General features: G+C 43.3%; 55 protein-coding genes, 3 tRNA genes and 1 pseudogene (1 of these 59 running past the window's edge). 23 read left to right on the top strand and 36 right to left on the bottom strand.

All coding sequences use genetic code 11. From position 1 onward, the window contains the following. From murG to mraZ, 9 genes are all read right to left on the bottom strand, one after another. A protein-coding gene (gene murG / locus FMM05_RS19095) for an undecaprenyldiphospho-muramoylpentapeptide beta-N-acetylglucosaminyltransferase (RefSeq protein WP_143375026.1) crosses the window boundary here: on the bottom strand, window positions 1-43 show its start. It extends 1,049 nt beyond the left edge of the window; only the first 43 of its 1,092 coding nucleotides appear in the window; its start codon is at window positions 41-43; its stop codon lies off the left edge, out of view. Window positions 44-250: 207 nt separating this feature from the next. After that, complete coding sequence (locus FMM05_RS19090) at window positions 251-1,564, bottom strand: FtsW/RodA/SpoVE family cell cycle protein (protein WP_143375025.1); 1,314 nt, start codon at window positions 1,562-1,564, stop codon at window positions 251-253. A 65-nt stretch (window positions 1,565-1,629) separates the two neighbouring features. Further along, window positions 1,630-2,961 carry a UDP-N-acetylmuramoyl-L-alanine--D-glutamate ligase gene (gene murD, locus FMM05_RS19085; RefSeq protein WP_143375024.1) on the bottom strand — a complete coding sequence of 444 codons (1,332 nt, stop codon included), beginning with the start codon at window positions 2,959-2,961 and terminating at the stop codon, window positions 1,630-1,632. Window position 2,962: 1 nt separating this feature from the next. Beyond that, entirely contained in the window at window positions 2,963-4,189 is a 1,227-nt protein-coding gene (gene mraY / locus FMM05_RS19080) for a phospho-N-acetylmuramoyl-pentapeptide-transferase (protein ID WP_143375023.1), read from the bottom strand. Between the two features lie 6 nt (window positions 4,190-4,195). Then, window positions 4,196-5,656: a UDP-N-acetylmuramoyl-L-alanyl-D-glutamate--2,6-diaminopimelate ligase gene (locus FMM05_RS19075; protein WP_143375022.1), complete on the bottom strand. Its 1,461-nt coding sequence runs from the start codon at window positions 5,654-5,656 to the stop codon at window positions 4,196-4,198. Then, window positions 5,656-7,653, bottom strand: coding sequence for a penicillin-binding protein (locus tag FMM05_RS19070; RefSeq protein WP_143375021.1), 1,998 nt, complete (start codon window positions 7,651-7,653; stop codon window positions 5,656-5,658). The genes FMM05_RS19075 and FMM05_RS19070 overlap by 1 nt, the downstream gene beginning before the upstream one ends. After that, window positions 7,644-7,991, bottom strand: a complete 348-nt coding sequence (locus FMM05_RS19065; RefSeq protein ID WP_185965632.1) for an FtsL-like putative cell division protein — start codon at window positions 7,989-7,991, stop codon at window positions 7,644-7,646. The genes FMM05_RS19070 and FMM05_RS19065 overlap by 10 nt, the downstream gene beginning before the upstream one ends. A gap of 5 nt (window positions 7,992-7,996) precedes the next feature. Next, window positions 7,997-8,893, bottom strand: coding sequence for a 16S rRNA (cytosine(1402)-N(4))-methyltransferase RsmH (gene rsmH, locus FMM05_RS19060; RefSeq protein ID WP_143375020.1), 897 nt, complete (start codon window positions 8,891-8,893; stop codon window positions 7,997-7,999). After that, window positions 8,880-9,350 (bottom strand): division/cell wall cluster transcriptional repressor MraZ, encoded by a 471-nt coding sequence (gene mraZ, locus FMM05_RS19055; protein ID WP_143375019.1) that lies wholly within the window; start codon window positions 9,348-9,350, stop codon window positions 8,880-8,882. Before mraZ ends, rsmH begins: the two co-directional genes overlap by 14 nt. Before the next feature lie 431 nt (window positions 9,351-9,781). Between mraZ and FMM05_RS19050 the strand changes: the two genes are divergently transcribed. The 3 genes from FMM05_RS19050 to FMM05_RS19040 all read left to right on the top strand — a co-directional run bounded on the left by FMM05_RS19050 (window position 9,782) and on the right by FMM05_RS19040 (window position 12,809). Beyond that, window positions 9,782-10,543, top strand: a complete 762-nt coding sequence (locus FMM05_RS19050) for an alpha/beta fold hydrolase (RefSeq protein ID WP_143375018.1) — start codon at window positions 9,782-9,784, stop codon at window positions 10,541-10,543. A 381-nt stretch (window positions 10,544-10,924) separates the two neighbouring features. Continuing rightward, window positions 10,925-11,545: a ribosome biogenesis GTP-binding protein YihA/YsxC gene (yihA, locus tag FMM05_RS19045; RefSeq protein WP_143375017.1), complete on the top strand. Its 621-nt coding sequence runs from the start codon at window positions 10,925-10,927 to the stop codon at window positions 11,543-11,545. Between the two features lie 421 nt (window positions 11,546-11,966). Further along, window positions 11,967-12,809, top strand: coding sequence for a helix-turn-helix domain-containing protein (locus tag FMM05_RS19040; RefSeq protein ID WP_143375016.1), 843 nt, complete (start codon window positions 11,967-11,969; stop codon window positions 12,807-12,809). A 19-nt stretch (window positions 12,810-12,828) separates the two neighbouring features. On the opposite strand, the gene gldC is transcribed toward FMM05_RS19040, so the two are convergent. Together gldC and gldB are read right to left on the bottom strand one after the other, a co-directional pair. Beyond that, the gene (gene gldC / locus FMM05_RS19035; protein ID WP_143375015.1) at window positions 12,829-13,173 is read right to left on the bottom strand and encodes a gliding motility protein GldC; all 345 of its coding nucleotides are present in this window, start codon (window positions 13,171-13,173) and stop codon (window positions 12,829-12,831) included. Beyond that, window positions 13,173-14,135: a gliding motility lipoprotein GldB gene (gldB, locus tag FMM05_RS19030; protein ID WP_143375014.1), complete on the bottom strand. Its 963-nt coding sequence runs from the start codon at window positions 14,133-14,135 to the stop codon at window positions 13,173-13,175. The genes gldC and gldB overlap by 1 nt, the downstream gene beginning before the upstream one ends. 81 nt (window positions 14,136-14,216) lie before the next feature. On the opposite strand from gldB, the gene nadE reads away from it, so the two are divergent. Both nadE and FMM05_RS19020 read left to right on the top strand, forming a co-directional pair. After that, the gene (gene nadE, locus FMM05_RS19025) at window positions 14,217-15,023 is read left to right on the top strand and encodes an NAD(+) synthase (protein WP_143375013.1); all 807 of its coding nucleotides are present in this window, start codon (window positions 14,217-14,219) and stop codon (window positions 15,021-15,023) included. A gap of 75 nt (window positions 15,024-15,098) precedes the next feature. Then, entirely contained in the window at window positions 15,099-15,728 is a 630-nt protein-coding gene (locus FMM05_RS19020; RefSeq protein ID WP_143375012.1) for a LuxR C-terminal-related transcriptional regulator, read from the top strand. Window positions 15,729-16,014: 286 nt separating this feature from the next. Here FMM05_RS19020 and dnaG read toward each other — a convergent pair whose 3' ends face one another. Beyond that, complete coding sequence (dnaG, locus tag FMM05_RS19015; protein WP_143375011.1) at window positions 16,015-18,024, bottom strand: DNA primase; 2,010 nt, start codon at window positions 18,022-18,024, stop codon at window positions 16,015-16,017. Window positions 18,025-18,096: 72 nt separating this feature from the next. Continuing rightward, window positions 18,097-18,804, bottom strand: coding sequence for a dipeptidase PepE (pepE, locus tag FMM05_RS19010; RefSeq protein ID WP_143375010.1), 708 nt, complete (start codon window positions 18,802-18,804; stop codon window positions 18,097-18,099). 112 nt (window positions 18,805-18,916) lie between these two features. Here pepE and FMM05_RS19005 point away from each other — a divergent pair, with 112 nt between their 5' ends. The 8 genes from FMM05_RS19005 to FMM05_RS18970 all read left to right on the top strand — a co-directional run bounded on the left by FMM05_RS19005 (window position 18,917) and on the right by FMM05_RS18970 (window position 25,745). Further along, on the top strand, window positions 18,917-19,645 hold the full coding sequence (locus tag FMM05_RS19005) for a hypothetical protein (RefSeq protein ID WP_143375009.1): 729 nt from the start codon (window positions 18,917-18,919) through the stop codon (window positions 19,643-19,645). Continuing rightward, window positions 19,638-20,339 carry a hypothetical protein gene (locus FMM05_RS19000; RefSeq protein WP_143375008.1) on the top strand — a complete coding sequence of 234 codons (702 nt, stop codon included), beginning with the start codon at window positions 19,638-19,640 and terminating at the stop codon, window positions 20,337-20,339. Before FMM05_RS19005 ends, FMM05_RS19000 begins: the two co-directional genes overlap by 8 nt. Before the next feature lie 134 nt (window positions 20,340-20,473). Continuing rightward, window positions 20,474-21,232, top strand: coding sequence for a hypothetical protein (locus tag FMM05_RS18995; protein WP_143375007.1), 759 nt, complete (start codon window positions 20,474-20,476; stop codon window positions 21,230-21,232). Continuing rightward, entirely contained in the window at window positions 21,225-21,971 is a 747-nt protein-coding gene (locus FMM05_RS18990) for a hypothetical protein (RefSeq protein ID WP_143375006.1), read from the top strand. Before FMM05_RS18995 ends, FMM05_RS18990 begins: the two co-directional genes overlap by 8 nt. Then, window positions 21,964-22,749: a carboxypeptidase-like regulatory domain-containing protein gene (locus FMM05_RS18985; RefSeq protein ID WP_143375005.1), complete on the top strand. Its 786-nt coding sequence runs from the start codon at window positions 21,964-21,966 to the stop codon at window positions 22,747-22,749. The genes FMM05_RS18990 and FMM05_RS18985 overlap by 8 nt, the downstream gene beginning before the upstream one ends. Beyond that, entirely contained in the window at window positions 22,739-23,479 is a 741-nt protein-coding gene (locus FMM05_RS18980) for a peptidase associated/transthyretin-like domain-containing protein (RefSeq protein WP_143375004.1), read from the top strand. The genes FMM05_RS18985 and FMM05_RS18980 overlap by 11 nt, the downstream gene beginning before the upstream one ends. A gap of 1 nt (window position 23,480) precedes the next feature. Continuing rightward, window positions 23,481-24,305 (top strand): carboxypeptidase-like regulatory domain-containing protein, encoded by an 825-nt coding sequence (locus FMM05_RS18975; RefSeq protein WP_143375003.1) that lies wholly within the window; start codon window positions 23,481-23,483, stop codon window positions 24,303-24,305. 117 nt (window positions 24,306-24,422) lie between these two features. Next, window positions 24,423-25,745 carry a serine hydrolase domain-containing protein gene (locus FMM05_RS18970; RefSeq protein WP_185965631.1) on the top strand — a complete coding sequence of 441 codons (1,323 nt, stop codon included), beginning with the start codon at window positions 24,423-24,425 and terminating at the stop codon, window positions 25,743-25,745. Window positions 25,746-25,796: 51 nt separating this feature from the next. Here the strand turns inward: FMM05_RS18970 and FMM05_RS18965 are convergent, their stop codons facing one another. After that, window positions 25,797-26,828, bottom strand: coding sequence for a LacI family DNA-binding transcriptional regulator (locus tag FMM05_RS18965; RefSeq protein ID WP_143375001.1), 1,032 nt, complete (start codon window positions 26,826-26,828; stop codon window positions 25,797-25,799). A gap of 439 nt (window positions 26,829-27,267) precedes the next feature. On the opposite strand from FMM05_RS18965, the gene FMM05_RS18960 reads away from it, so the two are divergent. Next, the gene (locus tag FMM05_RS18960; RefSeq protein ID WP_143375000.1) at window positions 27,268-28,026 is read left to right on the top strand and encodes a ferritin-like domain-containing protein; all 759 of its coding nucleotides are present in this window, start codon (window positions 27,268-27,270) and stop codon (window positions 28,024-28,026) included. A 26-nt stretch (window positions 28,027-28,052) separates the two neighbouring features. Further along, on the top strand, window positions 28,053-28,886 hold the full coding sequence (locus tag FMM05_RS18955) for a ferritin-like domain-containing protein (RefSeq protein ID WP_143374999.1): 834 nt from the start codon (window positions 28,053-28,055) through the stop codon (window positions 28,884-28,886). A 106-nt stretch (window positions 28,887-28,992) separates the two neighbouring features. On the opposite strand, the gene FMM05_RS18950 is transcribed toward FMM05_RS18955, so the two are convergent. Together FMM05_RS18950 and FMM05_RS18945 are read right to left on the bottom strand one after the other, a co-directional pair. Next, window positions 28,993-29,946 (bottom strand): polysaccharide deacetylase family protein, encoded by a 954-nt coding sequence (locus FMM05_RS18950; RefSeq protein ID WP_143374998.1) that lies wholly within the window; start codon window positions 29,944-29,946, stop codon window positions 28,993-28,995. A 60-nt stretch (window positions 29,947-30,006) separates the two neighbouring features. Further along, complete coding sequence (locus FMM05_RS18945; protein ID WP_143374997.1) at window positions 30,007-30,951, bottom strand: NADP-dependent oxidoreductase; 945 nt, start codon at window positions 30,949-30,951, stop codon at window positions 30,007-30,009. An 85-nt stretch (window positions 30,952-31,036) separates the two neighbouring features. On the opposite strand from FMM05_RS18945, the gene FMM05_RS18940 reads away from it, so the two are divergent. Continuing rightward, window positions 31,037-31,897 (top strand): AraC family transcriptional regulator, encoded by an 861-nt coding sequence (locus FMM05_RS18940; protein WP_143374996.1) that lies wholly within the window; start codon window positions 31,037-31,039, stop codon window positions 31,895-31,897. A 10-nt stretch (window positions 31,898-31,907) separates the two neighbouring features. On the opposite strand, the gene FMM05_RS18935 is transcribed toward FMM05_RS18940, so the two are convergent. Beyond that, window positions 31,908-33,014, bottom strand: a complete 1,107-nt coding sequence (locus FMM05_RS18935; RefSeq protein ID WP_143374995.1) for a metallophosphoesterase family protein — start codon at window positions 33,012-33,014, stop codon at window positions 31,908-31,910. Window positions 33,015-33,263: 249 nt separating this feature from the next. On the opposite strand from FMM05_RS18935, the gene FMM05_RS18930 reads away from it, so the two are divergent. After that, window positions 33,264-33,746 (top strand): DUF1772 domain-containing protein, encoded by a 483-nt coding sequence (locus FMM05_RS18930; protein WP_143374994.1) that lies wholly within the window; start codon window positions 33,264-33,266, stop codon window positions 33,744-33,746. Between the two features lie 56 nt (window positions 33,747-33,802). Here the strand turns inward: FMM05_RS18930 and FMM05_RS18925 are convergent. Continuing rightward, a tRNA-Leu gene (locus tag FMM05_RS18925) sits at window positions 33,803-33,884 on the bottom strand. A gap of 130 nt (window positions 33,885-34,014) precedes the next feature. Next, window positions 34,015-34,096 (bottom strand) — tRNA-Leu (locus FMM05_RS18920). A 143-nt stretch (window positions 34,097-34,239) separates the two neighbouring features. On the opposite strand from FMM05_RS18920, the gene FMM05_RS18915 reads away from it, so the two are divergent. The 6 genes from FMM05_RS18915 to FMM05_RS18890 all read left to right on the top strand — a co-directional run bounded on the left by FMM05_RS18915 (window position 34,240) and on the right by FMM05_RS18890 (window position 40,118). Next, window positions 34,240-35,628 (top strand): dipeptidase, encoded by a 1,389-nt coding sequence (locus tag FMM05_RS18915; RefSeq protein ID WP_143374993.1) that lies wholly within the window; start codon window positions 34,240-34,242, stop codon window positions 35,626-35,628. Between the two features lie 361 nt (window positions 35,629-35,989). After that, window positions 35,990-36,361: a BlaI/MecI/CopY family transcriptional regulator gene (locus FMM05_RS18910; protein WP_143374992.1), complete on the top strand. Its 372-nt coding sequence runs from the start codon at window positions 35,990-35,992 to the stop codon at window positions 36,359-36,361. Further along, entirely contained in the window at window positions 36,358-37,620 is a 1,263-nt protein-coding gene (locus tag FMM05_RS18905) for a M56 family metallopeptidase (protein ID WP_143374991.1), read from the top strand. Before FMM05_RS18910 ends, FMM05_RS18905 begins: the two co-directional genes overlap by 4 nt. 171 nt (window positions 37,621-37,791) lie before the next feature. Beyond that, complete coding sequence (locus FMM05_RS18900) at window positions 37,792-38,892, top strand: DUF4407 domain-containing protein (protein WP_143374990.1); 1,101 nt, start codon at window positions 37,792-37,794, stop codon at window positions 38,890-38,892. Window positions 38,893-39,031: 139 nt separating this feature from the next. After that, window positions 39,032-39,958: a DUF58 domain-containing protein gene (locus FMM05_RS18895; RefSeq protein WP_143374989.1), complete on the top strand. Its 927-nt coding sequence runs from the start codon at window positions 39,032-39,034 to the stop codon at window positions 39,956-39,958. An 86-nt stretch (window positions 39,959-40,044) separates the two neighbouring features. Next, window positions 40,045-40,118 (top strand) — tRNA-Asp (locus FMM05_RS18890). A gap of 725 nt (window positions 40,119-40,843) precedes the next feature. On the opposite strand, the pseudogene FMM05_RS21310 reads toward FMM05_RS18890, so the two are convergent. The 17 genes and pseudogenes from FMM05_RS21310 to FMM05_RS18805 all read right to left on the bottom strand — a co-directional run. Further along, a pseudogene (locus FMM05_RS21310) lies at window positions 40,844-41,632 on the bottom strand (recombinase family protein); the annotation flags it as partial. 220 nt (window positions 41,633-41,852) lie between these two features. Then, the gene (locus tag FMM05_RS18880; RefSeq protein WP_143374988.1) at window positions 41,853-42,137 is read right to left on the bottom strand and encodes a hypothetical protein; all 285 of its coding nucleotides are present in this window, start codon (window positions 42,135-42,137) and stop codon (window positions 41,853-41,855) included. A gap of 15 nt (window positions 42,138-42,152) precedes the next feature. Beyond that, window positions 42,153-43,205 carry a hypothetical protein gene (locus FMM05_RS18875; protein ID WP_143374987.1) on the bottom strand — a complete coding sequence of 351 codons (1,053 nt, stop codon included), beginning with the start codon at window positions 43,203-43,205 and terminating at the stop codon, window positions 42,153-42,155. Window positions 43,206-43,255: 50 nt separating this feature from the next. Continuing rightward, window positions 43,256-44,401 carry a hypothetical protein gene (locus tag FMM05_RS18870; RefSeq protein WP_143374986.1) on the bottom strand — a complete coding sequence of 382 codons (1,146 nt, stop codon included), beginning with the start codon at window positions 44,399-44,401 and terminating at the stop codon, window positions 43,256-43,258. 10 nt (window positions 44,402-44,411) lie between these two features. Next, window positions 44,412-45,245, bottom strand: coding sequence for a conjugative transposon protein TraN (gene traN / locus FMM05_RS18865; RefSeq protein WP_143374985.1), 834 nt, complete (start codon window positions 45,243-45,245; stop codon window positions 44,412-44,414). Between the two features lie 20 nt (window positions 45,246-45,265). Further along, entirely contained in the window at window positions 45,266-46,546 is a 1,281-nt protein-coding gene (traM, locus tag FMM05_RS18860; protein WP_143374984.1) for a conjugative transposon protein TraM, read from the bottom strand. Beyond that, complete coding sequence (locus FMM05_RS18855; RefSeq protein WP_143374983.1) at window positions 46,528-47,034, bottom strand: hypothetical protein; 507 nt, start codon at window positions 47,032-47,034, stop codon at window positions 46,528-46,530. The genes traM and FMM05_RS18855 overlap by 19 nt, the downstream gene beginning before the upstream one ends. Before the next feature lie 10 nt (window positions 47,035-47,044). Continuing rightward, window positions 47,045-47,653, bottom strand: coding sequence for a conjugative transposon protein TraK (gene traK, locus FMM05_RS18850; RefSeq protein WP_235894433.1), 609 nt, complete (start codon window positions 47,651-47,653; stop codon window positions 47,045-47,047). Window positions 47,654-47,679: 26 nt separating this feature from the next. Further along, entirely contained in the window at window positions 47,680-48,861 is a 1,182-nt protein-coding gene (gene traJ / locus FMM05_RS18845; protein WP_143374981.1) for a conjugative transposon protein TraJ, read from the bottom strand. An 11-nt stretch (window positions 48,862-48,872) separates the two neighbouring features. After that, window positions 48,873-49,511: a TerB family tellurite resistance protein gene (locus FMM05_RS18840; protein ID WP_143374980.1), complete on the bottom strand. Its 639-nt coding sequence runs from the start codon at window positions 49,509-49,511 to the stop codon at window positions 48,873-48,875. Then, on the bottom strand, window positions 49,508-50,161 hold the full coding sequence (locus tag FMM05_RS18835; RefSeq protein ID WP_235894432.1) for a hypothetical protein: 654 nt from the start codon (window positions 50,159-50,161) through the stop codon (window positions 49,508-49,510). The genes FMM05_RS18840 and FMM05_RS18835 overlap by 4 nt, the downstream gene beginning before the upstream one ends. Continuing rightward, the gene (locus FMM05_RS18830) at window positions 50,158-50,595 is read right to left on the bottom strand and encodes a hypothetical protein (protein ID WP_143374979.1); all 438 of its coding nucleotides are present in this window, start codon (window positions 50,593-50,595) and stop codon (window positions 50,158-50,160) included. The genes FMM05_RS18835 and FMM05_RS18830 overlap by 4 nt, the downstream gene beginning before the upstream one ends. Before the next feature lie 11 nt (window positions 50,596-50,606). Beyond that, on the bottom strand, window positions 50,607-51,287 hold the full coding sequence (locus FMM05_RS18825; protein ID WP_143374978.1) for a conjugal transfer protein TraI: 681 nt from the start codon (window positions 51,285-51,287) through the stop codon (window positions 50,607-50,609). Window position 51,288: 1 nt separating this feature from the next. Then, the gene (locus FMM05_RS18820) at window positions 51,289-52,074 is read right to left on the bottom strand and encodes a DNA-methyltransferase (RefSeq protein ID WP_221932288.1); all 786 of its coding nucleotides are present in this window, start codon (window positions 52,072-52,074) and stop codon (window positions 51,289-51,291) included. Between the two features lie 13 nt (window positions 52,075-52,087). Further along, a complete protein-coding gene (locus FMM05_RS18815) occupies window positions 52,088-54,553 on the bottom strand; it encodes a TraG family conjugative transposon ATPase (RefSeq protein ID WP_143374977.1) in 2,466 nt (821 codons plus the stop codon). A 22-nt stretch (window positions 54,554-54,575) separates the two neighbouring features. Beyond that, window positions 54,576-54,902 (bottom strand): DUF4133 domain-containing protein, encoded by a 327-nt coding sequence (locus tag FMM05_RS18810; RefSeq protein WP_143374976.1) that lies wholly within the window; start codon window positions 54,900-54,902, stop codon window positions 54,576-54,578. Between the two features lie 11 nt (window positions 54,903-54,913). Continuing rightward, on the bottom strand, window positions 54,914-57,671 hold a 2,758-nt coding region (locus tag FMM05_RS18805), incomplete at its 5' end, for a helicase-related protein (RefSeq protein WP_185965630.1).

The following is a 57,671-nucleotide window of genomic DNA, read 5'->3' as shown; positions in this document are numbered from 1 at the left end:
CGCCTGTACCACCACCGCTTAATATGAATTTTTTTTGAGCCATTTCTTATTTTGTCCTCACCCCCAGCCCCTCTCCGAAGGAGAGGGGAGCACTCATGCCCTGAGCTGTGGGGTAACGTTTACTATTTATTCTATTTTGACCTCACCCCCAGCCCCTCTCCAAAAGAGAGGGGAGCACTCATGCTCTAAACTGGGGTTCGTCTATTCTCTATTATCTATTATCTTAAATCTCAATTCTAAAATCTGAAATCTACTTCCCAAACACCGCACTCATTGGGTTGGCCGAGCGGTCTTCTATAGAGTAGGCTGCGGTTGGCTCCAGCCCCAGGGCTTCGGCTTCTTCGCGTTGCTTTTCCCTTAAAATATGCTCGTCTATCAATTGTTGCAGGGCGGCTTCGCGATCTTCTTTCTCGGCCAGTTCCTGCGCTATTTCTTCTTCTTTCTTAGTTACGCTTATAATGATGCCTATCGAGATACACGTCATCCATATCGAGCTACCACCACTACTTATCAGCGGAAGCGTTTGCCCCGTTACCGGAAGCAGCTCTACCGCTACGCCCATGTTAATAAGCGCCTGGAAGATGATGGGAAACCCGAGGCCAACAATAAGCAGCTTGCCAAAAATTGACTTTGCTTTGTGGGCGCATACCAGGAACCTGAAGAACAGTATAAGGTAAAGCCCCATTACAGCAAGCCCACCAACAATGCCATATTCTTCTACAATGATGGCAAAAATAAAGTCGGATGACGATTGCGGTAAAAAGTTCTTTTGAACGCTCTTACCCGGCCCTACACCATACACCATACCGGTTGCTATGGCTATCTTGGCTTTCTCTATCTGGTAATCGTCTTCGTTAGGCTCGTCTGACATGAATCGGTCAATACGGCTCATCCAGGTGTCTACCCTGTTGGGCATAGCATCTGGAAATGTTTTAGCGAACGCTACGAACAATACTAACATAGTAACACCAATGCCTATTACCATTCCCAAATACCGTAGCGGATACCTGCCCACAAATACCAGCATGCACACCATAGAAAATATAAGCGCCGCGGTACTAAAGTTGGCCGGTAATATAAGCGCCAGTATAATGAATACGGGAATCCATAATTCAAAAACTGATGCTTTAAAGGTTATCTCCTTATCCTGCATCTTGGCAAGGTAGCGTGCAACATATATCATAAGCACGATCATGGCCAATGACGATGTCTGGAAGGTTACACCCACAAACGGCACCTGTATCCATCGGCTGGCGTTGGCACCATCTATAACCGTACCCTGAAAGAACGTATACACAAGCAATACCGCCACTACCGGCAATGCCAGCTGCGATAACCCCCTGTAATAATGGTACGGCACTTTGTGCACCAGGTATATTAACCCAAAACCAATAAATATATGAACGAGGTGCTTAACCAAATACCCAATAGTAGAGCCCTTGCCTATTACATACACAAGGTTGGTACTTGCGCTAAAAACCGGCATGAACGAGATAAGGGCCAGTAGCATTACAAACGACCAGATTCCTTTATCTCCTTTTAGGTTATTGATTAATTCTTTCATTTTTTTTCTCTTTTATTCTCATTATGTGAGACGCATACAATGCGTCTCTACCGCCAAGCCAGCTATTATAAATTCTGAACGGCGGCTTTAAATTGCTTGCCGCGGTCTTCGTAGCTTTCAAACAAATCGAAACTTGCACACGCCGGCGAAAGCAATACGGTATCACCTTTTTCAGATAGCTTTTGTGCCATCTTAACCGCTTCAGCCATGCTGGTAGTCTCTGTAATAATATCAACCACGTTATTAAACGCGCTTATTATTTTAGCGTTGTCTACCCCAAGGCATACAATGGCTTTTACTTTTTCGCGAACCAACGGCATAAGCTCGTTGTAATCGTTACCCTTATCTACACCACCCACTATCCAAACCGTTGGGGCCGTCATGCTGTCTAAAGCATAGTAAGTAGAGTTGGTATTGGTAGCTTTACTGTCGTTTATGTACTCTACATTTTGTATTTTAAGTACCTTTTCAAGGCGGTGTTCTACGCCCTGAAAGTTGGAAAGACTCTCCATAATCGTCTTCTTCCTAATGTTCTTAAGCTGGGCAACACTAATCGCGGCCATAGCATTCTTAACATTGTGCTTTCCTTCTAATGACAGTTCGTTTATTGGCATGGTAAATTTTACTTTTTTTATATTGCTTACAATGGTATCGTCTTTTACATATACCCCTTTTTTGGTTTTACCCGATAGCGAAAAGGGTATCAGCTTCGCTTTTGTTTTATGCTCTTTAAGCCAGTTGCCTATGGCCTCGTCATCGGCATCATATATTAAATAATCGTCTTCGGTCTGGTTCATCGTGATCCTGAACTTGGCCGCTATGTAATTTTCATACTTATAGTCGTAACGGTCTAAATGATCCGGACTAATATTGGTTATCACGGCTATGTGCGGTGCATATTTTACAATGCCATCCAACTGAAAACTGCTCAGCTCTAACACATACCCTTCCACCTTATTCTCGGCAACCTGCCATGCAAAGCTTTTGCCTATGTTACCTGCAATCCCTGCATTAATACCGCCCTGTTTTAGCACGTGGTGCGTTAGCATGGTAGTGGTGGTCTTGCCGTTACTGCCGGTTATCCCTATTGTTTCTATCTCGTTGAACTGATTGGCAAATTCAATTTCAGATATTATCGGGATGCCCTTTTTCTTTATCTTTTTAACGATGTCTGATTTATCCGGTATGCCCGGGCTTTTCATTACCACATCGGCATTTAGTATCAGGTCTTCCGTATGCTGGGCTTCTTCCCAGGCCAGCCTGTTAAGGGCAAGAACTTCTTTGTAATTATTTTTGATCTTGCCGGCATCAGATATAAACACGTCATATCCTTTCTTCTTACCAAGAATAGCAGTACCTACACCGCTTTCTCCCCCACCTAATACCACTAACCTCATACTATCGTAATTTTAATGATACTAAAGAGAATATTGCCAATATAATAGCCACGATCCAGAAGCGGGCAACGATCTTACTTTCGTGGTACCCTTTTTTCTGGTAGTGGTGGTGCAGCGGCGACATAAGGAAGATCCTTCTGCCTTCGCCAAACTTTTTCTTGGTGTACTTAAAGTAACTTACCTGAAGTATTACCGAGAAATTCTCTGCCAAAAACACCCCACACAGTATGGGTACAAGCAGCTCCTTACGAACCGCTATTGCCAAAACCGCTATGATACCCCCTATGGTAAGGCTGCCCGTATCGCCCATAAAGACCGATGCCGGATAGGTATTGTACCACAGGAACCCCACCAGTGCACCCGCAAAGGCCGCTATATACACCGTCATTTCGCCGGAGTTGGGGATGTACATAATATTCAGGTAATTAGAGAATATAATGTTACCCGATACAAAGGCAAAAATACCCAGCGTTAATACGGCTATAGCCGATGTACCTGCCGCGAGCCCATCGATACCATCGGTAAGGTTGGCCCCGTTAGATACTGCCGTGATGATGAATATCACGATCGGGATAAATATCAGCCACGCGTAATCTTTATAGTTATCGCCTAAAAATGACAGTATCTCGGCGTAATCAAACTCATTATTTTTAAAGAACGGTATTGTTGTGGCCGTAGATTTTTCTTCTACAGGCATGGGTGTAATGGTACTTTCGGTTTGCGCATAGATGTTAACCCTTGAGGTATCTGTACGCACCGTAACCGACGGGTGAAAGTAAAGCACATAACCTACAAACACGCCCAACACCACCTGGCCCACTACTTTAAACTTGCCTTTTAGGCCTTCTTTATCTTTTTTAAATATCTTAATATAATCATCTAAAAAGCCTATAGTGCCCATCCATAAGGTGGTAACAATAAGCAGCATGATGTAAATATTATCAAGCTTGGCCAACAGGATAACCGGTATAAGCGTTGCCATGATAATAATAAGCCCACCCATTGTAGGCGTACCTGCTTTTTGAGACTGCCCCTCAAGGCCCAGTTCGCGAACGGTTTCCCCTATTTGCTGCTTGCGCAAAAAGTTAATGACCTTTTTACCAAACACTGTAGATATAAGCAACGACAATATAACCGCAAGCCCCGAACGGAAGGTTATATACTGAAACACCCCGGTTCCCGGAACATCCCATTGTTTATCTAAAAAATCAAATAAATAATACAGCATATACCCTTATTTGTTTAGTTGTGCTAAAATTTCCTTCACTGTTTGCATATCGTCAAAATCATACTTCACTCCTTTTATCTCCTGGTAGGTTTCATGGCCTTTACCGGCTATGAGTATAATATCGTTTGGCTTAGCCAGCTGGCAGGCAAGCTTTATGGCCTGTTTCCTGTCAACCATTGCCACGGTTTTTTTATAGTTTTGAGGCTCTACGCCTTTCTCCATATCTTCAATAATATCTTCAGGCAACTCACTGCGCGGGTTATCCGACGTAAAAATGGCCCTGTCGCTCATTCCGGAAGCTATCTTAGCCATGATGGGGCGTTTGGCCTTATCCCTGTCGCCGCCACAGCCCACTACTGTTATAAGCTGCTCGTTACGGGTGCGTATGGTTTCAATCGTGCTTAGTACATTCTCTAAAGCATCGGGCGTATGGGCGTAATCTACAATAGCGGTAATGTTACTATCCGATACAATAAACTGGAACCTACCGCTCACGCTTTCCAACAGGCTTAGCAGGCGCAGTACCTCCAGCTCTTCCAACCCAAGGTTTATTGCCACTGCGTATATTGCCAGCAGGTTGTAGGCATTAAAAGTGCCTATAAGCTTAACCCACACCTCTTCGCCGTTTATTTTTAGCAACAGGCCGCTTAATTGGTTTTCCAGTATTTGCGCCCTGTAATCGGCGTAGGTTTTAAGGGCGTAGGTAATTTTTTTAGCCGCAGTATTTTGCAGCATTACCAGTCCGTTCTTATCATCTACGTTCACTATGGCAAAAGCCTGTTTTGGCAAGTTGTCAAAGAACGATTTCTTTACATCCCTGTATTCAGCAAAACTGCTGTGGTAATCTAAATGGTCGTGCGAAAGGTTGGTAAACACACCGCCTTCAAACACTAAACCCTCTGTCCTGTGCTGGTGTATGCCGTGGGAGCTTACTTCCATAAAGCAGTAATCACAGCCTGCATCTACCATTTCGCGCAGGTATTTGTTTATGGTAAGCGAATCGGGTGTGGTATGCGTGGCCTTAAACTCCTCATTATCTACCATTACCTTTACCGTGCTTAGCAACCCTGCCTTAAAGCCTGCATTTTTAAACAACTGGTACAACAATGTTGCAATAGTTGTTTTACCGTTGGTACCCGTTATGCCCACCAGCTTTAAACTGGCCGACGGGTTACCGTAATAGTTGGCCGACATATACGCCAGTGCCGAACTTGCACTTTTTACCTCTACATAGCTAACGCCTTCTGTAATTTCTTCGGGCAGTGCCTCGCAAACAATGGCGGCAGCGCCAAGTTCTATAGCCTTGCCAATAAACTTATGGCCGTCGCTTAGTGTGCCTTTAATGGCTACAAATACATCGCCTTTTGTTACCAGGCGCGAGTCGAACTCAATTTTTGCAACAGCCACATCCGTAGGCCCTTTTACGGCCTGGATCGCTGTTTTATATAATATGTCTCTTAAGAGCATCACGACAGTTCGAGTATTATACTTTGGTTCTTACTAAAGGACTGGCCCGGTGCAAGCGATTGCTTTTTTACCTTGCCCATACCCACTACCTGCACTTTAAAGCCCATGTTACCTAAAAGGGCAACGGCATCCATACCGCTCATACCAATGGTATTAGGTATAATATCGGCTTTGCCTTTGTTAAGCTTATCGGTATATACAGCATACAGCTGGTCCTGCTTTTTAATGTCTTTATCTATAGCCCTTACCTTATCGCTGTTAGGCACATCGGTAAATATTTTTTGCGCTATTCTGCGGAATACCGGCCCCGAAACATCGGCCCCGTAATACCCTTTAGCCACGTGCGGCTTGTTCACAATTACGATACAGCTGTACTGCGGCTCCTCTGCAGGGAAGTACCCAACAAAAGTTGATGAATAGTACATCTCGCCATTGGTCTTGCCGCCTTTGCCATAGTTAACCTGCGCCGTACCGGTTTTACCCGCCATAGAAAAATTAGGCGAATACAGTTTTTTACCCGTACCCTTTTTAACCACGTTTGCCATTACTGCCTTAACCTTATCTATGGTTTCCTGGCTGCATATTTTTGGGTTAATAACTTCTTTATTGAATTTCTTAACCGTTTTATCCCACTCTTTAATTTCTTTTACAAACAGCGGCCTTACCATTTCGCCATTGTTAGCCACGGCGTTGTAAAACGTAAGGGTTTGCAGCGGTGTAAGGCTTACGCCGTAACCAAAGCCCATCCACGGTAAAGAAAGCCTGCTCCAGTTTTTATCCTGTGGCTGCGGTATGTGCGGCCTGCCCTCGCCTTTTATGGCAACGCCCAGTTTTTTATTTAAGCCGAATTTGTTTAGATGGTCTACAAACTCCTGCGGGTTGTCTTTGTAATTATCATAAACTGCCTGAACCAATACCGTGTTAGACGATACCTCAAAGCCCCGTGCCAATGATATCTTGCCGTAACCACCCTTGTGCGAATCGCGTACGTGGCGGCCGGAATACGTAATATCACCACCGTGACTATCGTACACCTGGCTGGTGTCTACTTTTTTATCTTCCAATAATGATATTAGCCCGGCAAGTTTAAAGCTCGATCCCGGTTCAGATGATTCGCCTACCGCATAGTTAATGGTTTCGTAGTACGAGCCATCGGTTGCACGGCCTAAGTTTGATATAGCCTTTACATAACCTGTTTTGGTTTCCATAACCACCACACAGCCATGATCGGCCTCATAATACTCCAGTTGCTTTAGCAGCGCATGGTGGGCAATATCCTGAATGTAAACGTCTATGGTAGATACAACATCATAACCATCAACCGGCTCTACCTCATTAAGATCGCTAATGGGTTTCCACTGGTTTTTGGCTATTTTCTGCATCATGCGGCGGCCGTTCTTGCCTTTAAGGTAATGGGCAAAAGCACCCTCTATACCCACATCGCGCTCTTCATCATAACCAATAGTACGTTTGGCAATTTTACCAATAGGGTGTTCCCTTATTATTTTTTGCTCGGTAATAATACCGCCTTTAAAAGCCCCTTTGTTAAACAGCGGGAAGCTTTTTATACGCAGCAGCTCGGTATACGATAAATCTTTAGCCACCAACATGTACCTGTTTTTGTTGGTACGCGCCTTGCGCAGGTCGTGGTAATATTTAGTGGCAGGCTGCTGGCCCAGCATAACCGCAAGCGAGTCGGACAGGTCCTGCAGGTTCTCATCAAAATCTTCCCTTTTAGGTGCCATAGCATCAAAACGTATGGTGTAATTAGGAATGGATGTTGCTAAAAGGCTGCCATCGGCACTGTATACATTACCCCTGTTAGCCGGGATATCAAAATTTTTAACCGTACGGTCTTTAGCAAGCTGGCGGTAATAATCGCCCTCTACCCATTGTATATTGGTAAGCTTTATGGCAATAAGGCAAGCCATCACAAAAATTGCGAAGGCTACAATGTATATCCTGAACGATATTTTTTTGTCCTCTACTACTCCCATAGCTTTTGCCAGAAATTTTTATCCTTTGCTTTTACTACCTCTATTTTCTTTGGCGGTACTGCCGATGGGAAAATTTCCCTCTCTTCCATCTTGGCCGATACCGTACTTTCCATCTTTAGTTCCATCAGTTCGCTGCGGCGGTCTACAAACTCTGCCCTAAGCTCTTTAACTTCGCTCTCCAGGGCGCTTATCCTGTAAATTTTTTGCTCGTAATTGTGCGAGTTGGCAATCATTAGTATGGCTACCAGTATAAGGAATACTATAAAGCGCCAGTTTCTCATAGACCCCTGGTCTACAAGATACTTTGCCTTTAATAATCCGTATACACTATCCTTCATTGCCTTTATTTCTTTTCTGCCACTCTTAGCCTTGCGCTGCGGGCCCTGTTGTTTATTTTTATTTCTTCCTCTGTTGGAACAATAAGCTTTTCGATGATCTTAAACGGAACCTCAAAATTGCCAAACATATCGCGCTCCGGCTCCCCCTCAAACATACCGTTACGCACGTAGCGCTTAACCAGCCTGTCTTCCAGCGAATGGTAGGCTATAACACTTAGCCTCCCGCCCGGTTTAAGCAACTCTAAAGACTGCTCTAAGAATTCTTTAAGCACATCCATTTCGTGGTTAACCTCTATACGGATGGCCTGGTATATCTGTGCCAGTATCTTGTTGCTTTTGTGTGCCGGTAAAAAACGCGCCAGCACCTGCTTAAGTTCTCCCGTATTGGTAATGGGCTTTTCTTTGCGCGACTCTGCAATTCTTGAAGCTAATGCTTTAGAGTTTCGCAAATCGCCATAATCAAAGAACATGCGGCTTAAATCAGCCTCCTCATAATCATTAACCACCTTAAAAGCATCCAGGTCGTTCTTTTTGCTCATCCTCATATCCAGCATTGCATCAAAACGGGTACTAAACCCGCGCTCTGCCACATCAAACTGGTGGGATGATACCCCAAGGTCGGCCAGTATGCCATCTACCTCCTTTATATTATAAAACCTCAGGTATCTTTTGATAAACCTGAAGTTCTCTGGTATTAGCGTAAATCTCGGATCGTCTATTACATTAGCCTGGGCATCCTCATCCTGGTCAAAAGCAAACAGCTTTCCGTTAGGGCCCAGCCTGCTCATTATCTCCCTGCTATGCCCCCCGCCGCCAAAGGTTACATCTACATACACACCATCGGGCTTTATATTAAGCCCGTCTACCGTTTCCTTTAACAATACCGGGTTATGATATTCCATCTTCGTCGTTTAAATTACCCATTACTTCTTCTGCCAGGTCTGCAAAATCATCCGCCGACTCATCAATAGACGTTTCGTACTTGTCTTTATCCCAAATCTCCACGATATTTACAGCCGAAGAAAGCACTATGTCATTTTTAATATCCGCAAACACCACCAGGTCTTTTGGTATCAGCAGCCTTCCGGCGCTATCCATCTCTACCACCTTAACACCGGCCGTAAACCTCCTTATAAAATCGTTGTTCTTTTTTACAAAGCGGTTTAGCTTGTTTATCTTTTGCATCATCTTGTTCCACTCTGCCATTGGGTACAGCTCTAAACATGGCTGAAAAACCGAACGCTTTAGTACAAATCCTTCTTCCAGGCCTTCATGCAATTGCTTCTTCAAAGGAGCAGGCAACATGAGCCTTCCCTTAGAATCTGCCTTACATTCGTATGTGCCTATGATGGTATTCAAGCAGTTAGGTTTAAGATGATTTTATAGCAAATATATATATATTTTACCATTTTTTACCACCACCTCCCACTTTGTTCATAAGTTTTGTTATTTTTTGATGCTTTAAAACCGCATTTGTGAATATACTGCGGCATAGCACTTTGAAAGATTTTTTGCGTTGGCTATGATTTAGTAAGGGTTTTATAAAAGTTTAAGAGAAGTTAACATCAAAAATGCAAAAGGACGAATATTTTACTGATGGATACTTTAACGAAATTTTGACACTCGCGGTGGTAAAATGTGGTGGGAGACAGCACCACAGCGGGCTGCCGTATTATGCTAATGTTATGCAGGCATATAAAAGTAAAATTTAAGCCAAATTATGTGGGGATATCCTTATTATTATTGATATTATTATATATTTGTGCTGATTTGAACGTTTACCAATCAAGATGCAAAGCACACAAATAGAGGGCAAATACAAGTATTACGAGGCCGGCGAAGGAACACCAATAATTATTTTACACGGCCTTATGGGCGGTTTGAGCAATTTTGATGGTGTTGCAAAATATTTTTCTGAGCATGGGTACAAAATAGTGATTCCGGAGCTGCCCATTTACACCCAAAGTATATTAAAAACGAATGTTAAGGCTTTTGCCCGCTGGGTAAAGGACTTTATTACCTATAAAGGTTTTGAAAGGGTTATACTGTTAGGCAACTCCCTTGGCGGCCATATAGGGTTATACCACACCAAAATGTACCCCGAAAAAATGCTGGGGCTGGTTATTACCGGCAGCAGCGGCCTGTATGAAAGCGCTATGGGCGACAGCTACCCGCGCCGAGGCGATAAGGACTACATTAAAAAAAAGGCCCAGGAGGTATTTTACGATCCTGCGGTTGCCACCGATGAGATTATTGAAGAGGTTTATGCCATGGCAAACGACCGTATTAAGCTTATAAAGACCCTAACCATTGCAAAAAGCGCCATAAGGCACAACATGGCGAAGGACTTACCTAAAATGCACGTACCCACCGGCATTATTTGGGGAAAGAACGATACCGTTACCCCACCTGATGTTGCCGAGGAGTTTGACAGGCTGCTACCCAACTCCAGCCTGTACTGGATAGACAAGTGTGGCCACGCTGCCATGATGGAACATCCTGACGAATTTAACCGACTGATGCACGAGTGGCTTAAAAAGGTTAACCTTTAGTCCTGACTTGCAATTTCAATTAGGTTTCACACCCCATACATAAAACCATTAGCTCCACAAAAATACACCTGTTTTAAACGGTGGTAAATTGTGGAAGTAATGGTTTCTTTTTTTGGCTTTCGCCGATGAAATTTTACGGTTTGGATTCTTTTGATTTTCTTTAAGCTCAACTCAAAGTCCAAAAGTGAAATATTAGCCTAAAAAGCGCAAAAATGGGGTGCAAAAAAACGTGATTTTAAGGCATCTCAAAATCCAAAAGTGAAATATCACTGTTAAAATTGGGCAAAAAAGGGCAATGTAGCGGGAATTGAAGTACCCTTTACGTCCAAATTTAAAATGCCTATCTTTGCACCTTAATAAGCGTTAGCAAAATACAACCCTATGAAAATCAACACTGCCGAATTTGTTATAAGTAACTCAGATGTAGCTAATTGCCCTAATGAGCCACTGCCGGAGTATGCTTTTATTGGCAGAAGTAACGTGGGCAAGTCATCGCTTATAAACATGATAACAAACCGTAAGAGCCTGGCTAAAACATCAGGTAAACCCGGTAAGACTCAGCTAATTAACCACTTTAAGATCAACGAAAACTGGTACCTTGTAGATTTACCCGGCTATGGTTATGCCCGTGTATCTAAGTCTACCAAGGAGACCTTCCAGAAATTCATTACCGATTATTTTGAGCGCCGCGAGCAGCTTGTTTGCGCTTTTGTACTGATAGACATACGTTTAGAAGCACAAAAGATAGACCTGGAGTTTATAAACTACCTTGGCGAGGCCGAAGTTCCGTTCTGTATCGTGTTCACTAAAGCCGATAAAATTAGCCGTGGCAAGGTAGACCAGCACATCGCTGCTTACCGTAAACAGCTGTTAGCCAACAACTGGGAAGAGATGCCGCAGCATTTTGTAACGTCATCTACAGAGGGTACCGGCCGCGACAACCTCCTTGAATATATTGATGAAGTAAACCAGGGAATCTTTAAAAATCAGGGGTTTGTATAAAATATACCTCCACAATATACACAAAAGGCGAAGCGGATGCTTCGCCTTTTTGTTTAATTAAAATTTTAATTATCAAATAGTTACAAAAAATAAATCGGATTTAGAGCGAGCTATGCGTATCAATTTAGTAACACATTCTAAACCTTAGGTTAACCAACCTCAAAGTATTTTTGATGCATTAATACCATAATGCCCCATGAAATACTTACTTACCGCCGAAATATTGCTGATAATCAGCTCATTAACACTCCTATTCTTCAGCAAACAAAAAAACAAGACCGATTACCTGCTAATCACATTACTGTGTTGCATAGGTGTACATTTAACTTCCTAAATATATTTTCTTACCACATTTAGTAATATTGTAACCAACTATAATACAGACACATATACACAACTAACTTATGGCCCGTTACTTTATATGTATGCGCGTAAAAAGAACGGCCTCAAGTTGTTACCCGCCCGCCCGTGGTACCTGTTTATTCCGCTTATTGTTGTAGCAACGCTTTATACCTGCACCACCATTGCTATTTATAGTTATACTGCTCATAGTGAAACTATTTTAAAACTGTATAACACTATTGTATTTTTACCTATAGTGCTGTCGCACATTATCTTTGCGTTTTTATCGCCATCAATGGCAAGTACGCCAAACGAGCAGAAACTTATCCGCTCACTAAAAATCATAGTGAGCTTCATCGGCCTTGCCGAAATAGCTTTATTACTTGCAGACAACAATACTTATAACTCATACGTTAACAACGCATTAAATCTATTATTAGGCGCTATACCAGTACTTATTGTACGCTATAAATGTGTAGGCATCGTATCGGCAAAAAGCAGCTACGAAGCACTATTTACTGCCGAGAAAGAAATTGCTACGCGCAAACTGCAACTGGACAACACTAGGCATATCGAGATCTTAAGCCTTTTAGAAACTACCCTAACTACAAAGAAACTGTATAAGGATGAAGACCTTACACTTGAAAGGCTTTCGGCTGCGGCAGGTATCAATAGGCACCATATCTCTAAAACGCTGAACGTTTTTGCCCAAAAAAGCTTTTACCAGTACATAAACGAATACAGAGTGCAGGAAGTAATAAAGCTACTGGATGCCCCTGCACCACGCGCCATAAGCCTGCTGGCCGTAGCTTTTGAGTGTGGTTTTAAAACCAAAGCATCTTTTAATCAGCACTTTAAAAAGGCAGTTGGCATAACACCATCAGCTTACCTAAAAAACAAAAAAGCGGCTAAAGCCGCTTAATTAAATCTGTATGTACTGATTATTTTCCTTTTTTGATCTCAAGCTTTTCGGCAAAATAATCGCAAAAATCTTTCATGCTTTCGCTCATCTTTTTGTCGCCGGTAGCACGCTCAAAGGTGTCTGACATAGACATCAATGTTTGATGAAAGAACACTTTCATCTCATCTACAGGCATATCCTTGGTCCACAGGTCTATACGCATGCTTTCCTGTGGCTTGCTGTCCCACACGCTAAGCATCATTGCTTTGCTTTCCTGGTTTACTACACCGCCATCCTGGGCTGTCCAGCTAAGTTTCTCAGGCACACGGTTTTCATCCAGCTCAACTACAATTTTAATTTCCGACTTTATTATTTTATCAGGCATTACTTCTTGGGTTTGTATTTAGAATTATCAAATATGGTTTTGGCATCGGCCGCCAAAAGTTCCTGCAAAGTTACGTTTTTATTGTTTTCCATATAAGCCCTAACAATTTGCCAGCCCAGCCATTGGCCCGTCCTACCCGGTGAATCGGCATCAAAACCAAGGTAAAATTTGCTGAAAGGTGCAGGATTTATAAACCTTCCCGGCAATCGGGCATCATTATCGTAAAACAATTTATTTTCTACAAAATAACGCCACATCTCACCTTCATTGGCAATAACCCAATCCAGCTGCTCTTTTGTATAGCCTATTTTAACCTCATCAGCCACATCGGGTATCAGCCTGTCTTTTAAGTATAAATCTTTACCATGCACTATCATTAGCGATAACAGGTTCCTGTCCTGTGGTGGCGCTATAACGCTGCTACCAAAAGAAGTAACAACATCCGGCAATATCTGGCTTTGCTCATATTCCTGTATCTGGTATTTGGGCAGGCCTTCATATACTTTATTATCCTTACCTAAATACAGGCTAAGCGGTATGAGCACAAGGTTGTTGGCATAGATGCTTTTTACCTCAAGATCGTCTGACACTAAGGCTACTACCTTGGGTGTGGTTTCTTGTGGGAAGTAATATTTAATATGCTGAAAAAGCGTTGACAACTCGCCTTCGAGCGTGCTTACAGTAGGGTATTTTTTTAGTACCTCATCATACAGCCTGCGTAAAAACGGGTCTTTCATGTTGTTAAGCCATACGGCATCTTCATTACCGGCCGGGAACAGGTACGGAAATTCCTGTTTTAAAGCAGGCAGGTCCTGCAGCTTGCCGCCAAAGAACTTTTTATCAAACCGCACAACCTCAACCTTTGGCACAGGTACGGTGGCAACTTTTTCTTCTAACTCATTTTCCTTTTTGCACGATACCGCTGCAACGGTAAGGGCAAGTAGCAGGATAATTTTTTTCATTTTATGCGTTTATTACTAATTTTTTAATTGCCGATTTTCTAAATTTATGGCAAATATACAATCTCTAAAAGTTATACAACCATGCATACCTACACCAATTTTCAGGCAGAAGCTATTAATGACCATATTGTAAACTGGCTTAGGGCCTATGCCGAGAACGCAAAAGTTAAAGGTTTTGTTGTGGGAATATCGGGCGGTATAGATTCGGCACTAACCTCAACCCTCTGTGCGCAAACAGGCTTGCCTACTATTTGTGTGGAAATGCCCATACACCAGGCCGAAAGCCACGTGAGTCGCGCCCGCCAGCACATTAAGAACCTTAAGGCTAAATTTGATAATGTAAGTAGTGTGGAGGCCGACCTTACCCCCGTTTTTGAAACTTTTAAACAACAGGTGCCCGAAACTGAAAATCCGCACCTGAGAGACCTCAGCCTGGCAAATACACGTGCCCGTCTGCGTATGACTACACTTTATTACATTGCGGGCATACACAGCTCGCTTGTGGCTGGTACAGGCAATAAAGTTGAAGATTTTGGCGTGGGATTTTATACTAAATATGGCGATGGCGGTGTGGATATTAGCCCTATTGCCGATCTTACCAAAACCGAAGTACGACTACTGGCGAAATATCTTACAGTACATGATGAGATATTGATTGCCAAACCTACCGATGGGCTTTTTGGCGATGACCGAAGCGACGAAGACCAACTGGGTGCCAGTTATGAAGAGCTGGAATGGGCTATGGCCGAGGTAGAAAAAGGACGCTCCCACAACGATTTTAGCGGTCGCGAAAAAGAAGTATTTGAGATTTATAAACGATTAAATACCATAAACCAGCATAAGATGCAACCCATACCGGTTTGCCAAATTCCCTTAAATTTGAAATAAAATTCTTTCATTCACAATACTTTAAGAAACTAATACTTAACTTTACTTAAATGTAAACCCTAAAAAAACGCAATTATGATCAAATTATGCCTTGCGGATAACCATCCTGTTGTGCATTATGGGATGAAGTCGTATTTTAGCGATAATCCGCAGATTAGTTTTGTAGGGGTGGTAAATAACCTGGATAATCTGTTAGATGTCCTGAGCAAAAAAACGGTAGATGTTGCCGTAGTAGACCTTGAGTTAGATGGCCTTACCAGTATTAGTTCTGTTAAATCACTAATTAAGGAATTTCCCGAAACCAAGGTTATTATATTTACCAACCTTGCCGAACAAATTTATGCCCCCAATGCATTAAAAGCCGGAGTATCGGCCTATGTGCACAAAAGCGCCAAAATGGAGGAGCTTGAAAGTGCTATTAAGAAAGTGAATGAAGGCGAAGTAGTATTTAGCGACACCGTTAAAAAGAACCTTGCCCTGCTTAACAAAGGTAAAAAATCTGAAAGATTGTACCGCAAACTTTCATCACGCGAGATCGAAGTACTGCGCTACCTTAGTGAAGGTAAAAAGAACAAAGAGATTGCCAGGCTACTGGAGCTTAATGAAAAAACAATTAGTACTTACAAACTGCGACTGCTAACAAAACTGCACGTTACAAACCTTGTAGACTTGGTGAACAAAGCAAAAACACTGGATATTGTTTAAATTAAAATTACCACTACCTGAACAAACAACTACCTAAAAAGATTAGAAAAGGACTAAAAAGCTACCAAAGGCTTCGGCCTTAGGTAACCTTACGAAAAAGACAAAACGCCCCGAATCACTACCGGGGCGTTTTTGTGTTTTATTATAAAAAGATAACACCTTTTCACAGCACTGTCACTGCGAGCGAAATGCAATGAAGCGCGGCAGTCTCATTATTTATTTACGTGTGGAGTTGCTCAGTCGTGCCACTAAGGACGGTCCTGAAGAAATTAGTAGCAAAATGGCTTTAAAAAAAGCTGCTCCTAAGCCTGTTTATTTTACGCGATAAATAGTTAACCAATGTATTGTAATCGTTTACGCTCATTAGTATTTCCATATTATCCGCATCAGGGCTTACCTGCATTTTAAGGTCTTGTATAAGCCTGCCAAGCAGCAACCAGCGTAAATCAACAATATGCTCATTGGTGTACTGGGCAACCGACATATTCTTGTCTTTAACAGGTATCTGTTTTTTCTCTTCCCAGTCGTGAAGGTTATATTTTTCATCCTGCATAAAGATATCTGTGGCTACATATTGCAGTTCCGGTTCAAGAGTATTCATAAACACATCTACATTCATTTCCTGGTGGGCATGATAATGATCTATAGCCGCCTTATAAATATCCCTAAATACCGGGTTGGTAAACTGTATCTCGTCTTCCTGAAGGTTTAGGTATATACGTTCGTATACTTTGTATTCTTTCTTCTCGCTATGCTCGTGTTCCTTACCAAATTCGTCAAACTTAATGTACACGTCTTCAAATTCCTGCACAGTACCACCATATAAGAGCAATATCTCAATCATGCGGCGTTCCAGCCCCTCCAGTATATTAATGCGTTCCTGTTGCTGGTCGGGTGGCATGGATGGGTCAAAATAATCCTCTTCATTAGGTACGGGGCGCATGGCGTTAGCTTTTTGCTCCTCTTTCATCTTCTTACCGGTATCAGCAATTTCTTTTGATACCAATTGCGCCAGTGTACTTGCCAGTACCTGTTCGGATATATCCATAATACGTGCACATTCCTGAATGTACACTTCACGCTGAATCCTGTCCGGTATCTTGGCTATAGAGCTTACCATATCGCGTATAAGCCCTGCTTTTTTAACCGGGTCGTTCTTGGCTTCATCCATTAAGAGCGATGCCTTAAACTGTATGAAATCCTTCGCGTTTTCGTCAAGGTATTTTATCAGTTCGTCATGCGGGGTTTTCTTTGCAAAGCTATCAGGGTCGTCACCGTCAGGAAACGTGCATACCTTTACGTTCATGCCCTCTTCCAATATCAGGTCGATACCCCGGATGGAAGCACGAAGCCCGGCAGCATCGCCATCAAACAATACGGTAATATTTTTGCTAAGCCGGTTGATTAACCTGATCTGGTCGGGCGTTAACGCCGTTCCGCTACTTGCAACAACGTTCTCTATACCCGCCTGGTGCATTTGTATTACGTCGGTATAGCCTTCAACAAGGTAGCAATTGTCTTTCTTAGCGATTTCCTGCTTGGCATGAAATATACCGTACAGCACCTTGCTCTTGTGGTAGATGTCGCTTTCAGGGGAATTTAGATACTTTGCTGCTTTTTTATCATTACCCAGTATACGCCCTCCAAAGCCCAGCACACGACCACTCATACTTTGTATAGGGAACATTACACGGCCACGAAATCGGTCTATATGCCTGCCGTCTTCCCTAACTATGGTAAAGCCGGTTTTCTCTAAATATTCTAATTTATAGGCTTTGCCAAGTGCTTCTTTGGTAAAAGCATCCCATTCTTCAGGCGAATAACCCAACCCGAATTTTTTAATGGTATCGGCAGTAAAGCCGCGCTCTTTAAAGTAGGAATAGCCTATGGCCTGTCCCTCATCGGTAGTAAGCATGGTAGTATTAAAGTACTTCTGTGCAAATTCAGATACCAGATACATGCTTTCTTTTTCGTTAGCCTGCTCCTTTTGCTGTTCGCTTTGCTCAGTTTCCTCTATTTCTATATTGTATTTTTTGGCAAGGTATCGAATGGCTTCAGGGTACGAAAAGTGTTCGTGTTCCATTAAAAAAGCCACACTATTACCGCCTTTCCCGCTACTGAAATCTTTCCATATCTGTTTTACCGGCGATACCATAAACGACGGTGACCGCTCATTACTAAACGGACTTAGGCCCTTGTAGTTAGTACCCGACTTTTTTAATACTACAAAATCGCCGATTACCTCCTCTACACGGGCAGTTTCAAATACAGTATCTATGGTGTTTTTAGAGATCAAATCTTAGTAGGAGTTGCAAAGTTACAAAGCCGCAAAGTTACACGTTTTTTAGGTACATGAAACGTATTAACATTACTTCAACCCACTCAAATCGCTCCCCGCTTCCAGTTCTTCCGGTTCGGCATTTTGACGGAACAGCCTTGCCGGCAGATCGCCTTTAAGTAAAATTGTATTGCCTTTAACATCCAGCCAGCTGCCTTCGCGTAAGCCTAAAACGGGCTGTGTGTTGAATTGATGGAATTCCTTAATGCGGGTCTCACGCGTCTCGCCCATGTGGGTAGAACCCGGCTGTGGGTCTAAATAATGCGGATTTAGGTTAAACGGCACCGCGCCTAATGTGGTAAAACTTGGCGGGTAAATAATAGGCATATCATTAGTGGTTTGCATAGTAAGGCCGCAAATATTGCTGCCTGCGCTGCTGCCTAAGTAAGGTATGCCATTTTGAATGGCTTTATCAAGGGCGGTCATTACACCGGTTTTGTAAAGCTGGGTAACCAGTAAAAAAGTATTGCCACCGCCGGTAAACACGGCCTCAGCGTCGGTTAACGCAGCTATGGGGTCGGCAAATTCGTGTGCGCCTTTTACAGTAATGTTTAATTTTGTAAAAAAGTCGGCTACGCGTTTTGTATAGTCGTCATAGCTAATTCCCCCCGGCCTGGCGTAGGGTATAAACACCAGCGATTTGCAGTTTTTAAAATGATCCTGCAGCGCCGGTAATAAATATTCTAAGTAATTGCCGCCGTGCAAAGTACTGGTACTTGCAATAATTAGTTTTTTCATTCGTTAAGTTAGTGTAAGAAAAGGTAAAGTTAAAAATTTTTATGCAGGGGGAGACAGATGTTTTTTAACCTGCCTTATTTTACAGATCATCAATCGCCAAATTATTAAATTCTTGAAAAATAGTCTCCTGCTACTGCTGTTAGTCCTAACCACCACACTTTTTGCACAAGGCCGCAAACCTCTTAACGGCAAAGTAATCTCAGATTTTGATGCGCTTGAAGGCATTTACATCATTAATAAATCAACTGAACATGCTGTAATCACTACCCAAGGCGGTTATTTTACCATCGAGGCACAGCCGTGCGATACGCTGGTAGTTTCTGCGGTGCAGTTTGCTCCTAAAAGTGTAGCGCTAACCGAAGAACATTTTGATGTAAGCCTGCTTATCGTACCGCTCGAAATTCAGAGCCGTGAACTTAGTGAACTTATAATTGTTGATTACAGCCATATTAATGCCGAATCGCTGGGGCTTGTTCCTGTGGGGCAAACGCAGTATACACCTGCCGAGAAAAAACTGGCAACGGCATCAAAATTCAGGATGAACCCAATGGGGCTGGACCCCATTATTAATATGTTCTCCGGGCGTACCGCGATGCTGCAAAAGGCTGCTGATATTGAGAAGAAGGAAGATTTGATGGAGAAAATTCACTACATTTATACTGAGGAAGATATTGTTGCCCAGTTTAAGATTCCTGCCGATTATGTGAGGGGTTTTGTGTACTACATTGTAGAAAACAAGTATTTTGCCAACGCCATAAATGCTAAAAACGAAAATATGGCCAAATTTTTAATGGCCGGCCTGGCAACTAAATACCTTGGCCTTATTAACGAAAATGAGTAAATTGCTGCACATATTATTATTGTTGGTAAGCCTGCCTGCCATCAGCCAGGAGCGCAAGGCGTTACAAGGACGTGTGGTTAGCGGCGATATGGCAGTACCCGATGTGTTTGTGATAAACAAGGCAACGGCTGCCGAAACAAAAACCGATGCTTTAGGTAACTTTAACATACAGGCCAAGGCTGGAGATGTTATTGTGGTTTACAGCGCCAAGACCGAAGTACGCCAGTTTGCAATTAGCGATGCCAGTTTTAAAGAGGTGCCATATGTGGTATCGATAAATTTAAATGCGTATGAACTGGAGGAGGTTGTTGTAGAGGGCAGTACCATAAACAGTGTGAGCTTGGGTATTGTACCTAAAGACCAAAAGCAATACACCCCTGCCGAAAAAAAGCTCTTTACTGCCGAAGACGGTACCGATGCCCTTTTTAACGCCATTAGCGGCCGCACCAAAATGCTGAAGAAAGCAGCAGAAACCGAGAAAAAAGTCAGCTTGATAGAATACCTTAACGGAATGTATACCGAAGAGGAGGTTACCACGGAATTTGGCATCCCTGCCGATAAAGTAAAGGCTTTTATGTTTTATGCTGCCGATAATAAAGACCTTGCCGAAACGGTTAAAGGCAATAACGAATCGTTAGTTAAACTAAAACTAATAGACCTTAGCAGGCAATATCTCTCCGTAATTAAAGAGTAATTTCAGCTAACTGCTATGCTTTTGCAGAATGTAAATTTCGCGTTCAAAGTAGTCAATTACTGACGTTAAAAAGCTATTGGTAAGGTTATTGATGATAGACATTGCAGCCCAATATGTAAAGCTGCACCAACCCAATGAATAAGATATTTTTTATACTATTGTTTATTACGCTGCCCCTAATGGCGCAGGATCGTAAAACCCTTACCGGCCGCGTAGTAGATGCCGAAAATACCCAAGCGCCTATAGCAGGCGTATTTGTTATTAACAAGCAAACCGGCGTAGAGACCAAGACGGATGGTGTGGGTAATTTTAGCACATCTGCCAAAACGGGCGATGTACTTGCCGTGTACAGCAACAAAAATGCAGTACACGATTTTATTGTAACCGATCAGTCTTTCAAAGATAAGCCCTACCTGCTTGCAGTTAAAGTAACCGCCTACGAGCTTGATGAGGTGGTGGTAGAAGGCGAAGCCGTAACTACCGAATCGTTAAATTTAGTGAATGCCAACCAAAAACAGCTTACCAGTGGTGAAAAGCGTTTAAGGACAGCGGCAAATGCCAGGCCTACCACCGGTTTAACGGGTACGGGTGGCGTGGGTGTGCCTACCGACGGACTTATGAATATGGTTTGTGGCCGCAAAAAAATGCTTAAAAGGGCACTTGCCACAGAGCAGAAAGAAGCGGCTATCGCAAAGCTGAACAGCCTGTATTCTACAAAAGATATTGTTGATTTTTACAAAATACCGGAGGATTACGTTCAGGGGTTTTTATATTATGCGGTAGAATATGCCGAACTTACCGATGCCCTGAAAGCAAACAATAAAGACAACATTAACGCTGCCATGAACGAGCTTGCGCTGGATTACCTCACGGTTATTAAAGAAGATGAATAAACTGCTGTACCTGCTTTTGTTTATAACACTGCCGGTTTTTGCCCAGGAACGCAAACCGTTGCAGGGCCGCATTATGGCAGGCGATGCCGTGGTTAACGATGTGTTTGTCATCAACAAAAAAACGGGTGCAGAGGTTAAGACCAAAGATAAAGGCGATTTTACTATAGATGTAAAGACGGGTGATGTGCTTGTGGTATACAGTAACAAAACAGAGGTTAGGGAGTTTGCCGTGAGCGAACTTTCTTTTGCCGATGTACCGTATATCATGTCGGTTAACCCTAAGTCGTACGAGCTTAATGAGGTGGTTATTAACCAAACGGTAACATCAGAATCGCTCGGATTGGTACCTAAGGGGCAAAAACGGTATACACCTGCCGAAAGGCGGCTTAAAACGGCAGCTGATTTTGAGCCGAGTTTGTTCCTTCCGCCATCGCCTGGTATCGGTATCCCTACCGATGCTATTATAAATGCGATAAGCGGACGTACGAAAATGCTTAAAAAAGCGTTAAAGACAGAAGGCAAAGTGCTTGCTATAGAAAAGATAAACGGCCTATATACTGAACAGGAGCTAAGGGACGAACTTAAAATACCGGCTGATTACCTACAGGGTTTTATATTTTATGCCGTTGAAGATGCTACCTGTGCTGCAGCACTTAAAGCCCGAAATGATGACCTTGCCAAGTTAACCATTGCCAACCTTGCACTTAAGTACAGGGCTATATTAGAGGAGCATGAATAAAATAATTACCTTATTATTACTACTTGCAACACAGCATGCCTTTTGCCAGGAGCGCAGGCCTCTGCAAGGCCATGTAATTGCAGGAAATGCAGTAGCTAATGGGGTGTATGTTATAAATAAAACTACGGGCGCCGAGGTTAAGACCGATGGCAAAGGTAATTTTACACTGCCCGTTAAAGTAGGCGACGCACTTGTGGTGTATAGCGACCGGACTGATATCCGGGAGTTTGCGGTTAACGATTTTACCTTTAAGGAAGTCCCATTTGTAATGGCTGTTAACCCTAAATCCTACGAGCTTAACGAGGTGGTTATAGAGCAAACCGTAACATCAGAGTCGCTTGGGCTTGTGCCTAAAAACCAATTGCGGCGCACCGTAGCAGAGCGCAGGCTGTATACCGCCGGTGCTATGGAAGTTGGTGTTGGTTTTGGATTCTCTATATCGCTCGATGCAATTATAAATGCAATTACCGGGCGTATTAAAATGCTCCGTAAGGCCTTGGATACTGAGCGTAAAGAATTTGCTATTGCCGAATTTAACGGCTTGTACACCGACTATGAAATTCGGGATGAACTGCATATTCCTGAGGAATATATAAAAGGATTCATTTATTATGTGGTAGAAGATCCGGATTGCCGGGAAGCACTCCGCTCTAAAAACGATGAGCTTAGCAAATTGCAAATACTGCGCCTTGCACCTATATATGTGGCGCTTTTAAAAGAAGGCGGCGTAGCTACTGATGCTTCAACCAACCCAACACCCTCTGCCAATGAAGACTAAACTACTGTACCTTTTGCTGCTTTTGCCTGTATTGCTACTTGCACAGCAACGGGAACTGCTTAGCGGCAGGGTAATATCTGATACCATTAAGGCAGAATATGTTAGTGTTGCCAACCTTTCGGCAAAAACATCGGTAGTGACGGATGATAGCGGGCGGTTTGCCATACATGTCCGCGTAGGCGATACCTTAGAAGTAACGGGCATCGCATTTAAAAAAGAAACCGTACAGGTAAAGCAGCACGATATTAAAGAAAAACTGGTAGTGATAAGGCTAATGGGTAACATTACAATGCTGGATGAGGTTATTATTTCCGGCCTGACCGGAAATTTAGAACGGGACAGTAAAAACGCCAAAATTGTAGAAACCGAGCAGGCTAAATTTGATGTTCATCAAATCAATAAGGACTTATACATAAACAGTATTGCCGGCAATGGCCGCGGTATGGATTTTCTTGCAATTGGCAGGATGGTAACCGGTCCGCCTAAACGTAAAACCCCGCCTGCGCAAACCTTTATAACCAACAAGGTATTTGCCGATGCTGTGCGCGAACTGTACAGCGATGCCTATTTTGTAGAGACCCTCAAAATAAAAAAAGAGAATATACCGGAGTTCTTAAACTATTGCGATCAAGGGGAGGCCGTAAGGGTATTGCTTAACCCGCGCAACGAGTTTAAATTGGTGGCCTATCTTAGCGATAAAAGTGTAGAATATCTTAAAAACGGGCAATGATATGAAATACTTTAAAGTACTCTGGGTTACATTCCTATTTTTAAATTCATTAATAGCTTTCGCCCAAAAGTCAGAACCCAGGCAAATATTGCATGGCAAAGTGGTAGCCGACTCCCTTGCCGTTGATAACATCACGGTAAATAATATAAGCTCACGCATTGCCGCTGTAACCGATGAGAAAGGTTTATTTACGTTATACGCACGCGCTACAGATACGCTCATATTCTCAAGCGTTTCATTCCACACGGCAAGGTTGGTGCTTAAAGAAAGCGATTTTAGCCAGGCTCAGCTTGCCATAAAACTCAATACCAATGTAATTGTGCTCGATGAGGTGGTAATATTACCCACCCGCATGATTGGCGACCTCAACACTGTAAGTAAGAACACAAAGACCAATGCCATAACATCGGGCGTGCAGGGGACAGACCTTAAAAGCACCTACACCGAGATGAAATTTAAACCTGTAGAATATAAGGTTGATGAAGTTGTAAACGGGGCGTTGCCGGGATCTATGCACCCTTTGCGCGGTTTAGACCTGGCCCGTATTTACAGGCTTTATATTAAAAAGGACAAAAAGACTAAAAAAGACCGTGGGGACGTATATTCTACAGAGGGACAGAAAACTTTTGCCGATGTAGCAAAAGAGCGGTTTACTTATAACTTTTTTACCGAAGCCCTTAAAATTCCCAAAGACGAGATTGCAGCCTTTCTTAATTTTGCAGATAGCGGCGATGAGGCAAAAACACTTCTCGATCCCAAAAAAGAATTTGAACTCACAGATTACCTTGTTACAAAATCTAAAGAGTATTTAAAAAATAAGCAGTAATTTTGAGAATCGTCCTCAACACGAGGATTTCAGGATATGTATTGAACGTTATTTTACGTAATAAATACAAATTAAAACACGTTACTACATAGTTAAACTTTAATGGGATTCCGTGAAATGAAAAAAGCTTTTTTATCCTTACTTACTTTTATCCTTACGCTGTCGGCTATGGCACAGCAGCCTGAAGGCGGTAAATTTGAAAAGACAGACAGCCTCTTAAACTATTTGTATGCTAACAACAAGTTTATGGGGTCGGTTAGCATACGCGATAAAGATAAGGTTGTTTTTGAAAAAGCTTACGGTTTTGCCGATCTTACCAACAAGGTCCCTGCAACACCTGATACCAAATACAAGGTTGGCTCAATAACCAAAATGTTTACGTCGGCTATTATTTTTCAATTGATCGAGGAAAAAAAGCTAAAGCTTGATACAAAGCTAAGTGAATACTTGCCAAAAATAAAAAATGCTGAAAATATCACGATAAGCGATATGCTGTACCACAAAAGTGGCATTTTTAATTATACAAAAGACAGCATTATTGTAAAAGACATTACTAAACTGCACAGCCGCAAAGATATTTTAGATGTAATATATAGCCACGATGCAGCTTTTGATCCCGGTACAAAGGCAGAATACAGCAATTCTAACTATTTGCTGCTGGGCTACATTATTCAGGATATTACAAAAAAAACGTACAAAGAAAACGTAGCCAGCCGCATTGTAAAAAAGGCCGGGCTTAAAGACACCTATTATTACGGCAAAATAAACCCTAAAAAGAATGAGGCGTTTTCCTATTCAATGAAAGACGGCCAATGGGTACAGCGGGAAGAATGGCACGAAAGCGTTGCAGGTGGCGCCGGCGCTTTACAGAGCACCCCTACCGACCTTACTAAATTTATAAAGGCATTATTTGATGGCAAAATAATAAAACCCGAATCGTTGGCAGAAATGACCAAAATGGATATGGGTTATGGCCGCGGTGTGTTTAATTTTCCGTTTGCCGAGCGTAAATTTATAGGCCATAATGGCGGTATAGAAGGCTTTACATCAACACTGGGGTACTACCCTAAAGATAATGTATCGTTCTCGCTTGTTGTAAATGCAGAGGATATGGACTTCGATGCTATTGTAGAGGGTATACTAAGCTGCTATTACAAGCTGCCTTACCGTTTCCCAAACTTTAATACTATGGAGGTTGATAACAGCATTCTTTTGGGTTACGAAGGTAAATACAGCACGCCATCGCTACCGTTTACAATAGATGTTAAAGCTATTGATGGAGAATTACGCATTCACGCCGATGAGCAGGGCACTTTTTATGTTAAGCCACTTAGCACAACTACTTTTAGCCATGATGCAGCCGGTGTGGTTATGGAGTTTAGCCCCACAGGCTTTGTATTAAAGCAAAACGGAACTGAAACGGCTTTTACAAAACAATAGAGAAGCTGAAAACATAAAAAAGCCGTTTACTGTGTAAACGGCTTTTGCTTTTTATAACTTTCTGGTCGATTCGCGCTGGCGCAATTCGGTCTTAATAATTCTTGTTTCGTAGTCAGGTCCATCTTCAGTTTTATCTTCAAGCCTGTTAATAAGCAACTCGGCAGCAGCCTCGCCTATCTCCGGGCCGTGCTGGCTTACGGTACTAAGGCTTGGTGTTAGCCTGCGCGACCATACACCGTCGGCAAAGCCTATTATCTGTACGTCTTCGGGTATCCTGAAGCCGCCTTTTAAAACTGCTTTATGTGCAGCTACAGAGGCATGTTCCTCTACCGCAAAGATACCGTCTATTTTTTTACCTTTAATATCAAAGAAAGAGGGGAACTGCTCATCAAATTCTTCATTGCTCTGCGTACGCATTATAAGCGACTCATTAATGGCAATTTTGTTATCCTTCAAAGCTTGCAAATAACCTTCGGCTCTTAGCTTACCCACACTTGTGTTATCAAGGTTAGAAAGCAGGGCTATATTTTTACAACCGGTTTTAATAAGGTGGTTTACGGCGTAAACGGCACTGTCAAAATCATCTACAATAACTTTATCACAGTTTACATCTTCGCTGGTCCTGTCAAACATTACAATAGGCAGGTCATCGGCAATAGCCTCTTTAAAGTGCTTAAACTCATGCTCTTTTTGTGTTTCGTCTGATATAGATAATATAAAACCATCTATCGTCCCATTACTTAAAATATCCATTGCATGGATTTCTTTGGTAAGCGATTCGTTACTTATACAGGTAATTACATTGTATCCTCTTTCATTAGCTGCCTTTTCGATACCGCTAAATACTTTTGCAAAAAACGGGTTAAGTATGTTGGGCAAAATAACCCCAATAGTTTTAGACCGTTTGCTTTTTAAATTAACTGCAATATTATTAGGCTTATAATTTTTAAGCTTGGCAAACTCCTGCACTTTAATTTTTGTAGGCTCACTGATTTCCGGGCTATTGCTCAATGCTTTGGATACCGTTGACACGGAAACATTAAGCTCTTTAGCGATTTGTTTTAAGGTAGCTTTTGGTCTCATATATCCTAATTAAGTTTTGTATGGTAAAGAAACGAAAATTTTACGAAATTCTTATAGTTGTTTTTACTGAAATGCGATTTTTTTAACTATTAATCATAATTCCACTTAATCACTAAAACGAAAACGTGTGAGTTAAATAATACAAATTTGCCAAAATAATGTATTTACCTGAATTTTAAAAAGTTAATTAAACAATAAAGTTCACATATAAACCTCTGTTAAACCAACGGCAATTATTTATCGTAAGTTGCTAACCATCAAACGTAATAGCTTTAATATAAAATAAAATATTTTACTAAATATTTGTTAAAGATGCAAAAATTACAGTGTTTGTTAAAAACCATTAACAATTAAGCTGCGTATGTAAAATTAACTTTGAAATCTAACAAAAGAATTCACGACCACACCACTTACAATTATTAACCTTAAATGTTACATTATGAAAAAGACTAAAGTAGAAGTCCGCCAAGTAGCCACAGGATTGGCCAGCAGACGAAGCTTTCTTAAAATCAGCGGCCTTACGCTTGCAGGAACAGGACTATTACTTGCGGGTTGTAGCGATGACGATGACAACACAGGCACAAACCCGGACCCTAACATGCTGCCAGGTATTGTAAACGGAACTTTTGACCTTGGCGGAGGCGATGCGGGTATACTTACCTACGCTTATGCCCTTGAGCAACTTGAGGCCGACTTTTACACAAGGGTTGTAAACAGCAATACCTTTGGATCTACCTTTAATGCAGAAGAACAATCTGTTCTTACAGATCTTTACAGGCACGAAGTAATTCACCGTGAGTTTTTTAAAGCTGCCTTAACAGGTGCTTTGGCTAATACTGAAGGTGTGGTATTACCTAATCTTGAATTTAGTTATGACAGCGTAAACTTTAGCAACAGGCTAAGTGTGCTTAATACTGCTAAAGCGCTTGAAGATACCGGAGTATCTGCATACAATGGTGCAGGAAGGTATATTACTACCCCTGAGTATTTGCTAATTGCAGGTAAAATCGTATCGGTAGAAGCAAGGCATGCATCTGCTATTAGGGATCTGATTAACCCGGGCTCTGTTGATTTTGCCGGAAATGATGTTGTAGACGCTAACGGCCTTGATAAAGCACAGAAACCATCGCAAATTATCCCGATAGTAAGCTCTCTTGATTTTATCCAGACTGCATTTACAGCTATGTATTTACCATAATAACTAACATTTAAAATCACGAAATTATGAATATCTTAAAATTTATAGAATCGTTTACTAATGAGGGTGTAATACAAAGCCTGCAAAGTAAAGGATCAAGAAGAGATAGCTTATCACAGTTCGGCAAAATTGGCGCTAACACCGCTTTAGCCGCTGTGCCACTTGTATCAATGTTTTTTACGCAAAAAGCTAATGCAGCATCATCTGCATTTTTAGCCTCTGCGGCAGATACCCCAATATCTGCACTGCAACTTGCGCTTACTCTTGAATATTTAGAGGATGAATTTTACCAGATAGCGTTGGACACTAACGGACTTATTCCTGACGCTGAAAAAGATATTATTGCACAGATAAGCCAGCACGAAGCTGCCCACGTTAGCTTTTTAATGGGTGCACTTGGTGGTGACGCTCCTGCAAAACCTGAATTTGATTTTACTGCCAATGGTACATTTGATACATTTGATAACTACCAGACTTTCTTAGCCTTATCTCAGGCATTTGAAGATACAGGCGTGAGAGCATACAAAGGACAGGCAGCTAACCTTATGTCTAACGGAGATTTGCTAACTGCTGCTTTACAGATACACTCTGTTGAGGCACGCCACGCATCAAGAATCCGTAGGCTAAGAGGCCAAAAAGGATGGATAGTAGGCAACAGCATTGGCAATATGCCTGATATCCCAACGGTACACCAAATTTATGATGGTGAAGAAAACACCATACAAGGCGGTTACAACACTACTACTGCACAGGCTACAAATGGCCCGGCATTAACAGGTACAGGCACAACCGAATCATTTGATGAGCCTATTAGCGGAACCCTTGCTACAGAAATTGCAAGCGTATTTTTCGCTGTATAATAATAAAATCAATGTTGATTATTGCTGCCCGTTGGAACTATTTCCTACGGGCAGTTTTTTTATTAATTGCCTAAAAATTAATCTGCAATAGCTATTAAAAACAAAACTACTCCCTTATGGTAGTCTTATCTTTTAATGCCATTTGGGCAATTTCGTCTTTACGCTTAAAGCTAACACCTTTTTGTTTTTGCATATAACTAATAACATCATGAGCGGCTTTAACCATTTGCGGCGACCCCCCTATGCGATCATGAAAACTGATTGACATTTGCCTGCGTTTAAACTCGGCTTCAGCATACAATTGGTCAAATTCCATTTTAACCTGGTTAACAAATTGGTCGGCACTAAAATTTTTGCCCTCAATAAGTACAATATCGTTACAGCGAAGAGTATAGGGTACTACGGCAAAATCTTTTTTGTTAACCTGGATTATAAATGGCTCATCGCGGCTCAAATCATCTATATGATAAGTAAAACCAAGTTCCTGTAATATTTTAAGGGTATTTTCTCCACGACGCAGCCAGTTGGCATTATAACCCACAGTTGTAAACCCGGTAGCATTTTTAACAGCATCAGCACCATCCTTAATAAACTTCTTTTCGGCATCGTAAGACAGGTTGTACTGAGACGACCAATTCATTCCATGGGCAGCAGCCTCATGGCCACGTTCTACAATTTCTTTAGCCAGTTGCGGGTTTTTAAGTACTGCCGCCCCTACCATATGTGATGTTACTTTAATACCAAGCTTATCCCAATTATCCAGCATACGTGGTATACCCTCTTTATAACCATAATTATACCACGTTGCGGCAGGCAGGTCTTTATAACCTTTATCCATATTTTGAGGAAAAGGGCTCTCCGGGTTATCAGGCTGGCCACCAGCCTCAAACTGCATAGAGACAGAGACCACAAGGCGTGAACCATCTGCCCATTTTATTTTTTCGGCTGTAGCCAAAGATGCTGTAACAGGGCTATCCTTTGCAAACGCAAGGTTTGGCGCCACCATACCCGCAAGCCCGGCAATACCGGCTTGCTTTATAAAATTCCTTCTGTTGGTCATGTTATTATGTTTTAACAGGTTATTTAAGACAAAATTCAATTCTAAATTATGAAATCTTATCTAAAGTGTTACAACAATTTTCCCAACTGTGCGTCCGCTTTCTATTTGCAGGTGGGCCGCTCTCATATCATTAAAATCAAAAGTTTTAGATACATGCGGTTTTATAATGCCCTGCTTTAACAAATTAGCAATAGCCTCCATATCATTTCCATCGGGCCATACCATAAATACATACCCGGTCTTGCCGGCATCGGCAGCTTTATCCCTGGTTACAGTACCGCCACCGCCCGGATAGCTTATAATATGCCCATCCTCTTTTAAAACAGTTAGCGACCGGTCTATCGTATCTCCACCCACGTTATCTAACACGATATCAACATTGCTTACCACATCCTCAAAACGATGTGCTTTATAATCAATGTGCTCATCGGCGCCAAGCCCCAAAACAAAATCTTTATTAGCGGCAGACGACGTACCTATTACATAAGCGCCCAGATGTTTAGCTATTTGTACGGCAAAATGCCCCACACCGCCCGATGCTGCATGAACAAGCACCCTTTGCCCCGGTTGTATACTGCCAAGAGTATGTTGAATGGACTGATATGCCGTAAGTGCGGCCAGCGTGGCCGCAGCAGCCTGATGATGATTTATGTTAGTGGGTTTAAGGGCAAGCTCGGCAACGGGTGCGGCTACATATTCGGCGTAAGCCCTGGCGTGTTTAGGGAAATTCACCATCCCAAAAACCTCATCACCCACTTTAAAACGGGTTGCACCTTCGCCTACTTTTATAACCGTACCCGATATATCCCAGCCCAGTACTAAAGGGAACTGGTCTTTTAACCTGCCCGCCATACCATAGCCTGCACGTGTCTTGGCATCTACAGGGTTAACACTAAGTGCGGCAATTTTTACCAGCACCTCGCCTGCGGCAGGTTGCGGTATTTCAACTTCCTGATATTGAAAATTTTCTACGCCTCCAAATTTATTTAAAACTATTGCTCTCATAATTATTTAATTTTATAGTACAAATTTATACCGTTAAATAAACTTAAAACGGTATAAATTTTCCTTTTATTTGTAATTTTGCGTTATGAATAAGGAAAACATTTACCAGCCGTTTGAAATTGTTTACAAAACAATGGACGAATGCCCAAAGGAAGGCCACAAGCACTTGTTTTTTGAACTTGTGTATATAATTTCGGGTACAGGCATACAATGCATTAACCAAAACAAGTTTGAATACCATGCCGGACATATGTTCCTGATTACCCCGGAAGACTGCCACTCTTTTGAAATTGAGACCACTACCGAGTTTTTCTTTTTGAAGTTTACCGATATTTACATTAAGTCGAAGGCATTTCAGTCGGAGGATATAGAACGTTTGGAATATATACTTAGCAATGCAAACCATCAGCCAGGGTGCATACTTAAAAATTTATCCGATAAAAGCCTTGTTAAGCCTATAACTGAAGCTATTATACGCGAGTATGTTAACCGCGATCTGTACAACAGGGAGTTAATTCAGCAGCTTGTAAACACGCTTATTGTGGTGGTGGCGCGCAATATAGCTAAGTATATGCCTGCCGATATCAGCGAAAAAACTGATGAAAAAGCGCTGGATATACTTAACTACATCCAAAAAAATATTTACAGCCCGGAGAACCTGCGGACTGATGTAATGAGTAATTATTTTGGGATCTCTGAAACGTACCTGGGCAAGTATTTCAAAAAGCACACTAACGAAACCATACAGCAATACACGGCCAACCACCGTATTACGCTGATAGAAGCCCGATTAAAATTCAGCGATAAGCGTATAAACGAAATTGCCGCCGAATTTGGCTTTACCGATGACAGCCACTTTAATAAATTCTTTAGGAAACAAAAAGGCATTAGCCCAAGCGGGTTTAGAAAGGCACTTATAAAGAAAGCGGTAGCAATTGAAGCTTAAAAGCTAAGTGTCAATAACTAAATGTATCGGCACACTCCCCTGTATTGCTTTCCTCTCCGTCGTTGTTAAGCGCAAAATATTCACCGCTTAGAGAGACACCTTTCGCTGTACGCTCTAAAGTAATTTTAAGGAAACCATATTTAGAGTCGCAGTAATTTTGAAGGTATACATTATCCAGCAGTTCACTATCAGTACTATATAGCGGGTCGCCTTCGCGCACCAGCGAATGCAGTTCATCAAACCCTCCTGCTCCGCAAACAATATACGGCACCACCTTGCCATTGGCATAGGTTTTATTAAAGCGTTGGTAATTGTGTACATGGCCGCTAAAAACAGCATCGGGCAGTACGCCGCTTTCTGCAAAGGCGGCTTCTAAAATGGTAATCATGGGCAGGCTGGAACCGTGGTTAAAATCGGCCGTGTAAGGCGCATGATGAATGCACACAATTATAAGCTTACCGGGCTGTTCTTTTGCCGCAGTTCTTAATTCTTCTACAAACCATTTTCGCTGATTTTCATCTACATAGCCAAACTTGGGCACATTACTGTGTAAGCCTATAATATTAGCCAAAGGCGTTTGCAGTGTCCAGTAAATATTGGGCTGTACCATGCTTTTACGCTTGCCAGCACTAAAAGGTATGTCGCGGCTTTTTGCATCGCAAAAAACGGCTGTAAAGGCATCAAGGCTGTTGTATGGCACAGGGTTGACCGGGTTAACATCGCTGTCATGGTTACCGGCTATGGCAAAAATTGGTTTTGTATACCTTTCATACGGTTTAAAAAACTGATTTTCATACTGCTCCGCTTCGCCAAAATGATACACTACATCACCCAGATGGTAGAGAAAAGCTGGCTGCTCTCCAGCGTCACCTTCCGAGACTTGCTTACACATTTGAGCGGCTATTTTTTGCTGCCCGTCCGGGTAGCGTACCCCACCGGTATCGCCCACCATATTAAAACTGAATTTATTATGTGCCAACATTGTAAATTTCTCTACGTCCAAATGATATGGATATGCGCCTGAGGGAGCAGGAAGCGGTTGTTTTTTATAGCTATCATCTGGCTGGTAAAGTTTAAGTATCGGGCGATCGTATTTTTTATTTTGTTGAGAAGCCATAAGTGAAATATGCAATGGGGATTTATCCGCCGCAAGATAAAGCCCACAGGCCAAATAGCCTTAGCTTTTTTGGCATTTATAACCTATTGATAACATTTAGGCCCGATGAAAACCTTGTATTATTGAGGATTATTATGCTAAAACAAAAAAATTAGATTGCATATATTTTGATTACAAGCGAGTTACGATTAAATGTTGTAAATTCAGAAACTTTTACGACCAACCTTGGGTAACTTAACGCAGTAGTCTATGAAAAAAATAATTGTTTTCGCATCGCTATCGTTTGCAAGCGGCATTCTGTTTGTAAATATTTACAACTCTTTAGTTAATGCTGTTGCAGTTGAGAGTGATATTCCTAATTCGGTACTAGCCACAAGGGAGTACTTTAAAACAGTAAATCCCGGAGATTTCTTTAAAATATTTTCTCCGCTCACTCAAGTACTTGCACTATTATCACTTATTCTGTTTTGGAAAAGGTCACCCCCGGTAAGGTTATTTCTGGGAATTGCACTGGCATTTTATTTCGCGGCAGATGTATTTACTTTTATCTATTTTCATCCACGAAACGATATCATGTTCATGTCGAAAAAACTTCCCGACACCCAGACACTTAAACGATTAGCCGCCGAATGGAGCTCAATGAACTGGTTAAGGTCGCTACTGGTGCTTATAGGCATTGTGTTTTCATCTATGGGAATTGATAAAATTTATACACTAAAGCAAAGTATCTGATTGATTTGGATGCCAAAAAATAAAAAAAGCCCCTGAAAATCAGAGGCTTTTTGTTGTGCGGGTGATAGGACTCGAACCTACACACCTTGCGGCACCAGATCCTAAGTCTGGCGTGTCTACCAATTTCACCACACCCGCGGGTATACTAAAATAGTATCTTGCGTCATTACAAGGGTGCAAATATACAATTTAGTTTTTATAATCAAAGAAAAGCTTTCAATAAAATTTAGGCATAAAAAAGCCCCTGAAAATCAGAGGCTTCTTACTGTGCGGGTGATAGGACTCGAACCTACACACCTTGCGGCACCAGATCCTAAGTCTGGCGTGTCTACCAATTTCACCACACCCGCGGGCAGATAATGTAACTGATATGTGTTTCATTATTACGGGTGCAAATATACAACTGTTTTGCAATTTTCAAATTAAAATTCTAACTTTTTTACGTTTTATTTTTTCGTATTTTTGATGCTCAATCGTATACCTCTAATTTATAATGGATAACATAAAAAACTATGTCGGACAAAACAAAGACCGATTCATAAATGAGCTTATAGAACTGCTTAAAATACCATCGGTTAGTGCAGACAGCGCTTATTCGCAAGATGTAATAAATACTGCCGATGCCGTTAAGGCCAGCCTTGAAAAAGCGGGCTGCGACCATGTTGAAATTTGCGAAACGCCCGGTTACCCTATTGTTTACGGCGAAAAGATCATCGATAAAAACCTGCCAACTATCTTAGTATACGGTCATTATGATGTTCAGCCGGCCGACCCGGTTGAGTTATGGACCTCCCCTCCTTTTGAGCCTGTTATTAAAAAGACCGACCTTCACCCGGAAGGCGCCATCTTTGCGCGTGGCGCCTGCGACGATAAAGGCCAGATGTACATGCACGTTAAAGCGCTGGAATACATGGTACAGAGCAACAGCCTGCCCTGCAACGTTAAGTTTATGATAGAGGGCGAAGAAGAGGTTGGTTCGCCAAGCCTTGCCTGGTTTGTAGAGCGCAACCAGGATAAACTGGCTAATGATGTTATCCTAATTTCAGATACCGGTATGATATCTAACACGCAACCCTCTATTACTACGGGGCTTAGAGGCCTTAGCTATGTAGAGGTTGAAGTTACCGGCCCTAACCGCGATTTACACTCTGGGCTATACGGTGGCGCAGTTGCTAACCCTATTAACGTGTTAGCCAAGATGATAGCCCAATTGCATGACGAGAATAACCACATTACCATTCCCGGTTTTTATGATAAGGTTGAAGAACTTACCCGCGATGAGCGCGACGAGATGGCTAAAGCGCCATTTTCGCTTGATGCTTACAAGCAAGCCCTTGATATTCAGGATGTTTATGGTGAGGCTACCTACACGACCAATGAGCGTAATTCCATCCGCCCAACGCTTGATGTTAACGGTATTTGGGGTGGCTACACCGGCGAAGGTGCTAAAACCGTGATTGCCAGCAAGGCATACGCCAAAATATCGATGCGACTGGTACCTGCGCAGGACTGGAATGAAATTACCGAGCTGTTTACCAGGCACTTTACAAGCCTTGCCCCAAAGGGTGTCCGTGTTAAGGTTACGCCGCACCACGGTGGCCAGGCCTACGTAACTCCCATAGATAGTGTGGGTTACAAAGCGGCCGCACTGGCTTATGAGGAAAGTTTTGGTATTAAGCCTATCCCTGTACGCAGTGGTGGTAGTATACCGATCGTGGCTTTATTTGAGAAAGAGCTTAAGAGTAAAACGATTATGATGGGCTTTGGCCTTGATAGCGACGCCATACATTCCCCTAACGAGCACTTTGGCATTTTTAATTACCTAAAAGGCATCGAAACGATTCCGCTTTTTTACAAACATTTTACAGAGCTTTCTAAATAAAATGGCTTAATATTTCACTTTTGGATATTGAAATAGCCTGTCGCAATACATAAAATCTGCCCCTCAAAAAGGCAGGTTTTTTTATGCTTTAACCTCAAAATATACCAATCGGTATAATATTTTCATCTCTAAAATCACTATAACTGCTTTTATACCGATTGGTATATTTTGTCTTGCAACTGCAACTTAATTTTTTTCAAAAAAGCTGTTCTAAAAAAATATTTCAAAAAAAAGAAAAAGATAAGTTTGGCAAACAACTTTACCTAACATTTTTTCCTTCCCGAAAATTTTATCTGAAAAAATTAGGCTGAATAGAAATTTATTCTACATTTGTAGAAACAATTCTCAATCTGTAGAACAAATGCAACTTACAAAAACCGAAGAACAGCTGATGCACTATTTATGGAAACTGGAAAAAGCCTTTATGAAAGACCTTTTAGACCTGTTCCCCGAGCCAAAGCCTGCGGCAACAACGGTTGCTACGTTGCTTAAGCGCATGACCGACAAGGGCTTTGTAGGCTACAAAGAGTATGGCAAAAGCCGCGAGTACTTTCCACAGGTTAAAAAATCAGAGTACTCGTCTAAACAGATGAACGGCATGATAAAGAACTTCTTTAACAACTCGGCATCGCAGTTTGCCTCCTTCTTTACGCAGGAAACCAATATGACCAGCGCCGAACTGGAGGAGCTGAAAAAAATAATCGATTCCGAAATTAAAAAGAAACAGCAATGATAGATTTCTTACTAAAGTCAACCATTAGCATGGCGTTACTGTTGGCAGTTTACCATTTGTTCTTAGCTAAAGAAAAAATGCACCGCTTTAACCGTTTTTACCTTCTGTTTAGCATTGCATTTTCTTTCCTACTGCCTTTTGTAAGCTTTACCATCAACAGTCCTGTTATGGCGCAGCCCTTAAACGAACTCACAACTATACTCCTTGCCCCGGCAATTATATCTGCCCCCAACAAAACCAATTACCTGCCTTACATCAGCTGGGGCATCTACGGATTTGTAACCCTATTGTTGCTACTACGCTTTGCCGTGAGCCTCCTGCATTTTAAAAGGCAGGTAAACTATAACGAACATAGTAACCACAAGGGTGCCGTGCTGGTACTGGTAAACGCAAATATCCTTCCGCATACCTTTCTTAACTACATATTTATAAATAAGGAGGAGCACGATAACCAGGTTATTGAGGATGAGCTGTACACCCATGAACTTGCACACGTGCACCAGCACCACACCGTAGATGTATTGTTTATAGAAGTGCTTAAAACCGTGTTTTGGTTTAACCCGCTGCTCTACTTTTACAAAAAAGCCATACAGTTAAACCACGAGTTCCTGGCCGATGAAACCGTGGTAAACGCTGCCCACAATGTAATTACCTACCAACAATTGCTGCTGCAAAAAGCCACTAAAGGCCACACCTTTGCGCTGGCGAGCAACCTCAACTTTGCCATAACTAAAAAACGATTACTTATGATGACAAAAACAACTCCCCGTTTATTAGCCACCATTAAGCAACTGGCTATAGTACCCCTGCTTGCAGGTTTAGTATTGGTATCGTGTGCCGATGAAGCTAATGATGTTAATGAAAGCGCGATTAAGGGCCGTCAGGCCGCAGTGCAGAATGCCATCGAAGATACCAATGAAAACTTCCGTAATGGCGAGATACATAACTCTGCCAGCTTAACAAAACAGCCTGAATATCCGGGTGGTATGGGCGCATTTTATTACAATACTATGGAAAACTTTAAAATTCCTGATGGTCTTAATGGTAATTTTAGAGTATACGTATCTTTTGTAATTGAGCCTGACGGTACTTTATCTAACGCTAAAGTTTTGAGGGATCCGTCTAAAGGCGGCATTTTAGGTACCGAAGCTTTAAGGGTATTAAAATCTACAGGAGAGAAATGGTTGCCGGGAGAAATTAATGGCACGCCGGTGCGCACATCCTACAACCTGCCTATTACGGTAAATATTGTTGATTGATTGTTTGAGTTGCATTAAATACAAATCTGCCCACCGTGGCAGATTTTTTTATGCCCTAAACTAAAACAAACCAGCCATTTACAACATTGCATTAAAAAACGCGTTATTTTTGTAGCGCCTGCCCTAATCAAGCAGTAGTTAAAACATCATCAATCATCAAAAACAATCATCATGTTAAAGCGTTTCTTTATTACCTGCTCCGGGGCAGATAAGGCTATTATCTACTCCTGTTCTAACGGAGAACAAAACAAATATGCCGGTATAGGCGCCACCGTTTTCTTTACCGCACTCCTTGCCTGGATAGCCGCCGGCTATGCCCTCTACACCGTTTTTGGTAACGTGTACACAGCAGCATTCTTTGGCCTGATCTGGGGTCTGCTTATCTTTAACTTAGACCGGTTTATTGTTTCTACCATCCGCAAGCGCGATAAATTTGGCAGTGAGCTATTGCAAGCCACCCCGCGTATTATCCTTGCCGTGATTATTGCCATTGTTATCTCTAAGCCTCTCGAAATTAAAATTTTTGAGAAAGAGATAAACACCGTCCTTCTTAAAGAAAAGAACGAAATGGCACTTGCCAATAAAAAACAGGTTGCCAACTATTTTAAAACCGACTTGGACAAAAACAAAGCCCAGACCGACAGCCTGAAATCAGAGATCCTTAAAAAGGAGAAGGAAGTCAACGCCCTGTACTCAACGTATATTACTGAGGCAGAAGGCACCAAAGGCACCTTAAAGCTTGGCAAAGGCCCTGTGTACAAAGAAAAGCGCGACAAGCACGATGCCGCACTTAAAGAACTGGAAACCCTCCGTAAAACCAATACTGATAAAATCACTGCCAACGATAGACAGGCTGCCACCCTGCAAGCCGACCTCGACAAAAAAGTTGCCGATACCCAACCGATTATAGAGGGGTTCGATGGGCTTATGGCGCGCATTAACGCGCTTAACAAGCTGCCGTTTTTGCCATCGTTATTTATCATGCTGTTGTTTTTAGCTATCGAGACTTCGCCTATTATTGCCAAGTTGCTTTCGCCAAAAGGCGAATACGACTTTAAGCTGGAAGATACCGAGGCCGCCGTTAAAACCAACCTGGCACAAAACAACCACCAGCGCGAGTTGCTTCGTACCACCGATGCCGGTATTTATGACGATGTGTATGCCGAAATTCGCAACGACCGCGAGCTGTACAACTACAAGAAGAAAAAAGCTATCGAGATGCTGGAAATGCAGGCCGATAAATTTGCCGATAAACAAAAAGGCGTTATGTAACCGTAGAGACGCAATGCTTTGCGTCTCCCATAATCTAAATAAATAAAACAGCCCTGCACAGCGGGGCTGTTTACTTTTATGCTTCTAACTAATCAGGTGGTTCGTTTTAAAATTCAAAACGTTTCAATATCTTTGAGAAATGAAGATTGAAAGCCAGTTAGAAAAAATATCAGGGTTTAAAAACCTGGAGCTTTTAGCCAACCAAATTGTGGAAGGCTTTATATCGGGTATGCACAAGAGTCCGTTTCATGGGTTTTCGGCAGAGTTTGCCGAGCACAAGGTGTACAATCAGGGCGAGAGCACAAAGAACATCGATTGGAAACTATACGCCCGTACCGACAGGCTGTACTCTAAGCGTTATGAGGAGGAAACCAACCTGCGCTGCCACCTTATTATAGACAACTCGTCGAGCATGCACTACCCTAAATTAAAGGATGGGCAGCACTTTTATGAAAATAAGATAGGCTTCTCGGTACTGGCATCGGCTGTTTTAATGGACCTCCTAAGGCGCCAGCGTGATGCCGTGGGGCTAAGTGTATATTCTGACAGTTATGAGTTCTACGCGCCCGAAAAAGGCAGCGGAAGGCATCATCGTATGCTTATAGACAAGCTGGAGGGTGTGCTGGCTACACCAAAAGAAGCTAAAAACACCGATACCACTACGTTTTTACACCAGATAGCGCAAAAAATGCACCGCCGCTCTATGATCATATTGTTTACCGATATGTTTCAGCCCGGTAATGATGAGGCGCTGTTTAATGCCCTACAACACTTAAAGCACGATAAGCATAAGGTGGTTTTGTTTCATGTAGTGGATAAAAAAACAGAGTACAGCTTTGATTTTGACAATACCCCGCGCAAATTTATAGATGTAGAAAGCGGCGAACAGGTAAACCTGTATGCCGAAAATGTAAAAGAAGAGTACGAAAAACTGGTTGCCGCCTACTTTAAAAAGGTTGCCGATACCTGTATACAGTACCGTATTAAGTACGTTCCTGTTTCGGTAGATGAAAAATTTGAAAAAATCCTGACCACTTACCTTGTTGAAAAACAAAAGTTTGGGTAACTTTATAAAAAAATGTTTCGCAATTGTTTAAAAAACGTTTGCAGAAATCAAAATGAGTTGTATATTTGCAACCGCAATAAAGCACTGGTTTGGTAGTTCAGTTGGTTAGAATACATGCCTGTCACGCATGGGGTCGCGGGTTCGAGTCCCGTCCAGACCGCTAAGCGGGGGAATTGAAAAATTCTCCCGCTTTTTTTCATATATAAGCAACCCTTTCTCCTTCATTATCTGTGAGTTATGAGATAATAAATCAATCATCGTAGGGGTTCGATACATCCCCTCCTGATAGTAAAGATTTTGCTCGAACCCCAGCCTTATAAGCTCTTGTTTCTCCAATGTATTGGTTTTTTCATAAACAAACTCAAGATCGGAAAGCTTATCCAAGTTCTTTTGGAGGATTTTATAGGTTTTGTCCTGATTGCCGCTAAGCCTCTCAATTGAGGCCTTTAGACTAATTCTGTTATTATTTATAGAAGAAAACCATCTCTCATAAGTATCATGAGTTATCTTATTTGTGATCCATTTCTCTTCGATTGAAAACAGCTTTGCTTCTTCAGCAGCAAATTCTTTCTTCTTTTCTTCTAATAATTTTTTATCATCCACCATCTTTTTCTCGAAAAGCTGGTCAGCCCCATTTCTTATTACTGCTATTGCCTTGGCAGGCATACTCATTAAACCGAACACCTGGCGTAACTGATCGTGCGCCTTAACCGCACTTAAATTAAGATGGGTTGTCTTATTACACTTGTAGTAATAATAGTATCTGCCAAGCTTCCCCCTTGAAGGTGCCCCAGTCAAAGGCTTCCCGCAAGAACACTTCAATACACCACGCAAAGGCATCTCATCACTCACTACCACTTTCTCCTTTTCAGGCTTTCTAAGTTTTCGCTGTGTCTGTTCCCAAGTTGCTAAATCAATAATAGGATCATGGCTTGCAGGGAACAAGCCTCCTGGATAATCCTTAAAAGGCTCTACATACTGCATACCGGCATACAATGGGTAACTTAAGATGCGTTGTACAGCAACGTTACCAGACCTCTTGAATCCTCTCTCTTTTGCCTGTTCAGCTATAAGGTATATAGGAACGTCTTTCAGGTAAGAATTAAAAATGAATTCCACGATAGATGCTTCGGTGTTATTTATCTCCAGACGCCTTTCCTTGCGTTCTCCGACCTTGTAATAGCCGAACGGCGGATTTTTGTATATATACCTACCCTCTTTCGCTTTAGCCGTGTAAATGCCGCCCCTTACCTTAATGCTCCTGTTTATATTATCTTCCTCAGCTAACAGAAGCTGAAGGCCAGCTCGGAAGAAACTGCCGGGGGTATCATAATCAAAGGTTATCCCTTCTGTTACGCTTACAATTTGTATACTATACGTCTGCTGTAATTTCTTCACATATCCCATCGCCTCGCTTGCGTTTCTGCTAAAGCGGTCTAATTGGTCTACTATAAGGTAATCCACTCTCTTATGATGCTTGGCTATAAAATCCTGAAGCTTTTTAAAATCAGGGCGATCAAATGTCTTAGCGCTATAACCCCTGTCAATAAATGTATCTACCAACTCAACCTCATTGTTTTTTATCCATTGCCCGGTATATAATTCTTGCCTTTCGATTGATCCGTTGCTCTGTTTTCTATCGCTAAATCGAAGGTATCTAATCGCCTTTTTCATAACTCTCTCGGATTGATATATTAACTACTATCTCTGCTATCAAATTTAGCAATTTCATCTCAGATAGCGAATAATTACAGTCATTATTTTCAGCGTTTACAGGCTGATTAACAGGATTTTCTACATCATTTTCCATTCTCCACCTCCTGTTCTTTTAAGCAACAAAAAGCCCTGTGCGGCTCTGTCGCAATTAAATTCTTTCGCTTGGTTTGATTATTATTTATTCGTGGAAATAAATACTACTCCCTTGGTTCCGGTTAAAGGAAGGAGTGTATTTTAAATATCCATAGTCGTTCAGATCACGAACGCATCTGTAAAATGTATTCGGCCATGTTATCTTAGCAATCTGCATTATATCCCGTCCGAATACCTGAATAGGATTGGCAAAGCCTTTATCGAGACGGTACTTGAGCAAGGCAGCGTAAACGCTGATGTGCGTTGTACCAATACGGCCATCTTTTTCGATAGCAGTAAAGAAATCTGATAAAGGCTTTGACCTGTCCATTAGAGTACCTATTCATTAAATTACCCGCAATCCTGTTCTTTTGGACTGGCTTTCATCCTGCCCCTCATTAATCTTCTGCGCCAGCTTTACCGCCTCTATTGTTTTACCGCCCATAGCAGTAGCAATAGATACTTTACGCGAATGCTCGTCGTAAATATTGACCGATTTAAACTGCGGGTTCGCTTCAATATAATACCGATGTTCTTTGCCATCTTTAATGAAACACACAGACTGGCGGCCGCCGCTCTTTAAAATATCCTTTAACTTCTCTTCCTGTATCGGGTCGCCCAGCTCCTTTAGCGGCAGTTGTTTTAACTCCCTTTCCAGGTCATAACCATAGTTAGAATGGAATTCTTTGATGCGGTAGTTTCCCTGCGCATCCTTATCATTCAGGTCGAGCTGCATCCACTTCCCGTCATTATTTATTGCTCGGCCGGACAAAAGATTATATGCTTCCGTGGTATCGGGAGAAAGGCCAGAACTAAGGGTAAAGTAGTGCTGCCTGCTTTCATCGGGTTTCGATTCGTTAAACAGCGACGTTTTAAAACCTTCAAAGCGATATTGGCCCGATTGGTTTTTGGCAAAGAAAAGCTGGTGTTCCAGCCTTTCCTTTTCATTGACATAGTAAGAAACCGGGATTGAGAACTGCTGCTGCCCTTTCTTTAATTGCTCATCTAGGGATGCAGTAAGACCGGTAAAACCGGCACGTTGCACCTGGTCGTGCAACGACTGGCCGTTCTCCTGCACCTGCCTTACTTGTTGAGTGATAAATACCTGCTCCCGTAAAGGTTCGACTATCACCCTGCGCAAAAGGCGCAAAAGAAAATTAGGATACAATTGCTTTTCCATCAGGCGGCGTTCCTGCTTTAAAACCTGTAATGCAAAACGTTCATCGGGATTTTGCGTTCCTTTATATGTTACCGCTATCCGCTGATAGTCGTGCAGCTTCTCTCTAAGCAGCGCTTTATTCGATGAAAGGTCAAATGAAAACAGCTTACCAAACCGCTCTTCCCTCAAGCGCCATCGGCTCATCTCCATTTCCACTCTGTTTGAAGGTTGGTTATCCATAACACGACATATTAAGTTTTACGTTTATAGCGCCTGGCGCAGGTAAATGATCACACTTTCTGACCCCTTGTTTTCTTTGCCTTCTCGGAGGTAGCGCCATCGCCCACGACTTCTACATCTTTAACCTCTGTTTTATTAGCCTTTTTATTGTCCTGGCTTTCGCCCTGTGATTGGTTTTGAGCCCTTGACTCGCGGCTGCCCAATCGCTGCATATCACTGTCATAGACATTGACAGTTTTGAATTGCGGGTTAGCTTCAACATAGTGCTTAGTTTCCTTCCCATCCACCTGAAAGGTTACCAGTTGCACGTTTCCTTTCTTTAAACTGTCCATAAGGCTGTCCTTAAAATCGTCGCGTTGCAACTCTTTAATGGGATGTTTGGAGAGTGCGGCTTCCATATCATACCCATAATTTTCACTGAATTTTTTTAAGCGGAAATTACCATTCTCGTCACTATGTTTGAAGTCGAGCTGAACCCAGGAATTATATTTTTCTTCCGCTTTATTTTGCAGCTCTTTGTGCACCGCCCTGCCTTCCATCAGGTTGTAGGCCTCCTTAAAAGTGATGTTACTGCCCCTGTTGATATAAAAGGTTTGTTCCAGCTTTTCTGCACTGCCTTCCTTTAGCAGGCTTGCATTGTAGGAATTAAAAAAATACATGTCGCTTTGCTTCGACTTGCTGAAATTAAGTGTAGCATCTACGGTATCATTACCGAATTTTGCACTGTGGTCGATCTTGAATTCCTTATCGCCCGTAGCGATCTTTTCCTTTAACACATCAGCGAATCCCTCGCCAAATCCTGTGTACTTTACCTGATCGGTCAGGTATTCCAAATTTTTCTGGTTCATATCCATGTTATTTTTATGTCTAATAGTTTCTGATTCAATTCGGTAGTAGTCATTTAAAAGTATTGAGAGGTCAACCATACCATCCTGCATATCCAGTAGATGACTGTCCTCCAATCCCTTTTCCATTGCCCTGTACAGCGACCAAATGGATTCATATTCAAAAAAGTCAACATCGGTGCGCATCTCATGGCAGTACTCCACCGCATCGTAGCTGTTATCAAATGCATTCAGTTCCCTCACATCCATCACCGGGAAAGCCGGATCGTATGCTATGTACGCGTAACCTTCTGTGTGTAGCTCGGCCAGTCCCTCCATGACCGTGTTGTAATCTTCAAGTGCTATTTTCATGGCGGTATATTTATGGTAATAGCCTTGCCTGAATAAGTTGGCGGTTTTTGACGTGCACTTCCAGTTGCCTGCCGCCATTCTTTTCGACGAGCTGTGCAGCCAGATACTTTTTATCCGGGATGGTGAATTTGGGCAGGGCAAAGACGATAGTTTGCTGCGATTGTGCCTTTATTGAAGCTGCATTGTTTTCAATATGCACCGGTGTCACTTCAATTTCCTGCGTTGCGGTACGTTTGGCCTTTTGCAGGTCGCGGATAAAAAAGCGTAACTGGTCAATATCGTAGCCAATGTTGGTATGGTTTTCGACAGTTACCCTGCAATAGATGATATCACCACCGATAAAAAAGCCATCCACACTAAATTCTATACCCGCCTTGTTATCACGTATAACTTTCCCTTTGTTTTTTGAATAGCGTGCGGCTTTAGCGTACTTCTGTATTTCTGCTACATTATAATGTTCAGGGGAAAGGGAGATCGTACCACCTGTAGAGCCATTTGGTAAGAAAAGATTAAGCTGCGCCGGTTGCCTGCTGTAATTCACTACAAATGAATTGAGCTTTCCATCGGCAGTTACTACCGTAAGGTTGGTTTCCGGGAAGCTGTCCCTGGCCGCCTTAACCTGCAAGATATTTTCTACACCTTTCGCTTTTTGCGCCAATACATCCCTGCTGCCACGGTCTACGCTGATAATGGGCTGTGGGAAAACGATATTGGTTGTCTTGGAATACGTGATCCCTAACTGATAGGGCATTATTATTTGTGGTTGTGCCTGCTGCGCATTGGCGCTAATGATGCCAACAAATAAGGATAGCGCCATTATTAAAATGCTGATTTTCGCTTTCATAAAAATGGATTTTTGAATGATTACTTAGTTAGTTCGACGGTTGCCTGCTTTTGCTTGCCATCACGTAGCAATACCTGGTAGCCTGCTTTCACGGTGACTTTGATAAGCTTTACCTTTTTGCTGAATAGCGTTTTGGCGGTTTCAACCCCCGCGCTTGCCGCCTGCGCCTGCCAGGTCGGGTCAAGGGACGTCAGGCCAATGCCCTGTACGCTGCGGTCGGCTGACTGTGCAGCCACGTCGCGCGTAATGGCACCGGGAATATGGATGCCGTCCATTCCATCCATATCAAAAACAGCGAGGTCTACGGGGAATATCGAGTTGCCGTAACGAAGGGTAGTAATCTCGATACTCAGCCTTTCACCGCTAAGGGAAGCGGTACCAAATATGAAGCTGTCTTTGGGGATCAGTACGCCACTTACATGGATATCACTTTGCAGGCGCAGTTTCACTATAGAGCCACTTACAATGGTTTGCGTCTCGTGGACTACAGCAGGAATCGCATTCTGCGCGGCTTCGGCCGCTGTGCTGTCATCAAGGGAATAGAAACCGTTCATGGATGCCTGTACCGCTACGGTGTTATCTAACAATGAAGCTTCTTCGTTGCCCTTACCTGCCGATACGGAAAGGGCCTGTGTCTTTTGAGATTGTGCGTTTTCCTTAAGCCGTTCCTTGACGCGCTCAGGATGCTGCACATCCAGTACCTTCTCCAGCATGGCGTTTAGCTGCTTCATTTCCGGATCTTCCGTATCGGGCTGGCTCATGGACTGCATCATTTTTTCAAGGCGGTCTACATCAGCTGTGCCTACCGAAGTGCCTGGCCTTGGCGCGGGTGAATAATTTGAACCTGATGTATTAGCACTTGAAGCCACAGGTTTATTTAGTTCCTTGTTTAGCAGTTCCAGTTTGCGGTAGATGTTCTCCGTATTGGGATCGTTGGGAGAACCGTTCCCTGAAAGTGAGGTATTAAGCCCTCCGGCACCGTATGGGTTTCCTACCGCCGCTGTACCTTCCATCTTTTTGAAGTTAGGGTCGCTTTTCTCCTGTGCTTTAAGTTTTGTGGAATCCTGTATTGCCATATCGTAATAGCTCATCTTATCCATCGCCTTATCATCCTTGAGGTTGGCATCAGGCAGGTTCAGGTTAAATCCTGCCTTTACAGTAGCCTTCGCATCCGCCGCTTCCATCTTTCCGCCACCAAGGGCCCAGAATATCAGGGTTAAAAATGGCAGCACAAGTACTGGCAGGGCCAGCATGAACTTGCGTTGGCGCTGCATTTTTGGTGTTATTTCTTTGTTTTCCATGATCGTTTATTTTTAAATTGTTGATAGTAGTTTTCCACCTGAACAAGGCTGTCCATAAGGCCGGGGCGTTTTTTAATGATGCTGTCGTAAATCCTTTTTCCCGACGGGTCAGCCTGTAAACTGTCCATGTATTTTCGGAACCCAACGATACGGGCATGTCCAGCATCCGATGGCGGAGCGCCTGTATTTTGTGGTTCGTCCATCTGGCCTGTATAGGCTGGCTTACGGATGTTGCTTACATTATTAGAGATGACCGCGCTTGTACCGGTAAAGCCGCTTATCACCAGGTAAGTGCTGTAGCCGCCCATCAAAAGCACGAAGCAGGCCAGCGAGATCACCCAATCCCTCTTTGACAAGTCACTCGTGCGCTGGGACATCCACCCGGCCCAGCCCGATTGTAGCTTGTTGTAGATGGCCGTAAGCTTTTCTGCAATGATGCCTTTAGAAGGTTCATCGGAGTTCCCTTTTTTACTTTTAAATAGTTTCATTATTGTGGTGTTAATGCCTTGCGGTGGTTTTAAGGTCACGGTTCTCGATAGTATTCCACCGCTCGATCAGAAAGCCATGCGGGTTATTATCGCTGCGCGATACATTACGCAGCGCACCTTCGGTGACAAGGCTGCGCTGTGTTGTGCTTGTTGGCCGCGTAATACTTTGGGTGGCGTAGCACCTGAACCTGTAGGGATATTCATTGATATCGACCGAAACGCTGTCCACCGTTATGGTCTGGTTTACATTCCCTGAGATCAGCCCGGCATAATAGCCGTTTTCCTTCAGGTCGTCATACGCCCGCTTGGCACTGGCGTCTGCCAGGTAAAGTGCTTTTACAATGCTTGATGCAATTGCCTTATCATCGGGATCGAGGGTAAAAAAGAGCTGGTGGAACGCCTTAACGTGGTCTTTTGCTTCAACGGGTATATTGTCTTTCCTGCCAGAGGCATACGCTTCAAGCGCTTTGCCGTTTGCCAGAATATATACTTTGGATTGCATCTCGGCTACCAGGCTGAAGCTTTTCCAAAGGGCAAAGCAGCAGATCACACAGCAGCTTACTACAACCACAATGCTGAAGGCTTTTAAGTGCCTTACGGCCGAGTCAATATTTTTCATTTTCGTAAACATGATTCCTCCTTTCTTTAAGAATTGCCTTTTAATTTGCTGCCCATGTGGCTATCGGAAGCATCCGTACTGTTACCTGATACTTTGTTGTAGATCGCCTTGGCACCATCCATTACTGCCCCGCCAGCAATTTGTGAGGCGGTGCTGGCGCTCTGCACGGTAGATTGCGAGGAAGAATTAAAAATCATCGTGGTCTTTTGCTGCAAGGCACCGCCACCGCCTGCGTGGACGATATAATTGGCAACGGACGGCACTGTGAAATACCCGATAATGCCGATGATCATAAAAATGAGGTAGGCCACATCGGTCCGGCTAAAGAACGTATCGCCTTCCTGCTGGATCTGTGAGAGGTCAAGCTCCAGCATTTTTTCCTGTACGCGGCCTATAATGGCACCGAAAATATTGGCAACAGGAAGCCACAGAAAAATATTGATATAGCGGGCAAGCCATGCCGTGAGCGTGTGCTGAAAGCCATCGAAGACCGCCAGGCCAAAGACAAGCGGGCCGAGTATTGCCATGACGATAAGCTGGAAAGTTCGCAGGGTGTCGATACAGAGTGCGGCTGCCTGAAAGAGTACCTGCAAGACCTCACTCATCCACTCCTTTACCGAATTGCGGAAGCTATACGACATTTTTGCCATGGCAAAGCGCACATCGTTTCCGATGCCCTCCAATATACCTTCCCCCCCAGGGTCGGCATCATCATGGGTGTATTTATACCAGCGGTCACGGTCGCCATCCCCGTCCGTGCCTACATACATTTTCCAAGTATCGGTCTGCTGGATGGCCTGCTCTTTCTCAGCCAGCAAACGGGCAATGGCCTCGTTGGAACCCTCTACCATCGCTGCCGTCGCGGTAACGGTTGGTTTCATCACCCCGTTTATAAGCCCAAGTACGGATGGGAACATCAAAACACAGAATCCAAGCACAAAAGGACGGAAGAGCGGATAGAAATCAATGGGTTCGGCGCTGGCCAGATGCCTCCATACCCTTGAGGCGATGTACCACATGGCGGCAAAACCAGCAAGCCCCTGCCCGGTAGAGATGAGCTGGCTGCAAAGAGGGATCATCTCATCATAGAGCTGTTCCAGTACCCCGTGCATGCCACCAATCTCCTCTGCCATTGTCTGCGCATGCCCCAAAAAAGGCGATAGCAAGGCTATTGCTGCCGCTAAGGCAGCTTTTTTAAAGTGTCTCATAATGCTAATGTTTATTCGTTTATGCCATGTAGTTTTTTAACCGTCAGTGCATCGTTGTGCTCTTTTGCCCGGCCCAGGGCAAGCACCGAAGTGTTATTATTGAAGCTGCGCAGGAACAGTAACTTGTCCTGCATCTCAAAATGGATGCGGTCGATTGCTGCAAGGCGCTCATCGTCGCTCATCCTTGCCTGCCCGGCAGTGACAACCAGCAGCAATTCGTCCAGGTTACGAAGGCTCTCCTTAAAAAGGTTATCGTAGACACCGGCGATGTAACCAATTTCCTGACTGTTAAAAGTATCACCCTGTCTGAAGCGGTCATAAGCCGAGCGGTATTCCCTGACGAGTGTAACCTGGTAGTCGATGATCTCTGCTACCTTGCGGTAATTCCTCACTGTTGGGCTTACCTGCATCAGCCCATCGAGAAAAGTTTTATGCAGGCTGAAATTCCCCTGTGATATGTCTTTAATGGTATTGTAACCGCCGCTTAGTATCTGGTAGCCTTTTTTCATATCGGAAAGGATGGCCTTGAATTGCGTTAGCTTTTCGATATTGAGCAGCAGTTGCTGTACCTCTTGTGATTGGGCAGATGCCCTTTGTACCGGCGCTATTCCAAATAGCGCAAACAATACGATCAATAGTGTCTTTTTCATGGCTGTGGGTTTTGAATACCTTGGATTGCGCGGCCGGTTAAAGCATCGTTCTTTTCCCTCATCCGTGCTACTGCCATTGCTTTTGCCTCATTGCTAAAACCCTTGCAGAATCGGTAGTTATTCTGCATGGCCAGGTAGAGGGCATCAATACGAGCCATGCGCTCATCGTCCTTCATCTCCAATTGATTGTCGGTTGTGACTGCGATAAGCTCATCAAGAACGGCTTCGCTGTTATCCAGCATCCTGCCAAAGGCGCGGTTAATATAATCCAGTTCATCGCCATGAAAGGTATCGCTCGCCGATAGCGAGCTGCGTGTCCTGTTGTAGTCCTGAACGATCTTTACCTGTAGGGCGATGATATCAGCAACTTTTCCATAGTTTCTTACCTCGGGGTTGACAATTTTAAGTGAATTGATAAACACCCCGTGCAGGTTAAATTCACCGCCCGTGAAATCGCCAATGGTAGTAAGGCCTTCTTTGGCGATATTATAGCCCTTTTGGGCATACTGCGCATACACTTTCAGGGCAGCGATCTGTTGTAGCAGGTATTTCTTTTGGGTACTGTTCTGGCTGAACCATTCGCTCCAGCTTTGGCCGTGGGCAACACCAAGAGTCATCACGGCAATACATGTAAACAAAAATGCTTTCATAACTTATGCTTTTTATTGTTTCGTTTCCTTAGTTCGTTACCGCCTCCGGTTAAATTTTTGAGCGTATCGCTCAAATGCTGCTTATCGGGTATATCTTCGGCCGCAGGTTCCTTCAGCAGTTGTCGTGATATTTCACCATTATAGGTACCCTTGTTATAACTCAGATCTAAAAGCCTGATGCTGAATTGTTCGTCCTTATAGCTGCACGAAACATAACTGGATACGTAAGGGTTGCCTTGTTGCTCCCATACCGGATAGGAAGACAAACTGAACATATTGGGGCTGGCCTGACCGGCAAATTCCTTTTGAACCCGCTCTAAACCGGCCTTAAGGGTATCGGTGAACTCAAATGAGGTAGAATAGAACTGCGTGAGCCCGTGGTATCCTTTATCTTCAAATAGTGTAGAAAGATCATGAGCAGTAAATGCTGACATAACTATTTGCTTTAGGGTAAACCGTAAATCTTCTTTATTACCTGGGCCTCATTGGCATCTTTCGAGCGCTGGAGGCTCAGCACCGCGTTCTGGCTGTTGAACCGGGTAAGGTCGCTGTAGTTCTCATCCACACGGTCAGCGGCATCGTTAATTATCTCTAAGCGCTTGGCATCGCTCATCGTAGTGGCGAACGATTCCACTACCAGGGTTATCTGATCGATATTTTTCATGCTTTCTTCCAGTATACCTGTATAAACCTTAGCCATATAATCCAGTTCTTCACTTGTAAAATGGCTGTCCTGCCTCAGGATGTTCCACGCCCTGTTATATTCATTGACCAGCCGTATTTGCTTTTGGGTAATATCACCGATGCGCTGGTAGTAGCTGATAATGGCTTTTACCTTGGACAGTTCCTCGTAGTATTTCGCGTATTGCTCTTTCTGCTTCTCGGTCCAGTCGGCGATCTCATCCAGTTTAAGTTTTGAGAGCGCATTCTCTAAGGTCTTCTGCGCATTTTGTAGCCAGATTGTCTTGTTCTGCATCCGCTGTATTTTAAGGTCCATTGCCTTAACAACCCTTTTTACCGCACCGGTAATAAAATCCAACCCCGGTATTTGCGCATTTGCCTCTTGTGCGGGCACTGCAAGACACAGCACCAGCGCCAATCCTAAAATCCTGATATACTTTTTCATGCTAATTATTTTTAAGTGATATGATGTGCTTGTCAACCCTTTCGATTATGACAGGGATGTACTTCCTGTCCTTCTCTATAAGAATGAATTTCCTTCTTGCATTAAGGCATGCAATCGCAGTGGTGCCGCTACCCGCACAATTGTCCAGTACAACGCCACCTTCCTTTGAATATGTTTTTACCAGGTACTCAAAAAGAGGCACGGGCTTTTGAGTGGGATGAAGCCCTTTTTCATTGTCAAAGTGAAACACTGTCTTTGGGTAGTTTTTAAATTCAGTTAAGTACGCTGATTTGTGTGAAGGCCTTGGGCCGATAATCGTTCCGGGACGTCTGCCCTTTGACCGGGAAATTTTATTTACCCTTACCAGCCCCTGTGGATTATAAACCATGCGCTTGTCGCCCAAAAGATTTTGGTGACCCATGCTACCCTTTGAGAATACAATGATCGTTTCATGGTTTTTTAAAGGCCGGTTCTTTGCATGCTGAAACCCGGTGCAATTACTTTTGACCCAAATCCATTCATATTTAAAATCCTTACGGTTGCTATTTATAAGTTCTGTTGTAAAGGGCTGACTGGTCGTAAACACAATAATCCCATTATCCTTTATGATTCGGTTATATTGCTGCCATAATAATTCCAGGTCAAGCTTTTTATCCCAGTTACATTCGGTAGTACCGTAAGGCAAGTCACACAGCACCATATCAACACTTCTGTCTTCCAATTTTGGCAATAGCAATAAGCAATCTCCCTGTAGTAAAAGGTTCTCCTCCCAATTCATTCTCTTCATGATTTACCTATTATTAATTATTCCTTATATCGTCCGCCATCGCCGCAATCCCTTTGCGTATATCGCCCCCAAACTTGGCCGCATATTCCATCAGCTTCACTTTTTCGGTCTGCTCGGTGGTGTAAGCCAGGTACTCTTCGAGGCTGACTTCGGTGCGGTAAACCCGTGAGAGCATCCCGCCAAGGCTAATGAATACTTCCTTGTATTTTTTGGTGGGGTCATTGGCCTTGTTAACCGAAAGCACCAGTGCTTTTTCTTTATCGGTCAGGCCGAGTAGCTCCTGTATCTGGTCGAACTTGTTTTGGTACTTCGATTGGCCCAGCAGTATCTTACAATCGCTGTTATTGATAATGGCCTGCTTAACTACCGGTGAGGAAATAATGTCCTCCACTTCCTGGGTTACCACGATGGCTTCCCCAAAGAATTTCCTGACGGTCTTAAACAAATATTTTATGTACTCCGCGAAGCCCTCCTTCATTAGTGCTTTCCAGGCTTCTTCTATTAGTATCATTTTGCGGATGCCTTTAAGCTTGCGCATCTTGTTAATGAAGACTTCCATGATAATGATGGTCACTACCGGGAAAAGGATCGGGTGCTCCTTTATCTCATCCAGCTCAAAAACAATAAAGCGTTCCTGCAAAAGGTTCAGGTTCTCGGTAGCATTGAGCAGGTAATCAAATTCACCACCCTTGTAATACGGCCTGAGCACATACAGGAAATTATCAATATCAAAATCCTTTTCCTTTACACGGTCACCGCTCAGGACTTTGGTGTACTCATCCCGTAGGAACTCATAAAAACTGTCGAAGCCTGCAAATACACTGGCATTTTTACCCAGGTGATCATAATAGCCGCTGATGGCATTGGACAGCGCGACGTATTCACTACGCTTAAAATTCTCATCATCTTTTTTCCATAAGGCCAAGAGCAGGGTTTTAATGCTTTCTTTCTTTTCAGTATCCAGGCTGTCGCCTGCGCCGATAAAAAAAGGGTTGAACCGGATGGGGTTCTTTTCGCTGTAGGTAAAATAATAGCCACCCACCATATCGCACAGCCCTTTATAGCTATGCCCTACATCTACCAGCACTACGTGCGTCCCTTGCTCGTAATAGCTGCGTACCATATGGTTGGTAAAAAAGGATTTGCCGCTGCCCGAAGGCCCTAAAATGAATTTGTTCCTGTTGGTGCAGATACCCATTGTCATCGGCTCATCGCTGATATCCACATGGACGGGCTTACCGGTCAGGCGGTCACCCATACGGATACCTATAGGGCTGAGCGAGGTACGGTAGCCTGTTTCTAAATTTAAAAAGCAGGTTGCTTGCTCAGCGAAGGTATCAAAGGTGTCGTTCATGGGGAAGTCCGCAGCATTACCGGGAATGCCTGCCCAAAAGATCTGCGCAGCACCCACCGTTTCCTGTTTCGCCACGGCATCCATTTGTGCCAGTGCCGAAGACACCTTATTTTTCAGGTCTTTCAGTTCATCCTTATTATCGGTCCAAACCAATACATTAAAATGCGCCTTGACCGGAAGGCGTTGCTGCCCGATGGCCTCATTCAAAAAATCATTGGTCGCATCACGGGCGATCATATTCTCCCGGCTATAGGCCGAGAGCGATTGCAAACGCAGGCGTTTGCTTTCCAGTTTTTGGATGGTCTTCTGCGCATCCTCTATAAAGATGTACTGGTTATAAATATGGTTACAGGATAGCAGCTGCCCCAGCGTACTGGCAAAACCTACGCTGAACTTTGTTTTATCAGTGGAATACTTATCGTAATTGATACGGCTGCCACATAAGGAGGGCAAATCCTGCGCATCGGCTAATGTGTATAGCTGGCAATGCTTGTCGCCAACCTGCAAACCCTCATCAAAACTAATATCGCCAATCAGGAACCTATCGTTCTTTTGCGAGAGGTAGCAATACTGCTCAATGAACCCAAGCTTGCGGCTGTGGCTCCTTAGCTCATTTTCTGTTAATCGCGTCAGTTTAACAAAGCCGCTGTCTTCCATGATGCGCTTAAACTGTCCGGTGCTACCCAAAAAGTCCTGTAAGGGTTGTGGCTTCAGGGTTTCTTCCGGCACTATGCTTCTTTTTAAAAGGCTTGAAAACAGCGATGTTGCAGTTTTCCTGTTCTCCGGTTTTTTGGTCAGCATGATATAACAGCTGTGCGCCAGGTAAGGGCGCTCGTTAAAAAAACGCTCGCTGCTGCGGCTCAAAAAGCTGGTATCGTCCTTTGTGAAATCGGGGCGGTAACTGCTGTCCAAAAACCAATCCTGCTTATGCAGTACGCTGTATTTTGGCAGCACTTTAATGGCCTTAACCCATGCCTGGTGGAAGGCTTCGTACTCCTGGTCGGAGAGCGTAAATATCTCGGGCAGCTCTGCCTTAAAGACGACGGTCACATCGCCCATTTTGCTTAGGATGCAGTCGTGCTGCACATCCATGATCGGTAATAATTCATCCAGCACTTTTTCCATCTCACTATTATTTACCTTATTATTATTTCTGTTCTTTACGCATTATGAAAATGCTCCTGCTGCGCGAGCGGAGCACCTTGGGTACTTGTTTTCGGGCAAGCGCTTTCATTAGGCCATGTTCACCGTACTTATTGCTCATGCCGTACACCTTCATAACCAGCCCGGTTCCGGCTAAAAGGATGATCCCGATGCAGACAAAGGATTGTAGCCCGATTAGGTACATTGCCGCAAAGACGATCATAAGAGCCACTACGCCACCGCCCAAATACCAGATGTATTGCGCCTTAAGCCCCTTAAATTCTATAGAGGCATTTATCCCTTTGTTTATCTGATAGACACTGTTTGCCATAACCTTTATGCTTAAAATTTCATCCTTGTATTTCTTCTCATCTGACCATACATCTTTTCCTGATGCTTTTCTGAAACCTCCTCTGCCGTCGGGCCACGGGCTGCCGCCTGCGTGGTAGCATTCGCGATTTGAACTATGGCCGCGTCATTTTCAATTACCGCCCCGCCCAAATGCTCCTGCGCCTGCTTGAGCTGGTTTTCCTGTATCTTTATACTGATCTGCCGTTCCAGCCCCGCCAGTTCACTTTTCATCTGCTCCAGTTCTTTTTCCTGTGCAAAGGGCTTTTGCAGCAGCTTTTCCACCTTGGGTATTTCCCTGTCGAGCTCATTTAGTTTTGATTGATACTTATCTTTAAGGCTTTCCACACGGTCAATAGCATTTAAAAAATGCCTCGCTGCCAGTTTGGGATTATCAATGTTAGGCAGGCCATCATTGAAGGTATAGCGGATACCATCTGCCTCCCTTTGGGCAAAAAAGCTGTTGGAAAAGCGGTACTCATAGCTGCCATTTACTTCATAGGTTTCCCGGTTCCTTTTGATGTACAGTCCAAACCCGTACAGGCTACCGATCTTCTGTTCCTGCTGACCGGCAGGTGGTAGCCAATCCCTGTAAAGGCCGATGATGTGGTTGCCGATTACCTCGGCATCTACTGTCTTTAGCCCGCTGAGCTGGATAGGATTAGCTTTAGCGCCATCATCGGTGAACAGGAGCTTGTTTTTGTACACTTCGGCATCGCTTAATAACTTATTCAATGTGACACTTGTGCTCTGCCGCTCATTCTGCATGTTCTCCAGCCCATAACGGTTACGGCTTACCTCGCGGAAGTGTATCGTTTTCAGGCTTTCCATAACAGCCACCTTCTTTTCCAGCTTGCTTTTTTCCAGTAACGAAGTGTCCCCGGAGAGGATGGCAATGTATTCGGAGAAGTTCATACCGCTCTTCTCATCAATGGAACCCTCGTCTATGGTGCGCACATTCAGTTCACAATTCTTCATCTGGGCGATGAAGGTTTCCTTGTTTTTGAGCAGGTTGAACTTGTAATTGTCAAGTGACTGTTCGGTGGCATAAATGAAGTTCTGTACCTTGTTATCATAGTGTTCCTTCGCTACTTTATTGCCCTGCCTGCCGCCGCGCCCGTTGCGCTGGCCAAGGTCAGAAGGCCGCCACGGGATGTCCAGGTGGTGCATCGCAACCACGCGCTGCTGCACATTAAGGCCGGTTCCCGCTTTTTCAGTACTGCCCAAAAGGATACGTATCTCACCACGGTTCATCTTTCTAAAGAGCTCCGGCTTACGCCTGTCGGTCCAGTCATGGATGTAGGTAATCTGATTTGCCGGAATATTAAAATCCCGTATCAGCTTTTCCTTCAGGGCATCATACATATTAAAGCCCGCAGGCTTTGGCGTACCGATATCCGAAAAGACGATCTGCGTTCCCTTATGCTTTGTGCTTTCCTCAAAAATCCGGGCAATGTTCCTGGCCGCTGTGTTGACCTTATTATCGGGATGGTCGCCGTACCTGCGCTCATCAATAAGCCTAAGGTCAGCCGCCATTTTCTTAGCATAATTAGTAGCTATCAGCATTCGCCCTAAGTCTTCTTTTGGTGTCAGCTTCGCGCGGCCAATTAATTCTGCATTACCCGTTTTGGCAAAAGCCATCAGGTTTTTGATAAACTCCTGCTGCTGCTCACTCGGTTTTATATTTACCAGTGTTTCCTGTAAATCAGGTTTGTCAAGGTTAATATGTTTGGCGGTCTTATAGTCCGTGATCTCATTATAGAACATGGCCAGCTCAGGCACTTTGATAAAGTGACGAAAACGCTCTTTGGCTACAATTTCATTGGTTACGCTGAACTCAAAATCCGTTGTTTTTTTAGCAAACACTGCTGCCCAGGCATCAAAGTTTTCAATAAGCTGCCGCTGCATTTCCTTAGGCCGCAGGAATTTAAAGATCAGGTACATTTCCGTCAGGCTGTTGGAGATCGGCGTTCCCGATAAAAACGTAGCACACAGGTCGGCATCGAATTTCTCCTGCAAAGTCCGAACGGCAAAGAGCATGTTGAGCGCCTTTTGGCTGCCTTCCATATTGCCCAATCCCGCTACACGGTTATGCCTTGTGGTAAAGGTCAGGTTCTTAAACTTATGGCTCTCATCCACGAACAGGTGATCGATACCCATATCTTTAAAATTGATACCCTGGTCTTTCTTTTCTTCAACGTCCTTTACCAATTCCTTTAACTTGCCTTCCAGATTGTTCTTTCGTATTTCAAGCCCTTTGAGCATCTTTTTGGAAATGTCGCCGCCAAGGTCTCTTAAAGTATCAAGGTCACGTTGGATATTTTCCAACTCCACCTGTAAGATCGCTTTTTGTATTTCCGGTGACTGCGGTATCTTCCCGAACTGGTCATGGGTCAGGATGATACAATCCCAGTTGTTGTTCTTTATTTCGTGCAATAGCCTCACGCGCTCTGAAGGTGTAAAATCATTTTGGCCCGGAGCCAGTATCTTAGCCGCCGGATATGCCTTGCGGTAGGTTTCGGCGATTTGGTCTACGTTCGCCTTTAAGGCAATGATCATGGGTTTATGAATGGTCTTCAGCCGTTTCATCTCCTGGGCGGCAACGATCATAGTTAGTGTTTTCCCAAGGCCGACCTCATGGTCAACCAGCGCCCCACGGTTCTGGATAATACGCCACGCCGCATTCTTTTGGGAGCTATAGAGGTCATCAATACCAAGTGCCTTTTTATCAAGCCCCGGAAAATTCAGGTGA

The organism is Flavobacterium zepuense (genome assembly GCF_007097145.1).
Taxonomy (GTDB): Bacteria; Bacteroidota; Bacteroidia; order Flavobacteriales; family Flavobacteriaceae; genus Flavobacterium; species Flavobacterium zepuense.
Note: the sequence above shows the minus strand (reverse complement) of the source record. Positions and strands in the feature narration are given on the sequence as shown.

Bases quoted from the DNA above. Each gene is read 5' to 3' on its own strand.
- FMM05_RS19090 (WP_143375025.1), bottom strand. From the start codon at position 1,564: ATGAAAGAATTAATCAATAACCTAAAAGGAGATAAAGGAATCTGGTCG.
- murD (WP_143375024.1), bottom strand. From the start codon at position 2,961: ATGAGGTTAGTGGTATTAGGTGGGGGAGAAAGCGGTGTAGGTACTGCT.
- mraY (WP_143375023.1), bottom strand. From the start codon at position 4,189: ATGCTGTATTATTTATTTGATTTTTTAGATAAACAATGGGATGTTCCG.
- FMM05_RS19075 (WP_143375022.1), bottom strand. From the start codon at position 5,656: ATGCTCTTAAGAGACATATTATATAAAACAGCGATCCAGGCCGTAAAA.
- FMM05_RS19070 (WP_143375021.1), bottom strand. From the start codon at position 7,653: ATGGGAGTAGTAGAGGACAAAAAAATATCGTTCAGGATATACATTGTA.
- FMM05_RS19065 (WP_185965632.1), bottom strand. From the start codon at position 7,991: ATGAAGGATAGTGTATACGGATTATTAAAGGCAAAGTATCTTGTAGAC.
- rsmH (WP_143375020.1), bottom strand. From the start codon at position 8,893: ATGGAATATCATAACCCGGTATTGTTAAAGGAAACGGTAGACGGGCTT.
- FMM05_RS19050 (WP_143375018.1), top strand. From the start codon at position 9,782: ATGCAAAGCACACAAATAGAGGGCAAATACAAGTATTACGAGGCCGGC.
- yihA (WP_143375017.1), top strand. From the start codon at position 10,925: ATGAAAATCAACACTGCCGAATTTGTTATAAGTAACTCAGATGTAGCT.
- FMM05_RS19040 (WP_143375016.1), top strand. From the start codon at position 11,967: ATGTATGCGCGTAAAAAGAACGGCCTCAAGTTGTTACCCGCCCGCCCG.
- gldC (WP_143375015.1), bottom strand. From the start codon at position 13,173: ATGCCTGATAAAATAATAAAGTCGGAAATTAAAATTGTAGTTGAGCTG.
- gldB (WP_143375014.1), bottom strand. From the start codon at position 14,135: ATGAAAAAAATTATCCTGCTACTTGCCCTTACCGTTGCAGCGGTATCG.
- nadE (WP_143375013.1), top strand. From the start codon at position 14,217: ATGCATACCTACACCAATTTTCAGGCAGAAGCTATTAATGACCATATT.
- FMM05_RS19020 (WP_143375012.1), top strand. From the start codon at position 15,099: ATGATCAAATTATGCCTTGCGGATAACCATCCTGTTGTGCATTATGGG.
- pepE (WP_143375010.1), bottom strand. From the start codon at position 18,804: ATGAAAAAACTAATTATTGCAAGTACCAGTACTTTGCACGGCGGCAAT.
- FMM05_RS19000 (WP_143375008.1), top strand. From the start codon at position 19,638: ATGAGTAAATTGCTGCACATATTATTATTGTTGGTAAGCCTGCCTGCC.
- FMM05_RS18995 (WP_143375007.1), top strand. From the start codon at position 20,474: ATGAATAAGATATTTTTTATACTATTGTTTATTACGCTGCCCCTAATG.
- FMM05_RS18990 (WP_143375006.1), top strand. From the start codon at position 21,225: ATGAATAAACTGCTGTACCTGCTTTTGTTTATAACACTGCCGGTTTTT.
- FMM05_RS18985 (WP_143375005.1), top strand. From the start codon at position 21,964: ATGAATAAAATAATTACCTTATTATTACTACTTGCAACACAGCATGCC.
- FMM05_RS18980 (WP_143375004.1), top strand. From the start codon at position 22,739: ATGAAGACTAAACTACTGTACCTTTTGCTGCTTTTGCCTGTATTGCTA.
- FMM05_RS18975 (WP_143375003.1), top strand. From the start codon at position 23,481: ATGAAATACTTTAAAGTACTCTGGGTTACATTCCTATTTTTAAATTCA.
- FMM05_RS18970 (WP_185965631.1), top strand. From the start codon at position 24,423: ATGAAAAAAGCTTTTTTATCCTTACTTACTTTTATCCTTACGCTGTCG.
- FMM05_RS18965 (WP_143375001.1), bottom strand. From the start codon at position 26,828: ATGAGACCAAAAGCTACCTTAAAACAAATCGCTAAAGAGCTTAATGTT.
- FMM05_RS18960 (WP_143375000.1), top strand. From the start codon at position 27,268: ATGAAAAAGACTAAAGTAGAAGTCCGCCAAGTAGCCACAGGATTGGCC.
- FMM05_RS18955 (WP_143374999.1), top strand. From the start codon at position 28,053: ATGAATATCTTAAAATTTATAGAATCGTTTACTAATGAGGGTGTAATA.
- FMM05_RS18950 (WP_143374998.1), bottom strand. From the start codon at position 29,946: ATGACCAACAGAAGGAATTTTATAAAGCAAGCCGGTATTGCCGGGCTT.
- FMM05_RS18945 (WP_143374997.1), bottom strand. From the start codon at position 30,951: ATGAGAGCAATAGTTTTAAATAAATTTGGAGGCGTAGAAAATTTTCAA.
- FMM05_RS18940 (WP_143374996.1), top strand. From the start codon at position 31,037: ATGAATAAGGAAAACATTTACCAGCCGTTTGAAATTGTTTACAAAACA.
- FMM05_RS18935 (WP_143374995.1), bottom strand. From the start codon at position 33,014: ATGGCTTCTCAACAAAATAAAAAATACGATCGCCCGATACTTAAACTT.
- FMM05_RS18930 (WP_143374994.1), top strand. From the start codon at position 33,264: ATGAAAAAAATAATTGTTTTCGCATCGCTATCGTTTGCAAGCGGCATT.
- FMM05_RS18915 (WP_143374993.1), top strand. From the start codon at position 34,240: ATGGATAACATAAAAAACTATGTCGGACAAAACAAAGACCGATTCATA.
- FMM05_RS18910 (WP_143374992.1), top strand. From the start codon at position 35,990: ATGCAACTTACAAAAACCGAAGAACAGCTGATGCACTATTTATGGAAA.
- FMM05_RS18905 (WP_143374991.1), top strand. From the start codon at position 36,358: ATGATAGATTTCTTACTAAAGTCAACCATTAGCATGGCGTTACTGTTG.
- FMM05_RS18900 (WP_143374990.1), top strand. From the start codon at position 37,792: ATGTTAAAGCGTTTCTTTATTACCTGCTCCGGGGCAGATAAGGCTATT.
- FMM05_RS18895 (WP_143374989.1), top strand. From the start codon at position 39,032: ATGAAGATTGAAAGCCAGTTAGAAAAAATATCAGGGTTTAAAAACCTG.
- FMM05_RS18880 (WP_143374988.1), bottom strand. From the start codon at position 42,137: ATGGACAGGTCAAAGCCTTTATCAGATTTCTTTACTGCTATCGAAAAA.
- FMM05_RS18875 (WP_143374987.1), bottom strand. From the start codon at position 43,205: ATGGATAACCAACCTTCAAACAGAGTGGAAATGGAGATGAGCCGATGG.
- FMM05_RS18870 (WP_143374986.1), bottom strand. From the start codon at position 44,401: ATGAAAATAGCACTTGAAGATTACAACACGGTCATGGAGGGACTGGCC.
- traN (WP_143374985.1), bottom strand. From the start codon at position 45,245: ATGAAAGCGAAAATCAGCATTTTAATAATGGCGCTATCCTTATTTGTT.
- traM (WP_143374984.1), bottom strand. From the start codon at position 46,546: ATGGAAAACAAAGAAATAACACCAAAAATGCAGCGCCAACGCAAGTTC.
- FMM05_RS18855 (WP_143374983.1), bottom strand. From the start codon at position 47,034: ATGAAACTATTTAAAAGTAAAAAAGGGAACTCCGATGAACCTTCTAAA.
- traK (WP_235894433.1), bottom strand. From the start codon at position 47,653: ATGAAAAATATTGACTCGGCCGTAAGGCACTTAAAAGCCTTCAGCATT.
- traJ (WP_143374981.1), bottom strand. From the start codon at position 48,861: ATGAGACACTTTAAAAAAGCTGCCTTAGCGGCAGCAATAGCCTTGCTA.
- FMM05_RS18840 (WP_143374980.1), bottom strand. From the start codon at position 49,511: ATGAAAAAGACACTATTGATCGTATTGTTTGCGCTATTTGGAATAGCG.
- FMM05_RS18835 (WP_235894432.1), bottom strand. From the start codon at position 50,161: ATGAAAGCATTTTTGTTTACATGTATTGCCGTGATGACTCTTGGTGTT.
- FMM05_RS18830 (WP_143374979.1), bottom strand. From the start codon at position 50,595: ATGTCAGCATTTACTGCTCATGATCTTTCTACACTATTTGAAGATAAA.
- FMM05_RS18825 (WP_143374978.1), bottom strand. From the start codon at position 51,287: ATGAAAAAGTATATCAGGATTTTAGGATTGGCGCTGGTGCTGTGTCTT.
- FMM05_RS18820 (WP_221932288.1), bottom strand. From the start codon at position 52,074: ATGAAGAGAATGAATTGGGAGGAGAACCTTTTACTACAGGGAGATTGC.
- FMM05_RS18815 (WP_143374977.1), bottom strand. From the start codon at position 54,553: ATGGAAAAAGTGCTGGATGAATTATTACCGATCATGGATGTGCAGCAC.
- FMM05_RS18810 (WP_143374976.1), bottom strand. From the start codon at position 54,902: ATGGCAAACAGTGTCTATCAGATAAACAAAGGGATAAATGCCTCTATA.